51 protein-coding genes, 1 tRNA gene and 1 pseudogene (1 of these 53 running past the window's edge) are annotated in these 57671 nt (G+C 56.1%); 24 read left to right on the top strand and 29 right to left on the bottom strand.

What is annotated here, in order from left to right; all coding sequences use genetic code 11:
* The 5 genes in view from M6F29_RS03020 to flhB are tightly spaced (at most 2 nt apart) and all read right to left on the bottom strand, a layout consistent with a single transcriptional unit that may run on beyond the window.
* Positions 1 to 32: the beginning of an RNA polymerase sigma factor FliA gene (locus M6F29_RS03020; RefSeq protein WP_298157373.1), read on the bottom strand. It extends 685 nt beyond the left edge of the window; 32 of the gene's 717 nt are visible here — the first part of the coding sequence; the start codon lies at positions 30 to 32; its stop codon lies off the left edge, out of view.
* A 2-nt stretch (positions 33 to 34) separates the two neighbouring features.
* Positions 35 to 901 (bottom strand): hypothetical protein, encoded by an 867-nt coding sequence (locus tag M6F29_RS03015; RefSeq protein ID WP_298157371.1) that lies wholly within the window; start codon positions 899 to 901, stop codon positions 35 to 37.
* Positions 894 to 1994, bottom strand: coding sequence for a flagellar biosynthesis GTPase FlhF (gene flhF / locus M6F29_RS03010; RefSeq protein WP_298157368.1), 1101 nt, complete (start codon positions 1992 to 1994; stop codon positions 894 to 896). Before flhF ends, M6F29_RS03015 begins: the two co-directional genes overlap by 8 nt.
* Entirely contained in the window at positions 1991 to 4081 is a 2091-nt protein-coding gene (gene flhA, locus M6F29_RS03005) for a flagellar biosynthesis protein FlhA (protein ID WP_298157365.1), read from the bottom strand. The genes flhF and flhA overlap by 4 nt, the downstream gene beginning before the upstream one ends.
* Positions 4078 to 5226 (bottom strand): flagellar biosynthesis protein FlhB, encoded by a 1149-nt coding sequence (gene flhB / locus M6F29_RS03000; RefSeq protein ID WP_298157363.1) that lies wholly within the window; start codon positions 5224 to 5226, stop codon positions 4078 to 4080. The genes flhA and flhB overlap by 4 nt, the downstream gene beginning before the upstream one ends.
* A 431-nt stretch (positions 5227 to 5657) precedes the next feature.
* Here flhB and flhD point away from each other — a divergent pair, with 431 nt between their 5' ends.
* The 9 genes from flhD (at position 5658) to M6F29_RS02955 (ending at position 13519) form a co-directional block, all read left to right on the top strand.
* A complete protein-coding gene (gene flhD, locus M6F29_RS02995) occupies positions 5658 to 5978 on the top strand; it encodes a flagellar transcriptional regulator FlhD (protein ID WP_297496961.1) in 321 nt (106 codons plus the stop codon).
* A 6-nt stretch (positions 5979 to 5984) separates the two neighbouring features.
* Positions 5985 to 6539 (top strand): flagellar transcriptional regulator FlhC, encoded by a 555-nt coding sequence (gene flhC, locus M6F29_RS02990; RefSeq protein WP_298157360.1) that lies wholly within the window; start codon positions 5985 to 5987, stop codon positions 6537 to 6539.
* 115 nt (positions 6540 to 6654) lie between these two features.
* Positions 6655 to 7509 carry a flagellar motor stator protein MotA gene (gene motA, locus M6F29_RS02985; RefSeq protein ID WP_297477898.1) on the top strand — a complete coding sequence of 285 codons (855 nt, stop codon included), beginning with the start codon at positions 6655 to 6657 and terminating at the stop codon, positions 7507 to 7509.
* Between the two features lie 18 nt (positions 7510 to 7527).
* Positions 7528 to 8508 carry a flagellar motor protein MotB gene (gene motB / locus M6F29_RS02980; protein WP_298157357.1) on the top strand — a complete coding sequence of 327 codons (981 nt, stop codon included), beginning with the start codon at positions 7528 to 7530 and terminating at the stop codon, positions 8506 to 8508.
* Positions 8509 to 8588: 80 nt separating this feature from the next.
* Positions 8589 to 9548 (top strand): chemotaxis protein, encoded by a 960-nt coding sequence (locus tag M6F29_RS02975; protein ID WP_297477903.1) that lies wholly within the window; start codon positions 8589 to 8591, stop codon positions 9546 to 9548.
* The gene (locus tag M6F29_RS02970) at positions 9545 to 10507 is read left to right on the top strand and encodes a chemotaxis protein (RefSeq protein WP_297496949.1); all 963 of its coding nucleotides are present in this window, start codon (positions 9545 to 9547) and stop codon (positions 10505 to 10507) included. The genes M6F29_RS02975 and M6F29_RS02970 overlap by 4 nt, the downstream gene beginning before the upstream one ends.
* 10 nt (positions 10508 to 10517) lie before the next feature.
* Positions 10518 to 10913, top strand: a complete 396-nt coding sequence (gene cheY / locus M6F29_RS02965; RefSeq protein WP_297456308.1) for a chemotaxis response regulator CheY — start codon at positions 10518 to 10520, stop codon at positions 10911 to 10913.
* Between the two features lie 7 nt (positions 10914 to 10920).
* The gene (cheZ, locus tag M6F29_RS02960; RefSeq protein ID WP_297496945.1) at positions 10921 to 11637 is read left to right on the top strand and encodes a protein phosphatase CheZ; all 717 of its coding nucleotides are present in this window, start codon (positions 10921 to 10923) and stop codon (positions 11635 to 11637) included.
* A 4-nt stretch (positions 11638 to 11641) separates the two neighbouring features.
* Positions 11642 to 13519 (top strand): chemotaxis protein CheA, encoded by a 1878-nt coding sequence (locus tag M6F29_RS02955; RefSeq protein ID WP_298157353.1) that lies wholly within the window; start codon positions 11642 to 11644, stop codon positions 13517 to 13519.
* Here the strand turns inward: M6F29_RS02955 and M6F29_RS02950 are convergent.
* Entirely contained in the window at positions 13476 to 15686 is a 2211-nt protein-coding gene (locus M6F29_RS02950; RefSeq protein WP_298157350.1) for a ChaN family lipoprotein, read from the bottom strand. The two genes, M6F29_RS02955 and M6F29_RS02950, sit on opposite strands and share 44 nt — an antisense overlap.
* Positions 15683 to 17224: a threonine ammonia-lyase, biosynthetic gene (gene ilvA / locus M6F29_RS02945; protein ID WP_298157348.1), complete on the bottom strand. Its 1542-nt coding sequence runs from the start codon at positions 17222 to 17224 to the stop codon at positions 15683 to 15685. The genes M6F29_RS02950 and ilvA overlap by 4 nt, the downstream gene beginning before the upstream one ends.
* A gap of 118 nt (positions 17225 to 17342) precedes the next feature.
* Between ilvA and rpiA the strand changes: the two genes are divergently transcribed.
* Positions 17343 to 18002, top strand: coding sequence for a ribose-5-phosphate isomerase RpiA (gene rpiA / locus M6F29_RS02940; RefSeq protein WP_298157346.1), 660 nt, complete (start codon positions 17343 to 17345; stop codon positions 18000 to 18002).
* 17 nt (positions 18003 to 18019) lie between these two features.
* A complete protein-coding gene (phoU, locus tag M6F29_RS02935; protein ID WP_297454301.1) occupies positions 18020 to 18733 on the top strand; it encodes a phosphate signaling complex protein PhoU in 714 nt (237 codons plus the stop codon).
* A gap of 3 nt (positions 18734 to 18736) precedes the next feature.
* Here the strand turns inward: phoU and M6F29_RS02930 are convergent, their stop codons facing one another.
* From M6F29_RS02930 to M6F29_RS02920, 3 genes are all read right to left on the bottom strand, one after another.
* Positions 18737 to 19009, bottom strand: a complete 273-nt coding sequence (locus tag M6F29_RS02930; protein WP_297454299.1) for an oxidative damage protection protein — start codon at positions 19007 to 19009, stop codon at positions 18737 to 18739.
* 49 nt (positions 19010 to 19058) lie between these two features.
* A complete protein-coding gene (gene argA / locus M6F29_RS02925) occupies positions 19059 to 20375 on the bottom strand; it encodes an amino-acid N-acetyltransferase (protein WP_298157342.1) in 1317 nt (438 codons plus the stop codon).
* 102 nt (positions 20376 to 20477) lie between these two features.
* Positions 20478 to 21215 (bottom strand): 16S rRNA (uracil(1498)-N(3))-methyltransferase, encoded by a 738-nt coding sequence (locus M6F29_RS02920; protein WP_298157340.1) that lies wholly within the window; start codon positions 21213 to 21215, stop codon positions 20478 to 20480.
* Between the two features lie 53 nt (positions 21216 to 21268).
* Between M6F29_RS02920 and M6F29_RS02915 the strand changes: the two genes are divergently transcribed.
* Entirely contained in the window at positions 21269 to 22075 is an 807-nt protein-coding gene (locus M6F29_RS02915; RefSeq protein ID WP_298157338.1) for an inositol monophosphatase family protein, read from the top strand.
* 18 nt (positions 22076 to 22093) lie between these two features.
* Here the strand turns inward: M6F29_RS02915 and M6F29_RS02910 are convergent, their stop codons facing one another.
* Positions 22094 to 23002 carry a LysR family transcriptional regulator gene (locus M6F29_RS02910; RefSeq protein WP_298157335.1) on the bottom strand — a complete coding sequence of 303 codons (909 nt, stop codon included), beginning with the start codon at positions 23000 to 23002 and terminating at the stop codon, positions 22094 to 22096.
* A gap of 117 nt (positions 23003 to 23119) precedes the next feature.
* Between M6F29_RS02910 and gap the strand changes: the two genes are divergently transcribed.
* The 4 genes from gap to M6F29_RS02890 all read left to right on the top strand — a co-directional run bounded on the left by gap (position 23120) and on the right by M6F29_RS02890 (position 27876).
* Positions 23120 to 24136 carry a type I glyceraldehyde-3-phosphate dehydrogenase gene (gap, locus tag M6F29_RS02905; RefSeq protein WP_298157332.1) on the top strand — a complete coding sequence of 339 codons (1017 nt, stop codon included), beginning with the start codon at positions 23120 to 23122 and terminating at the stop codon, positions 24134 to 24136.
* A 93-nt stretch (positions 24137 to 24229) separates the two neighbouring features.
* Positions 24230 to 25408 (top strand): phosphoglycerate kinase, encoded by a 1179-nt coding sequence (locus M6F29_RS02900; RefSeq protein WP_298157330.1) that lies wholly within the window; start codon positions 24230 to 24232, stop codon positions 25406 to 25408.
* A 159-nt stretch (positions 25409 to 25567) separates the two neighbouring features.
* The gene (gene pyk / locus M6F29_RS02895; RefSeq protein ID WP_297485550.1) at positions 25568 to 26998 is read left to right on the top strand and encodes a pyruvate kinase; all 1431 of its coding nucleotides are present in this window, start codon (positions 25568 to 25570) and stop codon (positions 26996 to 26998) included.
* Positions 26995 to 27876 (top strand): phosphoribosylaminoimidazolesuccinocarboxamide synthase, encoded by an 882-nt coding sequence (locus M6F29_RS02890; protein WP_298157327.1) that lies wholly within the window; start codon positions 26995 to 26997, stop codon positions 27874 to 27876. The genes pyk and M6F29_RS02890 overlap by 4 nt, the downstream gene beginning before the upstream one ends.
* A 17-nt stretch (positions 27877 to 27893) precedes the next feature.
* Here M6F29_RS02890 and M6F29_RS02885 read toward each other — a convergent pair whose 3' ends face one another.
* On the bottom strand, positions 27894 to 29438 hold the full coding sequence (locus M6F29_RS02885) for a sensor histidine kinase (protein ID WP_298157324.1): 1545 nt from the start codon (positions 29436 to 29438) through the stop codon (positions 27894 to 27896).
* 347 nt (positions 29439 to 29785) lie between these two features.
* Between M6F29_RS02885 and tetH the strand changes: the two genes are divergently transcribed.
* From tetH to M6F29_RS02860, 5 genes are all read left to right on the top strand, one after another.
* On the top strand, positions 29786 to 30577 hold the full coding sequence (tetH, locus tag M6F29_RS02880; protein ID WP_298157321.1) for a thiosulfate dehydrogenase: 792 nt from the start codon (positions 29786 to 29788) through the stop codon (positions 30575 to 30577).
* Between the two features lie 10 nt (positions 30578 to 30587).
* The gene (locus M6F29_RS02875) at positions 30588 to 31574 is read left to right on the top strand and encodes a molybdate ABC transporter substrate-binding protein (RefSeq protein WP_298157318.1); all 987 of its coding nucleotides are present in this window, start codon (positions 30588 to 30590) and stop codon (positions 31572 to 31574) included.
* 12 nt (positions 31575 to 31586) lie between these two features.
* A complete protein-coding gene (locus M6F29_RS02870) occupies positions 31587 to 32261 on the top strand; it encodes a c-type cytochrome (RefSeq protein WP_298157316.1) in 675 nt (224 codons plus the stop codon).
* Between the two features lie 8 nt (positions 32262 to 32269).
* Positions 32270 to 33148, top strand: a complete 879-nt coding sequence (locus M6F29_RS02865) for a c-type cytochrome (protein ID WP_524537700.1) — start codon at positions 32270 to 32272, stop codon at positions 33146 to 33148.
* A gap of 96 nt (positions 33149 to 33244) precedes the next feature.
* On the top strand, positions 33245 to 33829 hold the full coding sequence (locus M6F29_RS02860) for a response regulator transcription factor (RefSeq protein WP_297485928.1): 585 nt from the start codon (positions 33245 to 33247) through the stop codon (positions 33827 to 33829).
* A gap of 8 nt (positions 33830 to 33837) precedes the next feature.
* Here the strand turns inward: M6F29_RS02860 and M6F29_RS02855 are convergent, their stop codons facing one another.
* Both M6F29_RS02855 and M6F29_RS02850 read right to left on the bottom strand, forming a co-directional pair.
* Positions 33838 to 37056, bottom strand: a complete 3219-nt coding sequence (locus tag M6F29_RS02855; protein ID WP_298157310.1) for an efflux RND transporter permease subunit — start codon at positions 37054 to 37056, stop codon at positions 33838 to 33840.
* Positions 37057 to 37068: 12 nt separating this feature from the next.
* Entirely contained in the window at positions 37069 to 38271 is a 1203-nt protein-coding gene (locus M6F29_RS02850; RefSeq protein WP_298157308.1) for an efflux RND transporter periplasmic adaptor subunit, read from the bottom strand.
* Between the two features lie 132 nt (positions 38272 to 38403).
* On the opposite strand from M6F29_RS02850, the gene M6F29_RS02845 reads away from it, so the two are divergent.
* Both M6F29_RS02845 and M6F29_RS02840 read left to right on the top strand, forming a co-directional pair.
* Positions 38404 to 39975, top strand: coding sequence for an efflux transporter outer membrane subunit (locus tag M6F29_RS02845; protein WP_298157306.1), 1572 nt, complete (start codon positions 38404 to 38406; stop codon positions 39973 to 39975).
* A gap of 56 nt (positions 39976 to 40031) precedes the next feature.
* Positions 40032 to 40475 (top strand): EVE domain-containing protein, encoded by a 444-nt coding sequence (locus M6F29_RS02840; RefSeq protein ID WP_298157304.1) that lies wholly within the window; start codon positions 40032 to 40034, stop codon positions 40473 to 40475.
* On the opposite strand, the gene M6F29_RS02835 is transcribed toward M6F29_RS02840, so the two are convergent.
* The 12 genes from M6F29_RS02835 to M6F29_RS02780 all read right to left on the bottom strand — a co-directional run bounded on the left by M6F29_RS02835 (position 40464) and on the right by M6F29_RS02780 (position 55791).
* The gene (locus tag M6F29_RS02835) at positions 40464 to 43463 is read right to left on the bottom strand and encodes a bifunctional diguanylate cyclase/phosphodiesterase (RefSeq protein WP_298157302.1); all 3000 of its coding nucleotides are present in this window, start codon (positions 43461 to 43463) and stop codon (positions 40464 to 40466) included. The genes M6F29_RS02840 and M6F29_RS02835 overlap by 12 nt on opposite strands.
* Before the next feature lie 379 nt (positions 43464 to 43842).
* Positions 43843 to 44925 carry a CDP-glucose 4,6-dehydratase gene (gene rfbG / locus M6F29_RS02830; RefSeq protein ID WP_298157299.1) on the bottom strand — a complete coding sequence of 361 codons (1083 nt, stop codon included), beginning with the start codon at positions 44923 to 44925 and terminating at the stop codon, positions 43843 to 43845.
* Positions 44922 to 45695, bottom strand: coding sequence for a glucose-1-phosphate cytidylyltransferase (rfbF, locus tag M6F29_RS02825; protein ID WP_297496876.1), 774 nt, complete (start codon positions 45693 to 45695; stop codon positions 44922 to 44924). The genes rfbG and rfbF overlap by 4 nt, the downstream gene beginning before the upstream one ends.
* A gap of 58 nt (positions 45696 to 45753) precedes the next feature.
* Entirely contained in the window at positions 45754 to 46506 is a 753-nt protein-coding gene (locus M6F29_RS02820; RefSeq protein WP_298157296.1) for a cephalosporin hydroxylase family protein, read from the bottom strand.
* On the bottom strand, positions 46490 to 47338 hold the full coding sequence (locus M6F29_RS02815; RefSeq protein WP_298157294.1) for an NAD-dependent epimerase/dehydratase family protein: 849 nt from the start codon (positions 47336 to 47338) through the stop codon (positions 46490 to 46492). Before M6F29_RS02815 ends, M6F29_RS02820 begins: the two co-directional genes overlap by 17 nt.
* A gap of 136 nt (positions 47339 to 47474) precedes the next feature.
* Complete coding sequence (locus tag M6F29_RS02810) at positions 47475 to 48257, bottom strand: TylF/MycF/NovP-related O-methyltransferase (RefSeq protein ID WP_298157291.1); 783 nt, start codon at positions 48255 to 48257, stop codon at positions 47475 to 47477.
* Positions 48258 to 48261: 4 nt separating this feature from the next.
* Positions 48262 to 49377 (bottom strand): biotin/lipoyl-containing protein, encoded by a 1116-nt coding sequence (locus M6F29_RS02805; protein ID WP_298157289.1) that lies wholly within the window; start codon positions 49375 to 49377, stop codon positions 48262 to 48264.
* Positions 49374 to 50366 (bottom strand): alpha-ketoacid dehydrogenase subunit beta, encoded by a 993-nt coding sequence (locus tag M6F29_RS02800; RefSeq protein WP_297497076.1) that lies wholly within the window; start codon positions 50364 to 50366, stop codon positions 49374 to 49376. Before M6F29_RS02800 ends, M6F29_RS02805 begins: the two co-directional genes overlap by 4 nt.
* Positions 50367 to 50368: 2 nt before the next feature.
* Positions 50369 to 51265, bottom strand: coding sequence for a thiamine pyrophosphate-dependent dehydrogenase E1 component subunit alpha (locus M6F29_RS02795; protein WP_298157286.1), 897 nt, complete (start codon positions 51263 to 51265; stop codon positions 50369 to 50371).
* A gap of 351 nt (positions 51266 to 51616) precedes the next feature.
* Positions 51617 to 52843: a class I SAM-dependent methyltransferase gene (locus M6F29_RS02790; protein ID WP_298157283.1), complete on the bottom strand. Its 1227-nt coding sequence runs from the start codon at positions 52841 to 52843 to the stop codon at positions 51617 to 51619.
* Entirely contained in the window at positions 52840 to 53400 is a 561-nt protein-coding gene (rfbC, locus tag M6F29_RS02785; protein WP_366525925.1) for a dTDP-4-dehydrorhamnose 3,5-epimerase, read from the bottom strand. Before rfbC ends, M6F29_RS02790 begins: the two co-directional genes overlap by 4 nt.
* Positions 53401 to 53475: 75 nt before the next feature.
* Positions 53476 to 55791 carry a tetratricopeptide repeat protein gene (locus tag M6F29_RS02780; protein WP_298157278.1) on the bottom strand — a complete coding sequence of 772 codons (2316 nt, stop codon included), beginning with the start codon at positions 55789 to 55791 and terminating at the stop codon, positions 53476 to 53478.
* A 235-nt stretch (positions 55792 to 56026) separates the two neighbouring features.
* On the opposite strand from M6F29_RS02780, the pseudogene M6F29_RS02775 reads away from it, so the two are divergent.
* Positions 56027 to 56164: pseudogene (locus M6F29_RS02775) on the top strand (ISL3 family transposase); the annotation flags it as partial.
* Positions 56165 to 56329: 165 nt separating this feature from the next.
* Here the strand turns inward: M6F29_RS02775 and M6F29_RS02770 are convergent.
* The 3 genes from M6F29_RS02770 to M6F29_RS02760 all read right to left on the bottom strand — a co-directional run bounded on the left by M6F29_RS02770 (position 56330) and on the right by M6F29_RS02760 (position 57576).
* Positions 56330 to 56405: transfer RNA gene (locus M6F29_RS02770), tRNA-Thr, on the bottom strand.
* Between the two features lie 21 nt (positions 56406 to 56426).
* The gene (locus M6F29_RS02765) at positions 56427 to 56966 is read right to left on the bottom strand and encodes a ClpXP protease specificity-enhancing factor (protein WP_298157276.1); all 540 of its coding nucleotides are present in this window, start codon (positions 56964 to 56966) and stop codon (positions 56427 to 56429) included.
* Positions 56967 to 56970: 4 nt separating this feature from the next.
* Positions 56971 to 57576: a glutathione S-transferase N-terminal domain-containing protein gene (locus M6F29_RS02760; RefSeq protein ID WP_297479261.1), complete on the bottom strand. Its 606-nt coding sequence runs from the start codon at positions 57574 to 57576 to the stop codon at positions 56971 to 56973.
* Positions 57577 to 57671 lie beyond the last annotated feature (95 nt).

Genomic DNA, 57671 nt, shown 5'->3' with positions numbered 1-57671 from the left:
TCCTTGTCTTCCAGACCTGCGGGTGTATACATCCTTACCTCCCTCCCCAGGCCACCCGCGCTTTCCTCTCCCCCCATGAAAATCCGTCGCTTTCATTCCTCTGGGCGGTCCTCTGGTTTCGCACCACCGGGTCCCAGGACAAGATCTGAGTCCTGAGGCGCATCAAGGATTGGGACAGGGATACCGAGGGCAACCCTCCCATCGTGTTAAAACGCCATTGTGTGTCATGAGCAGGCCTTTGAGCAAGGGGCAGGAAACCAAAATCACGGTACTCCAGCCCGATGGACTGGACCAGGGCACGGCAGCGTCCCTGCCATTCAAGCACCCTGTCCCCATTCGTTGCCCGGTTGATGACCCCCCCCACTGCAGTCGGCGAATGGGACAACAGTTGACTCAGGCGTTTCTGGCAGGCCGGCCATGAATCGGCTTCGTCAATCACCCATAGAACGGAAGCGCGGGTATTTTCGTGATGGCCTCGGATGCGACGGGCCAACTCCAGTGAGGCACTGTCCACCAGCACATGGGTACGTTGGTGCGCCAAGGCAACCAGCCCTGACCAGGGCACGGCTGCGGGCGTTGCCTTGACCCGCTCCAGGTTGAGATAATCCACCTGCGGCCCGATCGATACCAGGGCCTGAGCCCAGTCGAGATGTCCCGCCAGGACCTGTCGCGCGTCGTAGCGCAAGCGAAGGTTGAGGATCCGGCCCAAATGACGGGGTCCCCGGTGTTCATCCAGCACCAACATGGACGAAGCGTGATCGCCGATGCAGGCCAGCCCCGCCACCACCAGGGAGGCGCCTGCCCCCGGACGACTACCCAGAACGGTAAGAATCCGACAGTGCGGAGGGGAAATCAGGCGCCGCAATCCGCTGGCCTGGTCGCACGCTCCGGGGTCAGGCATGGCTCAGGCCCCCATTCTCCAAAGAAAATTCGAGGGGTAAGGCAATATTGTACCCCACCATTTCAAGGCTGTTAAAAGTTGCCTGCAAGAGAGCCATCAGGTTCGCTTCGCGCAAGTCTTCCGGCACCCGTTGTCCGTTGGCGACATAACACAACGGCAGGCGGTGGCGAATCGCCACGTCGAGCACCCCGCCCATGGCCAACGCTTCATCCAGTTTGGTGGGGATGCACCCCAACACATTGGGCGTACGGTAGACCCGAACCACATCTTCCAGGGTGTGCAGGTTACAGGTTGCATTGAGTAACAACAAGCGTCGCACACCCAACGAATCCAGTTGATCATTCTGTTCCTGAACGCGGCCATCGCGCTGACCCATGCCCATGGTATCGACCAATACCAGATGTTTGTCGCGCAATCCATTCAACGTCGTCTTGAGATCCGCCGCATCCTTGACCGTGTGCACCGGGACCCCGAGAATCCGCCCGTAGACGCGCAACTGCTCATGGGCACCCACGCGATAACTGTCCGTGGTCACGAGCCCCACCCGGGTGGCCCCATAACGAACCACGGCCCGAGCCGCCAGTTTGGCGGTGGTCGTGGTCTTCCCCACTCCCGTAGGGCCCACCAGGGCAAAAACCCCACCCCCCCCGACGATCGTTTCATCCCCACGCAAGGCGCATAAATTCCGCTCCAACACTTGCGTCACCCAACTCAGGCCGGCCTGTTCGGGCATCTGGTCGAGAATCTGCTCGGTCAGGGCCGAACTGAACCCCATCCGCACCATGCTGCGCTGAATCTTGCCTTTTTTGGTGGCGTGCGCAGTGGGTGTTGCCAGCGAAACCAGTTGGCCCTGTAAATCCGATTGCAACCTTCGGATCTCCTTCATCAACTGGGAGACATTCTCTTTTTCTTCGTTGTTTTTCCCGCCCTGCTCCAGTTGAGCAAGGGCAGCGGGCGCAGCCGCCACGATTTCTACATGGTCGCCCACCCGCCGGTTGGACAGAATAACGGCATCTTCCCCCATTTCCACCCGTACCTGACGTAACGCATCCCGCGCGGTCAGAGCCCTGATGGTTCTTGTTTGTGCATTCATACTCGCCCTCCAACCAGCGATGTCACTTTCACGGTTCTAAACCCAGGCACCTCATCCTGAGCAATCACTTTCAATTGAGGCAAGGTCCGCTTGAGAAAGCGCGCCAGCAAATCCCGCAATTGTCCCGGCACCAGCAGGACCACCGGAAACCCCATCATTTCCTGACGTTCCGCCGCCATTCGTGTCTCGCGCAACAGGGTATCCGCCAGGCCTGGCTCGATGGCCTGCTGTAGTCCCCCGGCCTGCATGGCCTGAGCCAGAAGATGTTCCAGTTCCTTGTCCATGGCAATCACCTGTAATTCCTGTGAGGCGGGATAGAGTTGTTGAATGATCGCCGGACCCAGTGCCACCCTGACCTGAGCCGTCAGGTAAACAGGGTCTTGCGACACGGGTACATATTTGGACAGTGTTTCCAGAATGCTGCGCATATCCCGAATGGGTACTCCCTCCTCCAGCAGGTTCTGGAGAACCTTTTGCAACAGGGCATGAGAGAGAAGTTTGGGAACCAACTCCTCGATCAGTTTGGGACTGGACTTGGCCACATGCTCCAGCAACTGGTGCAACTCCTGTATCCCTAACAGGGAAGCCGCCTGCAGATGGATGAGGTGGCTGAGATGCGTGGCCACCACCGTACTAACGTCCACGACCGTATAGCCCAGCGCCTGCGCATGATCCTTGAGTACTGCCTCGATCCAGATGGCGGGCAACCCAAAAGCCGGATCCTGAGTGGGCGTTCCCTGCAATGTCCCCGTAACCTGCCCGGGGTTGATGGCCAGAAACTGTCCGGGCAATGCTTCCCCACTCCCGATTTCAGCACCTTTCAGCGTGATCCGATAGGCGTTGGGGCGCAATTCCAGATTATCGCGAATATGAATGGCAGGGGGCAGAAACCCTATTTCCTGGGCAAACTTGCGCCGCAACCCCTTGATCCGCCGTAACAGATCCCCATCCCGCTCCTTATCCACCAGGGAGATCAGACGGTAGCCGACTTCCAGACCCAGGACATCGATGGGGGTCACATCTTCCCAGGTGGCTTCCGGCGCCTCGAGGGAAACCTGGGGCGGGGCCTGGGGCAGGGCGGCCTGCACCGCCTCGAAGCGCTGGCGTTTCCACAATGTGGTCCCCCACCCGCCCAGAATGGCCGCAAAGAGCAGAAAAGCAAAGTGCGGCATGCCCGGCACCAACCCCAAGGCACCCACGATGGTTCCGGTCAACATGAGAACCAGAGGCTGGGTGAAGACCTGACCCATCAGTTGCTGACCGATGTTTTCGTCGGTAGAAACGCGGCTGACCACCACACCGGCTGCGGTGGAAATGACCAGCGAAGGAATCTGTGCCACCAACCCGTCCCCGATGGTCAACAGCGTGTAGTTCTTGGCCGCCGTCGCCACATCCAGATTATGCTGCAGGACTCCGACGATGAACCCACCAATGATATTGATGAGCAGAATCATGATCCCTGCCACAGCATCTCCGCGCACAAACTTGCTGGCCCCATCCATGGACCCATAAAAATCCGCTTCCTGGGCAATGTTGAGGCGACGCTTACGGGCTTCTTCCTCACCGATCAAACCGGCATTGAGATCGGCATCGATGGCCATTTGTTTACCGGGCATGGCATCCAGGGTAAAACGGGCGCCCACCTCAGCAATTCGCCCCGCTCCTTTGGTGATCACGACAAAGTTGATGACCACCAGGATCAGGAAAACCACGATCCCCACTGCAAAATTCCCCCCCACCAAAAAGTGTCCAAAGGACTCGATGACCTTCCCCGCCGCATCCGGCCCGGTATGCCCTTCCAGCAATACGATCCGGGTGGAGGCCACATTCAGGGACAGACGCAGCAGCGTGGTCATCAGCAAGACTGTCGGAAAGGCGGAAAACTCGAGGGGTTTCAGCGTATTCATGCTGACCAGCAACACCATGATCGAAACGGAGATGTTGAAGGTAAAAAAGATATCCAGCAAAAAGGCAGGCAGAGGCAACACCATCATGCTCAACACCAGAATGATGAGAACGGGACCGGCCAATCCCTTGCTTCCGGCTCCTTTGAACAAACCCTGAACCGTCATCAACGCATTGTTCATGATGTGCTCACCCGGTTTTCAGGATCAAGTTCCTCGGGAACAGGAAGGTTTTGAGGCGGAGGAGGAACATCGCCTCCTTCCTTGCGCTGTCGTTGTAACTGGTAGGCATAGGCCAATATCTCGGCGACTGCAAGATAGAGCGCCTCTGGTACGGGATGTTCCAACTCGGTATGGGCATGTAATGCCCGTGCCAATGCAGGGGCCTCCACCACGGGAATGCGATGTGTGGCCGCCAGCGCGCGAATGCGTTCCGCCACCTGGTGAACCCCTTTGGCCACCACGATGGGGGCGCGCATGACGCCCTCCTGGTAGCGCAGGGCCACCGCATAGTGGGTAGGATTGGTCACCACCACGTCCGCACTCGGGACCTGAGCCATCATGCGCCGACGCGCCCGTTCACGCTGCATACTCCGGATCTTGCCCTTGATCTGGGGATCCCCTTCGGTTTCCTTGGCCTCCTGGCGAATTTCATCCTTGGTCATGCGAAGTTGACGATTGTGCTCCCACAACTGAAATGGCACATCCACCGCGGCCACCAGCATCATCCCTGCCAACATGGCCAAAAAGGCCTGTCCCACCAGGGTCCCCATCTGCAAGGTGGCGGCAGGAATGGACAACGCGGGGAGCATCAGGGTCTGATCCAGATAGTGCCACACCGCCCAGACCCCTGCCCCACCCACCACTCCCGCCTTGGCAATGCTTTTCACCAATTCCACCCCCCCCTGGGCAGAAAACATGCGTCCGATACCGGCCAGGGGGTCCAGGCGGGAAAAATTTGGTTGCAACGGTTTGAAACTGAACAACCACCCATTCAGGAGCAGGGGAGAAAAAATGGCCGTCATCAGGAGCAAACCCCAAAAGGGCAAAAACACGCCCACGATCTCCAGCGACAATCGTGAAAACCGTTCCATCATGCGTACGGGGTCAGTCGCCACCCCCGCATCGAAACTCAGTCCCTGGCGAACCAACCCCAACAATGATTGACGCAGATGCGCCCCCATGAACCACAACCCGCCGCCACCCGCCAACAACGCCATGAAGGTGGACAGTTCGCGGGAACGGGCGACCTGACCTTCTTCGTGCGCCTGATCGAGACGTCGCTGCGAAGGTTGTTCGGTTTTTTCGAGATCGCTCTCGCTGTCCATAGGAACTCTCTGAGATTAGGGGACACATCGACACGCCATTATCCTGAGGGGAAGCCCCCCTCAAAGGCAGGAACAACCAGGGGTTTACCCCGTCATTTCTCCAGACGGTGCAAGAGTGAGACACTTTTTGCCTTTATTTGAGGATGGGAAAAAAATTTTATTTTTTTAAAAAAACCCTAAAGTTTTCCAAAAGTCTGCCGATAACCTGTTTATAGACGAAGCAGAATACCGCAATCGACTGAAAATATTGAGTTTTTATTTTACCCGCTTTTTTTGCCCCCGATGGCAAAGCGGGCGTTTGTGTCGCCCATAGGTTTTATTCCTACGACAAATTCATCAAATTACTGATTTATTCTCCTTTTTTCGTTCGGCACAATGGGCCCATCGTGACCCGTGGTCACCGGCGCAGTCCAACACTAAGGAGAATTTCCGTGAACCCCACCCAATTACACGCAGAGATCAAGGACACCAACCTTTCCTATCTGATGCTGGCTCAGAACATGATCAATCAGGACATGGCCGCCGCCCTGTTCCGACTGGGGATCAACGCGGAAATGGCCGATCTGATCGCCAGTCTGACCCCTGCCCAGTTGATTAAAATGGCCGCATCGAATATGCTGGTGTGCCGTTTGCGTTTCGATGAGAACCTGCTGCTCAACATGATCACCGACCACACCAAAGACCGGCTCATGGCCCAACCCCATGCAGCCATCCTCATGGCCGGCCAACCGGCCGAACAACTGGCGATCTGACCTCCCTTGGTTGCTCCGCGCAGCATCGTTGCCGAAGCCCAGGAGGTCCAGTGGGCCGTCGAGTTGATCGAGTTGGGGGCTCGTCTTCAGTTGTTGCAGGAAGAGACCCATCTGAGCCGCGAGCGGCTGTTGCGCCTGTATCGGGAAGTCGCCGGGCATTCTCCTTCCAAGGGCATGTTGCCCTATTCCACTGACTGGTTCATCACTTGGCAACCGAATATCCACGCCTCCCTGTTCCTCGGGATTTACCGTTACCTCGAAAAGAACATCGATCTCCCCCCTCTTGAATTGCTCATCAAGAGTTATCGGCTCTATCTCGAGCAGAATGTCATCAGCAAGGAAGAAAACATTCTCAGCGTTACCCGCGCCTGGTTTTTACTCCGCTTCTGTGCTGCCGGCATGTTGAAAACGACCCCGTGTATCCGTTGCAACGGGGAGTTCGTGGTCCATACCCACGACCTGACCTCTGATTATGTCTGCGGTATCTGCTCCCCCCCATCCCGCGCTGGAAAAACCAAGAAACTCAGCCAAAAATCCGTCTCTTCAGAACCTTACCTGTAAAGTTCAAAAAAAATTAGCCGAAAACCTCGAAAACGGGATGCGCGCACGCTCGATTCATGGTTGAATGGCGCCTTGTAAACCCTCCAAGAATTTATAACGTATCTGGAGCCTTTCCATGTTTGTCATCATCGGCTATGTCGTCGTCCTGGGCGCCGTGTTCGGGGGGTTTGCCATAGGAGGAGGGCATTTGGGCGCCCTCTTCCAACCGGTTGAACTGCTCATGATTGGAGGCGCCGCCTCCGGCGCCTTGTTCGTCGGCAATACGGGAACGGCCGTCAAAGCCACATCCAAAGCCCTCCCCTCGGTATTCAAGGGAGCAAAATACAACAAAGAAACCTACATGGAGTTGATGGCCCTGCTCTACGAGATCCTGGGGAAAATCCGCAAGGAAGGGCTGATGGCCGTGGAAGGGGATGTAGAAAACCCCGAGCAAAGCGCCCTCTTTTCCAAATATCCAAAAATTCTGGGTGACCACCATGTGATCGAATTCATCACGGATTATCTGCGCATCATGGTCAGTGGAAACCTGAACGCCATGGAGATCGAAAATCTGATGGATGTGGAAATTGAAACTCATCACCATGAGGCACTGGTACCCGCCCACGTCATCTCCAAACTCGGTGACGGACTCCCCGCTTTCGGGATCGTGGCCGCCGTGATGGGTGTGGTGCACACCATGGAATCGGTGGGCGCCCCCCCTGCCGAACTGGGCATGCTCATCGCGCACGCCCTGGTGGGAACCTTCCTGGGGATCCTGCTGGCTTATGGGTTTGTGGGACCGCTGGGTGGACTGCTGGAACAAAAGGCCGACGAATCCACCAAGATGTTTCAAACCATCAAGGTAACCTTGCTGGCCAGTCTCAACGGTTATGCGCCTGCCATGGCGGTGGAATTCGGACGCAAGGTACTCAATACACCCGAGCGCCCCGGCTTTGCCGAATTGGAAACCCACGTCAAACAGAAACGCTGATCCTGAGGAACCGGGTCGATGACCGCCGAAGACAAACGCCCCATCGTCGTCAAACGCATCAAAAAGGTTGCGGGTGGCGGGCACCACGGAGGAGCCTGGAAAATCGCCTATGCCGATTTTGTAACGGCCATGATGGCGTTCTTTCTCCTGATGTGGCTACTGGGCTCCACCACTCGGGGAGATCTGCAGGGGATCGAGGATTATTTCAAAACCCCCCTGAAGATTGCCCTTGAAGGGGGATCCGGCAGCGGAAACAGTTCCAGCGTTATCAAGGGGGGCGGGAAAGACCTGTCACGTAGCGAGGGACAAGTCAAGAGGGGAGACCTTCCTTCCAGGAAAAAAATCATCAGTCTAAAGACATCCGATACCGACTTCAAACGTAAGGAGCAGGCCGATGAATTGGCCAAACTCAAAGAATTGAAGACAAGGATCGAAGGGGTCATCGCCCATAACCCCAACCTGGAGAAATTCAAGGACCAGATCCTTCTGGACCTCACCAGCGAGGGATTGCGCATTCAGATCGTGGATCGCCAGAATCGTCCCATGTTCCGGGTGGGAAGCGCCCAACTGGAACCCTACACCCGCGATATCCTCCGTGAAATCGGTAAAAGCCTCAATGATGTCCCCAATTTCATCAGTTTGTCCGGACACACGGATGCGCGCCCCTACTCCGTGGACATGAAAGGAGCCAAAGGTGGATACAACAATTGGGACCTCTCTGCCGATCGAGCCAACGCCTCCCGGCGTGAACTGATCACGGGGGGCATGGACCCCGACAAGGTCCTGCGCGTCGTCGGACTGGCGTCGGCCGTCCTGCTGAATAAAAACGATCCCAACGATCCGACCAATCGGCGCATCAGCATCATTGTCATGAACAAACGAGCCGAGGATACGGCACGCCATGACGGCGGTGTCATTCAGGTGGAAAACGGTGTTCCACCGACACCTCCCTCTCCCGCCGCGCCTGCTCCCCCGCTGCCCGTCAGCCCGACCCGCTGATTAAAGTTTCCGGCAAAAAAGTCGCTATCCCTTATCATGAAGAACGGCCATGCTCAAAGACAGTGAACCAAGGATGATCCATGTCTGAACTACTTTCCAAAATCGATGCCCGAACCAAGTTGGCGGGAACCAACAAGTTGGAAATTCTGATGTTCACGTTGGGGATCAATCCCCGAACCGAACGCCGCGAAACTTATGGCATCAATGTCTTCAAGGTACGCGAAGTGCTGCGCACCCCACCCATCACGCGCGCTCCGGAAATGCCCGAAGCCGTGGAGGGAATGGTCAGCCTGCGCGGCATCCTGATTCCCATCATCGGACTGGCCAAGTACATCGGCATTCCGCTCGAAACCGTTCCGGACATCACGATCATCACGGAATACAACGGTCACACCCAGGGGTTTCTGGTGGAATCGGTGGATACCATCCTGCGTCTCGACTGGTCGGCCATGCGGGTCCCTCCCGAAATGGTGAATACCCCTCTGGGAGGACTGGTCACCGCCGTGACAGAACTGCCGGATGGACGACTGGTCATGATGCTGGATGTGGAACGCGTACTGGCCGAAACCGCTCAGATCGGCGAGGACGAATCCATCTACCGCAACGTGAGGCCTCTCGGCCTGAACAATCGGCGGGTGTTCTATGCCGATGATTCCTCCGTCGCCCGCAAACAGATTGCCCGTACCCTGGAAGCCATGGGCGTACAAGGCATTTCGGCGGTGAATGGTCGCCAGGCATGGGATGAGTTGCGTCATCTGGCAGAGGTTGCCGAAAGCGCCCACACCCCGCTGAAGGATACGCTTCAACTCATCCTGACCGATGTGGAAATGCCCGAGATGGATGGCTACATGCTGACCCGAAAGATCAAGGAAGACAAACGGTTCGCAGGCATCCCGGTGCTCATGCATTCCTCATTGTCCGGCAGTTCCAACCAGCAATTGGGCAAGACCGTGGGGGTGGACGAATATATCTCGAAATTTGAACCCAATCGTTTGGCGAGCACCCTGACTCGCCTGCTGAAAGGTGCGGAGGCCCCATGACTTTTCAGAATCAGCCCCAAACATTTTCCCCGGTGGGAGATGAACTGCTGGATGCCGTGAATGCGCGGACCAATCTGGCAGGATCCAACAAGATGGAGATCTTGCTGTTTTCTCTGGGGACGGAAGAAAAATTTGGCATCAATGTGTTCAAGGTGCGCGAAGTCACCCACGCCATGAAGGTCACCCGGACGCCCAACATGCCCGCTGGCGTTTCCGGCATCGTCAGCCTGCGCGGACACATCATCCCCGTTCTGGATCTGGTCAGTTTCATGAAGTTGGAAAACGCCCGTGCGCACGAGCGCACCACCATGCTGGTCACCGAATACAGCCGCCACACGCTGGGGTTTCTGGTCGCCGGCGTGGACCGAATCATCCGCGTCGACTGGAGTACCGTCCGCGCACCAGAGAACGACTTCTCCGGAAGTGGTGACAACCTCATCAATGCCATTACCGAACTTCCCACGGGAGAACTGATCTCCATCGTCGACGTGGAGCAGGTATTGGCCTCGGCTTTTGGGGAAAATGTGGTAGGGAATGTTCCGAAAATAGAAAGTGGCCATGAAAAGTGCGTCTTTTTTGCAGATGATTCTTCCGTTGCACGCAAGACAATAGCGGAATTGCTGGATAAAATGGGAGTCAAGCATTTGCGTGCCAATAACGGACGAGAGGCGTGGGAGCGGTTGTGCGGTTTGGCGGACAGCGCTTCGCATGGAAATTATCCCCTGCGCAACCAGATTCAGGTGATTCTGGTGGATGCGGAGATGCCTGAAATGGATGGGTATGTGTTGACGCAACAATTGAAAGCGGACAAACGTTTTGACGAAATTCCTGTTGTCATGCATTCATCGCTCTCGTCGCAGGCCAATCGAGCCATGGGTAACCGGGTCGGCGTAGACTATTACGTTGCGAAGTTTGACGCGGCCATGCTGTCGGAAACCTTGCGCCCCTTGCTGAGTTGAATGATGGAGAATGAGCGTGGTTGATGCCAACATGAAGTTTCTGGTGGTGGATGATTTTTCCACGATGCGGCGGATCGTCCGCAACCTTTTGAAAGAGTTGGGCTTTACCAATGTGATCGAAGCAGAAGACGGGGTGGATGCCCTCAGCAAGTTGCGCGCCGGAGACATCGAGTTTGTCGTGTCGGACTGGAACATGCCCAACATGACGGGAATCGACTTGTTGCGAGCCATCCGCAAGGACCCTTCCCTCAGACATCTGCCCGTACTCATGGTCACGGCAGAAGCCAAGAAGGAAAACATCATAGAAGCCGCTCAGGCAGGGGCCAGTGGTTATATCGTCAAACCTTTCACCGCGGCCACCATGGATGAAAAGTTAAAGAAAATCTTTCAGAACATGAAGAAGTGAGAATGCCATGAGCGTCCAAGACAACGATGATCTGGAATCCCTTTTCGACAGCATCGTCGCCGCCCAGAACGGCATGAATGGGGAAAACAAGGAAGACGAGAGCAGTTGCCCCACTTGCGACACGACCGAAAAAGTATTCAATGAAATTGGTCAGTTGACTCGAACGCTCCATGACAGTTTGCGCGAATTGGGATTGGATAAAAGCCTGGAAACCGTGGCCTCTTCCATTCCCGATGCACGCGATCGTCTCGGCTATGTGGCGGCCATGACCCAACAGGCGGCAGAACGGGTACTCAATGCCACGGATGCGGCCCAGCCCATCGTGGAGAAGATACAGTCGGATTGCCTCCGGTTGTCCAACGAATGGCAGTCCCTTTTCGAGGGCAAGGTATCGGTGGAACAGTTCAAGGCCCTGGTCACCCGCACCCATGCCCAACTGTTCGAAATCCCGAAACAAACCAAGGCGATCCAGACCTTTCTCATGGAAATCGTCATGGCTCAGGACTTTCAGGACTTGACGGGCCAGGTCATCAAAAAAACCCTGGAAGTCACTCAAAACATGGAAAAACAACTCATCGCCCTACTGGTGGAAAATGCCCCCGCCCTGTCCCGTGTGGACGAGGGACTGCTCAACGGCCCCCTGGTGGGAGCGACATCAGGACGCAGTGACGTGGTCACGAGCCAGGATCAGGTAGACGAATTGCTGGAAAGCCTGGGATTCTGACATCATGAGCGACTTTTCCGGAATGGAAGAACTGCTGCAGGATTTTCTGCAGGAATCTTCGGAACTGCTGGACGATGTGGACAGCAAACTCCTGATGCTCGAACAGGCCCCCCACGACCACGGTCTGCTCAACGATATCTTCCGGGGATTTCACACCATCAAGGGGGGCGCAGGCTTCCTCAATGCCACAGAATTGGTCACCCTGTGTCACCTGACAGAAAATCTCTTTGATCGCCTTCGTAACGATCAACTGACCCTCGATGCCAACATCATGGATGCCATTCTGTCCGCCACCAGCGAAGTTCGTCACATGTTTGGCGCACTCTCTCAAAATACCCAGCCGTCCTCGGCGCCGCCCGCCATCACCCAGGCACTGGAAGCCATTCTGGAAGGAAAACCGCTGGCAAAGGCAACGCCTGCCCCTGCATCCTCTGCTCCGGCTTCTCCACCCCCCGGCCCAGACTGGAATGCCCTGTTTGCGGCCCTGACTGGCGCTGGTACTCCCCCGGAGCCGCTCCCACCCGCCGTTCCCCCGGCTCAGGACAAACCCGCCGCGAACGCGCCTTCTCCGTCTCAAAACCTCCACCCGGCCCCGGAATCCTCCGCCGAAGCGCCTCAGGAAATCAGAAGTTACGGTCGCCGCGCCACCGATTCCCCGGCCAATGCCAGCCTAGGTGGACGTCGGGAGTCGGAAAACGTCAAGGAAAACACAATTCGGGTCGATACGGAGCGCCTGGACCAGGTGCTCAATCTGTCCGGGGAAATCGGCCTGACCAAGAACCGCCTGAATCAGTTACGCTCCGACATTCTGTTGGGAAAACAGGATGCCAACACCCTGCGCGCGCTCGATGAAGCCGTCAACCAGTTAGACATGCTGGTGGTCAGCCTGCAAAACTCGGTCATGAAAACCCGCATGCAGCCCATCGGCCGCCTGTTCAAAAAATTTCCCCGCCTGGCGCGGGACCTGGCACGACAGTTGAACAAGGAAGTGGAATTGGTTCTGGTCGGAGAAGAAACGGAAATCGACAAAACCATGATCGAAGACCTGAATGATCCTCTGGTCCACCTGATTCGTAATGCCGTGGACCATGGCGTGGAATTACCGGCAGAGCGTACCGCAGCTGGCAAACCCGTCAAAAGTCTCATCCAGTTGCAAGCGCGCCAGATTGGCGACCACATCAACATCGTCATCGCCGATGACGGCAAGGGCATGGACCCCGAAGCCATCCGGGCCAAAGCCATCGCCAAGGGGTTGATCAGCCCTGAAGTCGCCAGCAGCCTGGACGAAACGCAGTGCCTGGAACTCATATTCCTGCCCGGTTTTTCCACCAAGGAGCAGATCTCCAGCGTCTCCGGGCGGGGGGTGGGAATGGATGTGGTCAAAACCAACATAAAGAAATTGAATGGCAATGTTACCATTCGTTCGGAGGTCGGAAAAGGATCGGAACTGACCATTTCGCTGCCGCTGACCCTGGCCATTCTGCCGGTCCTCATGGTACGCATCGGCGCACAGTCCTTTGCCGTGCCGTTGTCTCTGGTCCGTGAAATCATCGCGCTTGAACATAACCAGATTCAGCATGTGGGCGGCAAGACCACCCTGGTCGTGCGGGGAGAAATTCTACCCATGGTGTCCCTGGCTCAACTTCTCCATTGGGAAGAGTCAAACCAGGCCCATACGGGGGTTCTGATGCAGGTGGAAAATCAGAGTTTCATTCTGTCGGTGGATGGGTTTGACGGCCACGATGACGTCGTCATCAAATCTCTCGATACCTTCCGCCCCAGTGGCGTGGCGGGCGTGACCATGTCCAGCGATGGAGAAATCGTGTTGATCCTCGACATCAAGGAGCTTTTTGGTCTGTCGGGAGGGGTCGTTTCCCACTGAGGCGTTCCCGTAGCGCCACGCAGGGATCTGCCCGGGCCTGCAGGGGAACCTCGAAAGTTTCATCGTAGACGCCCGCCAGTTTGGGGTCGTGCATCTGTTCGGGCTCCAGTATCGCCACACTCACGACCCGAGCGCCCGGATCCAGTTGCTGCAACCACAGAGGAACCGCCGTGTCCTTGCGCAGATGTCCGTTCCCTGCCAGCAAAATCACAGGCTTGCCCGTCTGGTGGTGCCAGGCCACCAGGCTTTCGGCCATGCTGCGGTCGCGTGCCTGCTGCGCGGCCACCATGCCGGGCAACTGGGTTTCCGGCAACAGACGACAGTGTCCTTCACGCACTTCGTCCGTCAAAATTTCCTGCTGCCGCGCACTCCAGTGCAACGGTTCGGGCGGCATGGGTTCCTTACCGGTCATGAGTTTCATCAGGGTCTGACGATCCAGATTGGTCGCCCCCAGAGGCCAGCGTTGATTCACCGCCAGCGCCAGGACAGGGGCATAAAAATCCCAGTGCCAGCCCTTGAAGTCAAACCCTCCGGCTTCTGCCACGGCATGCAGTGCCGGATCACTCTGGGCCACGGGCCCCCGGACTTTATCCTCGGCTTCGGTGAGGGGGGTTTGGCGCGCACGATTCAACTGTTCCATGGCCAGGACGTAATCCCTGCGCTTGACCAGGGATTCCAGCCAATGCTGGCGCAGTGCATGCCCGGCCTGGTTGTCATGCACCTCGCCCAGCAACAGGTAATCCGCCGCCCCGGCGGAATCCGGCAGATCGAGGGACTGTGCCGCAGGCAACGTCCCCTCACAATGAAAACCAGTGGGAGTCCGGTCCAGTGCCAACAGACAAGTGCGGCGGATCTGACCCTGTGCATCCTTTTCCGTCAGGCGCCATTGCCCCCCTTCCATCCGTTCCATGAGCAGATAGCCATAATGCTGGTCGTTGTAAGACTGGGCCACCCGTACGCCGGGGGCCACTTCGTTGTGACCGGGGACCCAAACCGGGAAGCCTGGTTCCAGCATGGACCCACCAAAACCGGCGATCAAACCAAGCGCCGAAGTTCCCTCGAATCGGGACAACTCAAAGGTATGGATATGCCCCTGAACCACCAACTGAACGCCGGGAGGAGTCCAGTCGGGATAATGATGTTCGGCCAGGGCCGCGCTGAGTTGATAATTGGCGGGTTCATACCCCACCAGAGGCAGGTAACCGTACCCCAGGATCGGATGATGAAGCGTGAGCCAGTTCTGGGTTGAGCGAGCCGTCAATCGGGCAACCTGCGCAAATTGACGGAAATAGGTCTCCACCGTGGCACTGCCCGGACGCGGTTTCTTTTCCGAAACGGCCGTGGAATCCATCACGACCCACTGCAATCCGTCCCCCAGCAACACGCCATAGGGAGGGTCCGGCGCTTCCCGGGTTCCGCCCGACACGGAACAGGAATGAGCGGGATCATAGGGAAAAGGATCGAGATAACGAAACCATCCCTGTCCTGCCCGGGCACAGGACTCATGATTGCCCCGCACCATCACCCAGGGGGCTGCTTCCAGCAAAGGAGCCATGGGTTCGAAAAAATCGGCCTGCCACACGTCTCCCCCGTAACCATGAGGCGTCCCGACACAGCCGCTGGCCAGGCAGGGGCTTTCGCGATACGCATAGTCGCCCACGTGCAATACCAGATCAGGATGTTCTGCCGCCGCACTGTGTGCCACCTGAGCCAGCGGCCACTGAAGCGGATCGTTGCAGGACTGGTAGAAACCGGGCCATTTGATCCGACATCCCGTATCCCCCAGTACCACGATCCTGCGCGGCGGATGAGTCAACGCAGGCAAAACCCGCCCCTGCCACTGCACCGAGGCCGCTGCCGGTATGTGGGCAGCCTCGCAAACACGCTCCGGAAATACCGATCCCGGATGATCGTCACGGGGTTCCAGGCGGGGCCCGACCCTCAAATCCATGGGGCGGGGCTGCCCATCCACCACGAGTGTCGGGCAGGTGGCAGCGGTGGTCAGGAGCCGGATGGTACTCTGCCCCTCCGGCCCCAACGCACGGAAAATCCGGTCGGCCGGTCCCTGCCCTTCTTCCGCTGCCTGCCCCGGCAACCAGCACGCCAGAAGAAATGTCCCCGCCCAGAAATGCACCCACCACCGCTTTCCAGCCCCATCCCAACTCATGCACCGCCTCCCAGAAACAGTTGGTACGCAGAATTCCGGGTTTCATCCACCCATGGGTAACCCAGGATGTTCAGGAAATTCCGGAAATCCTCCTGATCCGACGGAGGAACCTGCAATCCCACCAACACCCTCCCGTAGTCGGCTCCGTGGTTGCGGTAGTGAAAGAGACTGATGTTCCAGTGCGCGCTCAGGCGTTCAAGAAAACAGGCCAGGGCGCCAGGACGCTCGGGAAACTCGAAGCGGTACAGGATTTCATGCTCGGCCTGCGGGGCATGCCCGCCTACCAAATGACGAACATGAAGTTTGGCCATTTCGTTGTGAGTCAGGTCAAGCGTACGAATGCCCTGCCCTTGCAGACGATTCAATAATTCCGGCAACTCATCGGGCTGGGTCAAAGAGACCCCCACAAAAACGTGGGCCTGCTGGTGATCTGCATAGCGATAATTGAATTCCGTCACCGCTCTCGATCCCAACAGCGCACAGAACTGGCGAAAACTACCGGGACGTTCGGGGATGGTCGCGGCAAACAGGCCTTCGCGCTGTTCCCCCAGTTCGGCCCGTTCCGCCACGAAACGCAGCCGGTCAAAATTGAGGTTGGCGCCGCTGGCAATGGCGATAACGGATTTGCCCCGCCATCCCGCGCGCTGCGCGACCTGCTTGAGTCCGGCCACCGCCAGAGCCCCCGCCGGCTCGAGCACGGCGCGGGTATCGTCGAAGACATCCTTGACCGCGGCACAGAGCGCATCCGTGTCCACCGTCACCACTTCATCCACGTACTTCTGGCATAAACGAAAAGTTTCCTGTCCTACCTGACGAACCGCCACCCCGTCGGCAAACAGTCCCACCTGATCCAGCACGACCCGTCGCCCTGCCGCCAGGGACTGACGCATGGCATCGGAATCCTGAGGTTGTACTCCGATGATGCGAATCTCGGGGCGCAGTTGCTTGACCAGGGCGGCCACGCCCGCAATCAACCCTCCGCCGCCGATGGGCACAAAAATCGCCTCCAGTGGCGCAGCGTGCTGACGCAGGATTTCCTGTCCGATGGTCCCTTGTCCGGCGATGACCTCGGGGTCATCATAGGGATGCACAAACGTCAGCCCTTCCTTTTCCACCAGGGTCAGGGCATGTTCGTAGGCCTCCGAGTAAGACACCCCTTCCAGCACCACTTCACCGCCCAGGGCCAGCACTGCTTCGACCTTGATCCGCGGTGCGGTGACGGGCATGACGATGAGCGCGCGCACGCCCATGCGCTGCGCAGCCAGAGCCACACCCTGGGCATGATTTCCTGCACTGGCCGCAATCACCCCGCGCGCCAGTGTCTCTGGCGAAAGACTGGCCATCTTGTTGTAGGCCCCGCGCAATTTGAAGGAGAACACGGGCTGCAGGTCTTCGCGCTTGAGCCAGAGTTCGTTGTCCAGTCGGGCAGAGAGACGCGGCAAACGCTGCAAAGGGCTCTCCATGGCCACGTCATACACGCGACCGGCGCGCAGGATGCGTTCCAGATAACGATCCGTCATGAAATTTTCCTCACTCAATACCCGAAGATTAACAAACTTTATGCCCCTCCCCCACTCCAATCGCCAATAAAATGGAGAAACACGGGTTGAGTCTGTCACAAGTTGCAGTTATGCTGGAAGTTTTCAGGGAGAATTCATGAATCAGGACGAACTCAAGAAAGCGGCTGCCCAAGCCGCCTTAGACTACCTTCCCGACGATGCCGTCATCGGCGTTGGCACCGGTTCCACCGTCAATTTCTTCATCGAGGCCCTGGCCGCACGCAGGCATCGCATCGCGGGAGCCGTCTCCAGCTCCGAGGCATCCACAGCGCGCCTCCGGGCTGCCGGCATCCAGGTTTTCGACCTGAACGGCGTCGACGATCTTCCCGTCTATGTGGACGGAGCGGACGAAATCACGGCAAGTCTGGCCATGATCAAGGGTGGGGGAGGAGCCCTCACACGCGAAAAAATCGTGGCCGCCGTCGCCAGAAAATTCGTCTGCATTGCGGATGAGAAAAAGCAGGTGTCACTCCTCGGCAAATTTCCTCTGCCCCTCGAGGTGATTCCCATGGCACGCAGTTACGTGGCGCGCGAAGTGGTTCGTCTGGGCGGACAGCCGATCCTGCGCGAGGGATTTACCACCGACAATGGCAATATCATCCTGGACATCCACAATCTGCAGATCCTCGATCCCGTGGAGATGGAAACACGCCTGTCTGCCCTCACCGGCGTCGTGATGTGCGGCCTCTTTGCACGCCGCCCCGCGGACGTACTGATTCTGGCCACATCCTCGGGAATCCGGGTCTCGACACGTTAATTTCAGGGAGGTTTACCTTGCCTCAAGAACATATTGCCAAGCAGTTTGATGTAGAACTCGAGAATGTCCGCGCCAAAGTCCTGCGCATGGGCGGCCTGATTGAAGAACAGATTGAATCGGCAGTCAGTGCGCTACAGGATGGCAATGTCTCCCAGGCCCGCCAGGTCATTGAAACTGACCGTCGGATCAACGGACTGGAGGTGAGCATCGATGAGGACTGTACCCACATCATCGCCCGGCGGCAGCCTGCAGCGGGCGATCTGCGCCTGATTCTGGCCATCATCAAGACCATCACCGATCTGGAGCGAATCGGTGACGAGGCAAAGAAAATGGCCCGCATGGCCATCCTGCTCCATGACAGCGACCGTCTGCTCCAACCCCATCTTCCCGTGGATCTTCGTCATGCAGCCCATTTGGCCGTGCAGATGCTGGGACATTCCCTCGATGCCTTTGCCCGTCTGGATGCCACCACCGCTGCCCAGGTATTACGCGATGACCGCGACGTGGATGAGTCCTTTCGGGGCATCCTGCGTCAACTCATCACTTTCATGATGGAGGATCCGCGGACCATTTCCAATGCCATCGACATCCTGTTTGCAGCCAAAGCCGTGGAGCGCATTGGGGACCATGCCAAAAACATGGCGGAATACGTGATCTATCTGGTCAAAGGAAAGGACGTGCGTCACACCTCCATGGAGGAGGTGGAACGTACCGTCATCAGCGATTCCTGACCCTCATGAACGAGGGGGCACATAGCCGGAGGCCTGCTCTGCCCCTTCCCCGAAGAAATGAGCTTCCATTTGTTGGGCCAGGTACTTGCGGGCTTCCGGATCGGCCAGGTTGAGACGGTTTTCATTGATCAGCATGGTCTGATGACCCAACCACTGTTGCCACGCTTCTTCCGAGACCTCATTGTAGATCCGAGCCCCCAAGGGTCCTGGATAGGGGGGAAGATCCAGTCCCTTGGCTTCTTTTTTCAATTTGATGCACTGCACGGTTCGGCTCATGGTTCACCTTCGAAATCGACTGAAAAGGTGCATGATACCGGAAACCCGTTCATCCCAGAGGCTTGACGAATACTTTGGAACGGCGCCGGTAGTTGTACATCTGCTGCCGCTGAGGCGGCAGGGCATGCACGCCGGTTTCCACGAAGCCCCGTTCCGCAAACCATTGTCCGGCCCGTGCACTCAGCAGAAAGAGGTGCTTTACGCCCAGAGCGCGAGCCCGTTCTGCCACATAACCCAGCAAAACGTCGCCCCGTCCCTGGCTACGAAACTCGGGCATCACGGCCAGACAGGCCAGTTCTGCACATTCTTCCTCGGGATAAGGGTACAGCGCCACACAACCGATCACCCGCCCATCGTGCAACAATACCGTGAAACGGTCGATTTCGGTTTCCAGCAAGACGCGATCGCGCTTGACCAAAGCGCCTTCGGCCTCCAGCGGTTCAATCACACTCAACAACCCCGGCACGTCTTCCAGCGTCGCAGGGCGCAACACATCCTCGATGTCCGGAGTGACCAGGGTCCCGATCCCTTGCAGGGTGAAGAGTTCCAGCAACAGTGCGCCGTCACGGTGACGATCGAGCAGGTGGACGCGCGCCACGCCCTGACGACAGGCCCGCACCGCGCAGGGCAGGTAATACCCCACGTCCTCACCCTGCATGCCGGGATGCTGAAGAATTTCTTCGGCTTGTTGGGCTGACAGCGTCCCGATCAATTCGCCAGCGCCGTTGACCACGCCGGCGGCATCCGTCAAAAAAATCAGTTTGGCGGCTTTCAGGGCCACAGCGGCGGCAGTGGCCACTTCTTCCACGGTCAGGTTATATATCTCGCCCGTTGGGGAGTAGCCCAGAGGAGGCAGCAACACAAACTCCTCGTCCTCCAGACGACGCCGAATCCCCAGCGCGTCGATCTTGCGTACGCGACCGGTATACTGAAAATCCACACCCTCCACCACACCCACCGGACGGGCCGTGACAAAATTGCCGGTGGCCACGCGCAGGGCAGCACCTGCCATGGGCGATTCGGCTACCCCCACTGAAAGCAGGGCACTGATTTCGACCCCCAGCGTCCCGGAAGCCTCGATCAGACATTCCAGCGCCACGGCATCGGTGACCCGGATCCCGTCCACGTAATGGGGTACATGACCGCGCTGCGAAAGTCGTCCTTCCGTCTGCGGACGGGCGCCATACACCAACACCAGGCGCACGCCCAAACTGTGAAGGAGATTGAGGTCATGAGTGAGCGCCACGAATTTACCATCGCTGACCACCTCTCCCCCAAAGGCCACCACGAAAGTGTGGCCCCGAAACCCGTGGATGTAGGGAGCAGCAGCCCGAAACCAGGCCACGAAGTCCTGACTGTTCTTCATCGATAACCCCCAAGTTGCCCAAGCGTGATTCTATCAACGCACTTCCCGGCCGGGAAGGCACCCCCAACGCATCGATGGGTCCGTACCTGCTTTTTTGTCAGATCACAAGGTCCAGTCCTCGTGACGGGACTGAAGGGTCGCCAGTACGGCCAATGCAGCAGTTTCCGTACGAAGGATGCGGGGACCGATGCGCCCATCCACAAATCCGGCCCGATGGGCCTGGTCTATCTCGGCCGTACTCAATCCACCCTCGGGCCCCACCAGCAGAACCACGGTTCCGTCCGGCAAGACGAGATCCGCCCGCCCGTGGCGCCCCTCCGGGTTCAGCAGGAGACGAAGCCCCGGTTCGGGAAGTTGGTCCCAACAGTCCTGCAGCGCCCCCAGAACACGTAGCTCCGGTACCCGATTGCGCCCACACTGGGCACATGCCGAAAGGACGACCTTGCGCCAATGTTCGAGGCGCCGTGCCTCGCGCTCTCCCTTCAGGCGAATCACGCTGCGCTCCATCGGGACCGCCCACAGGGCAGTGACCCCCAATTCCACGGCTTTCTGGAAGATCCAGTCCATCTTTTCGGTGGCACAGAGTCCCTGAATCAATACCGTCCGGAGGGGCGACTCACGTTCCACGGGATCAAAAGAGCCCGCCGCCACCGCCACGCGGAGACCATCGACAGTCAGGATCCGGGTCCGGAATTCCCCCCCCTGGCCGTCGAACAGCACCAGTTCCTCTCCCGACCCCATTCGGAGCACCCGCACCGCATGGTGTGCCGCCTCGAGCGGCAACTCGCCTCCCTGCACCAGAAGGTTGCGGTCAGGACAATAGAAACGCGGGAGGCTCATCCTACAGGTCCTCTTGGACTGAGATAAAAACACGGTCATGCTATCATGCGCCCATGCGCTCTGCCCTCATCCAGGTCATTCAACAAGTCGCCCAGGAACAGATTCTGCCTCGCTACCAAAAGGTCCGTCATGACCGGAAAGCGGATGGAAGCCTCTTCACCGAGGCCGATCTGGCCACCCAGGAGGCTTTGGCCGGAATATTGCCCACCCTGGTGGATTGTCCCTTGCTGGGCGAGGAAATGAGCAGTGCAGCGCAGCAGAAGTTATGGCAGGAACACGATACCCTGTGGTGCGTGGACCCCATCGATGGCACCTCCAACTTCGTCCAGGGCATTCCCTATTTCGCCGTATCCGTCGCCTTGCTTCGCCGGGGGAAACCCGTACTCGGCGCGGTATACGATCCCCTGGCGCGGGAAATGTTCGTGGCGGAAGCAGGGCAGGGGGCGTGGATGAACGATCTTCCCCTGAGCGCCCCACGCACCCCCGCCACACTCGCTCAATCCATGGCGGCAGTGGACCTGAAACGACTGCCGCCACGCCTGTCCAGGGCACTGGCCTGTCACCCGCCCTATGCCTCTCAGCGCAACTTTGGCGCATGCACCCTGGAATGGTGCCATGTGGCTGCAGGGCGCTTTGGAGTCTCCCTGCACGGAGGACAAAAGTTATGGGACTATGCGGCGGGGGCCCTGATTCTGGAAGAAGCAGGCGGCGTCTATGCCTCCCTGGAAGGCACGCCGTTCTGGTCCGGCGACCCTTGGACACGCTCGGTCGTGGCCGCCTGCCACCCCGTTCTCTTCACCCAGTGGCAAGACTGGTTGCACCGTTTCTTCACAGCGCCGGAAACCCCTCGGACGACGTAGCCGGAACCCGCGAAGTCTTCAACCCACCACTGGCAGCATGTGCGGGGCCTGTTCCAGCAAAAATGCCTTGAAAGCCCGCGCCACCGGAGACAGACGCTTATCCCGATGATGAACCAGATTCCAGTCGCGGATGATGGGCAGTCCAACCACCGGCAATACCTTGAGTCGTTTGGTTTCCAGTTCCAGCGTCACCGAATGTTCGGACAGGAAGGCAATCCCCATGCCGGCAATCGTGGCCTGCTTGATAGTTTCGTTACTACTCATCTCCATGCGCGGCTGTATCTCCACGCCATGGGCCAGCAGGAACCGTTCCAGCAACTGGCGCGTTCCCGACCCTTTCTCGCGCAACAAGAAATCTTCCCCGGCCAGGTCCACCACTTCCACACTTTTTTCCGCGGCCAGGGGATGCGTGGGAGGAGACACGATGATATGGGCATTGCGGGCAAAAGGCTCCATGACCACGCCCATTTCCTCCGGAGGCTGTCCCATAATGACCAGATCCACTTCATTATGGTGCAACTGCTGGACGATTCCCGCCCGATTCGAGACAGACAGTTTCAATTGGACCGATGGATGCAGCATACAGAAACGGGATAGAAGCGCAGGCGCAAAATATTTGGCCGTGCTGATGATGGCAATGTCGAGACGACCGCTGATTCCCTCGCGCAAACTCTCCAGAGCCTCCCGGGCATCCTTCAGCTGACGCGCGATCACCCGCGCATGCTGGTAGAGTTCCTCTCCTGCATGGGTCAGAAAAATGCGCTTGCCCATCTGTTCAAACAGGGGCATCCCCACAAAATCTTCCAACTGCTTGATTTGCATGGATACCGCCGGCTGGGTCAGATGCAACTCCTCGCTCGCCCGCGAAAAACTGAGCAACCTGGCCACTGCCTCGAAGATTTGTAACTGCCGAAAGGTAAAATGCATGCCCCCCCCTGATGACAAACCCATCATAAAGCCTTCATAATATCCGTGCAATTTTCTATAATAGGGGGAAAGAATCACCATATTCCCCCACCATTGTCAACCTTGAGGAGAAATCACATGGCTGTTCGCGTCGGTATCAACGGTTATGGTCGCATCGGTCGCAATGTATTGCGTGCCCTGTACGAGACCGGTAACAAGCAAGGCATTCAGATCGTAGCGATCAACGATTTGGGCAATTCGGAAACCAATGCTCATCTGACCCGTTTTGATACCGCCCACGGCCGGTTCAATGGAGAAATCTCGGTGGAAGGCAACGCCATGATCATCAATGGCGACCGCATCCCGGTTTTTTCCCAACGCAACCCCGCTGAAATCCCCTGGGGCAGCGTGGGGGTGGACGTGGTTCTGGAATGCACCGGTTTGTTTACCTCCAAGGAAAAGGCTTCAGCCCACCTGAAGGGTGGCGCCAAAAAAGTCGTCATTTCCGCACCGGGCGGAAACGATGTCGATGCCACCGTGGTATATGGTGTCAACCACCACGTCCTGCGTTCGGACATGACCGTCATTTCCAATGCCTCCTGTACCACCAATTGTCTGGCCCCCCTGGTGAAGCCGCTGCATGAAAAAATCGGCGTGGTCAAAGGCCTGATGACGACCGTCCATTCCTACACCAACGATCAGGTTCTGACCGACGTGTACCACTCCGACCTGCGCCGTGCCCGTTCCGCCACCATGTCCATGATTCCCACCAAAACCGGTGCGGCAGCGGCCGTGGGCCTGGTTCTGCCGGAATTGAACGGAAAACTGGATGGTTTTGCCGTTCGGGTCCCCACCATCAATGTCTCTTTGGTCGACCTGACGTTTGAAGCCGCACGGGCCACCACCGTGGAGGAAATCAACAACATCATGAAAGAGGCTGCAGGCTCCGCTGCCCTGAAAGGGATCCTGAACTACAACGAAGGCCCTCTGGTCTCCGTGGATTTCAACCACGATTCGGCTTCCAGCACCTTCGACGCCACCCTCACCAAAGTTTCCGGCGGAACCCTGGTCAAGGTTCTGTCCTGGTATGACAATGAATGGGGCTTCAGCAACCGTATGCTGGATGTCACCGCCGCCTGGATGGCAGCATCCTGACCAAGTTCTGCCCATGTGTCACGCATCAGCCCCGATTCTGCAGAGATTTCGGGCTGATTTTTTTGAATTTTTGAGTCACCACAGGAAATTGTCATGAGTATCCTTCGCATGCAGGACATGGATCTTGCCAAAAAACGTGTATTGGTGCGCGTTGATCTCAACGTCCCTCTCAAGGAGGGGCGCATCTCCGACGACACGCGCATCCGCGCCAGTCTGCCCGGAATCCAACATGCCTTGAAGGCAGGCGCCCGCCTCATGCTGATGTCCCACCTGGGCCGTCCCGCCGAAGGCACTTTTGACGAAGCCCATTCCCTGGCGCCTGTCGCCCAGCGCCTGTCCGAACTTCTGGGACAGCCGGTTCCTCTGGTCCGGCATTGGCTCGATCATCCCCTGAATGTCGAACCGGGTCAGGTGGTCATGCTCGAAAACGTGCGCTTCAACGTGGGCGAAAAAAAGGACGATGACACGCTGTCCAGAAAAATGGCCGCCCTGTGCGATGTGTTCGTGATGGATGCCTTCGGAACGGCTCACCGCGCCGAAGCCTCCACACATGGCGTGGCCAAATTCGCCCCGATCGCCTGTGCCGGCCCTCTGCTGGCGGCAGAACTGGACGCTCTGGGACGCGCGCTCAAGGAACCTGCCCGCCCCCTGGTGGCCATCGTGGCAGGATCCAAGGTTTCCACCAAGTTGACGGTGCTCTCCACGCTGTCCCACAAAGTCGATCAACTGATCGTCGGCGGTGGAATCGCCAACACCTTCCTGCTGGCTGAAGGGCACAAGATCGGCAAATCCCTGGCCGAACCCGACCTGGTACCCGAAGCCCGTAAAATCATCGATGCGGCACGGGCGCGCGGCGGTGACGTACCCATTCCGGTAGATGTGGTCACTGCCAAGAAATTTGCAGAAGATGCCGAGGCCACCCTGAAGGACGTGGATGCCGTGGCTGACGATGACATGATTTTTGATATCGGTCCCAGAACAGCGGCACGTCTGGCAGAGATCATCAAGAATGCGGGCACCATCGTGTGGAACGGTCCCGTGGGCGTATTCGAGTTCGACCAGTTTGGAGCAGGCACCGAAGCCTTGGCCCTGGCCATCGCCGAATCTCCGGCTTTCTCCATCGCCGGGGGAGGGGATACCCTGGCCGCTGTATCCAAGTACGAGATCGGTGACCGCGTGTCCTACATTTCCACAGGGGGAGGGGCATTTCTCGAGTTCCTCGAAGGACGGGATCTGCCCGCCGTCAAGATTCTCGAAACACGGGGCCAATAACCTGTCTCGGTGGAGCCCCCTCTGCGGGGTCTCCACGCCCCCAAACCACACGGACCCGGGCTACCCATGAGATAATCACGGCTTTATCGCTGGTGGAGTTCGAACCGTGGTATGGAACCATTCCCTGCCCCTCCATCGCCCACAGGAGTTGTCATTCAAATGCAGCGTCGCACCAAAATTGTCGCCACCATCGGCCCCGCTTCCAGTTCTCCCGAAATCCTCGAGCGCATGATCCTGGCCGGGATGGACATGGCCCGCCTCAACTTTTCCCATGGCACAGAAGCAGACCACCGCGCACGGGTTGAAACCATCCGCACTCTGGCCAAAAAACTGGGACGAACAGTGGGTATTCTGGGCGACCTGCAGGGTCCCAAAATCCGCGTGGGCAAGTTTCAGGACAACAAAATCCTTCTTCAGGCCGGCACCCCCTTCATCCTCGATGCAGATTGCCCTCTGGGGAATCAGGAGCGGGTCGGACTGGATTACAAGGAATTGCCCCAGGATGTTCAAGCCGGCGATTCCCTTCTTCTGGACGATGGAAAAATCGAACTCTGCGTCACCGCCGTCCACGGCAATGAAGTTCACACCATCGTCATTCAGGGGGGCACCCTGTCCAACAACAAGGGCATCAACCGTCGGGGCGGCGGGTTAACTGCGCCCGCGCTCACCGACAAGGATCGTGAAGACATCAAGTTGGCCGCGCGCCTGAAGGTGGACTACCTGGCCGTATCCTTCCCCCGCTCCGGGGCCGACATGGATCAGGCCCGTGCGCTGCTCACTGCGGCCGGGGGACAGGCCCAGTTGCAGGCAAAAATCGAACGGGCAGAAGCCATCGATGCACTGGAAGACATCATTGCCGCCAGCGACTCCATCATGGTGGCGCGCGGAGATCTGGCCGTGGAGGTAGGCGATGCCGCCGTGCCCGCCCTGCAAAAGCGCATGATCCGTCTGGCGCGGCAGATGAACAAAACCATCATTACAGCCACCCAGATGATGGAATCCATGATCTCCAGTCCGGTCCCCACCCGCGCAGAGGTCTCCGATGTGGCCAATGCCGTGCTGGATGGGACGGATGCCGTCATGCTCTCTGCCGAATCGGCTGCAGGGCAATATCCGGTGGAATCCATTGCGGCCATGGCGAGAGTCTGCACCGAGGCCGAGAAACAGGATATGCTCCCGATGGTGGAGCGGGGAGCCTTCGACCCCGTGGATCGCATCGAGAAAGCCGTCGCACGCGCCGTGATCCACACCACCCGCCACCTGAACGTCAAGGCCGTGGCCGCCTTGACCCAGAGCGGAACCACGGCGTTGCTGATTTCCCGTTCGGATACGCCCGTGCCGATCTATGCCATGACCCCTTCCGAAGAGACTCAGCAACGGACTACCCTGTACCGTGGAGTCTACCCGGTGACCTTCCATCACAGCCACCTGGAACCTGCGGCGGTGATCGCTGAAGCCGAGGCCGAACTGCTCAGGATGGGCGCCGTCGTGGAAGGGGACCTGATGTTGTTGACCATGGGCGAGCCCATTGGCAAAGCCGGGGGAACCAACACGATGAAAATCATACGGGTGGGAGAGCATACGGCATGAGTGACGCCGTTCTTGAAACGAGCATCACTTCCTTGCCCTTGATTTCCCGAGGGAAAGTACGGGACATCTATGCCGTCGGAACCCAATTCCTGCTCATGGTGACCACCGATCGCCTGTCCGCCTTCGATGTCGTCTTTCCTTCCCCCATTCCGGGCAAGGGCAAACTGCTCCAGACCCTCTCCAACTTCTGGTTCGATTATTTCAGGGATATTCCCAACCACCTCACCGGAATCGCCCCAGAAGACGTCGTCACCACAGCCGAAAGAGATCAGGTCAGAGACCGTGCGATGGTCGTCAAACGTCTCAAACCACTGCCTTTGGAGGCGGTGGTACGGGGTTATCTGGAGGGATCGGGCTGGAAGGACTATCAAGTGACCGGGAAGGTTTGTGGCATCGACCTTCCATCTGGCCTGCAACGTGCCGAAAAACTCCCTCACCCGATTTTTACCCCGGCGACCAAGGCGGCGGTGGGCGATCATGACGAAAACATTTCTTTTGAACAAATGATCGATCTGGTCGGAGAACAACGCGCAGAAGAAGTAAAATGCACGGCCTTCAAACTTTACTCTGGAGCCGCACACTACGCCGAAGGGCGCGGCATCCTGATTGCGGACACCAAATTCGAATTCGGACTCGACGACCAAAACCGCCTGACCCTCATGGATGAAGTACTCACGCCGGACTCCTCCAGATTCTGGCCCAGGAACAGTTACCAGCCCGGCACCAGCCCGCAAAGTTTCGACAAACAGTTCGTCCGCAACTGGCTGGAAACCCAACACTGGAACAAGCGCCCTCCGGCCCCCGCCCTTCCCGAAGAAATCATCCGGGGCACCCTGGCGCGGTATCAGGAAGCCGTCACCGCCCTCACGCACGCCTGAGACTCGACGCTCCTCAGTCACATCAATGGGGAAGACGTTTCCCACACGGGAAGGCGGACAGTAAACCGACTCCCCACTCCCTCCGTACTGACAACTTCCAATGTCCCGTGGTGCAGGGCGATGATCCGGTTCACGAGGGTGAGGCCCACGCCCGTCCCACTGTGCGACCCGACGTTGGAGCCACGGTAATATCGCTCGAAAATATGGGGCCGATCCCGCTCGGGAATGCCGATGCCCTGATCCGATATCTCAATCACCAGGGTACCATCGCAGTCTTGTGCCCCGAGCGTGATGGAACTGCCCGGCGCCGAATATTTGACGGCATTGGACAAAAGATTGCCAAATGCCTGGTGAAGCAACTCCGTATCCCCTGTGATGAACAAACTGAAATTCTCCAGATCTTCCTGAAAATGTCGATTGGGGGCCATCTCGCGGTATTCCTGACACAAACGACGAAGCAATTCGCCGATCTCCAGTGTTTGCGGATGGAAGGGTTGTGTTTCGGTGGAATGTTTGGGGATGTCCAGCAAATTGTCGAGCAGCGTGGTCAGGCGTTGGGTGGCACGCCGGATCTTGAGTGCACGCTCCCCCACCTCGTCTGGCCCAAAACGCCCGCGGGCGTTATACAGACGCTGGGCATACCCGTCGATCAGGGCCAGGGGCGTACGAAATTCATGGGAGGTCATCAGAACGAAATTATGTTGTTGCTGAGTCATTTCCTGCGCTTTGGCCAGGGCATCTTCAAGGCTCTTCGCCTGTTCCGCCAGGCGGGCCTGACTGGTCAACAGCGCTCGGGCATTGTCCTGGAAGACCCGTACCGAACGGGCCATGACGCCAATTTCATCACTCCGCTCAACCCCCTGGATGGGAACCTCGGCTTCCTTGTCCACGATCCGTTGCATGCTCCTCGCCAAATCGAGCAACGGGTTGGAAACAGAGCGTGTAATGAAACCAATGGCCGTAAAAAGCAGCAATCCCGCCGTCAAAATGGCTGCCACGATCCAGCCATTGGCATCCCGGTAAGTGGCACTCTCCCGCTCTACGGCATTTTTGGCCCCCACCAGATTCCACTGGGTCAACTGTCCCAGTGTTTCACTGGCCCTGTCGTAAGCGGTGCGCGCATCGGTGCGATATAGACGGATCGCTGTGCCATTTTCAGGCGGCAACGCCTGTTCCTGCCTCACCAGCCGACGATAACTGCGCCAATGGACGAGAAAATCCTGATACAGCCGATCTTCCTGGTCGTCGTGGCGGATGCGCTGGTATCGCACCAGACTATGGGCAATGGAAGCATCCAGAGCGTCCATTTCGCGTGCACTGTCCTGACGTTCCAACGGCGTATCCGCCAGCAGGAAACTGCCCTCGGCCGAACGAAAATCCGAGGTATCGTTATTGAGATCGCCCAGAATGCGCGTAGATTGCAACCAGCGGTCACGGATCTCTGCCGTCACCCGGTTATAGTCATCCAACTGACGGATGCTGAACGCCCCTAACCCCACGACCAGCAAAAGGAAAAGGGCATAGGCCAGGGACAGGCGTGTGCGCAGGGAGTGGAAACGCATGGTCTATCGGGACACAGAACCTGGACCGAGCCCTGCATTCATGACTTCTTTCACCGCTTGAACACCCCGCTCTCCCTCCACCGGTTTCAATCCGCAGCCTCCACTGTATCCGAAAAATACTTAAAACCAATTGAATTTCAACAAATTTTACACAAACAAAGAAAACATCCAGTCCTCTCCGGCCAACAGATGAATAATATTCATTGTTTAATGATTAAAATGAATTTTACTTATCTTTGAACCGGTACTTATAATACAATCACAAATTCTAAGGATAGAACGATATGATATTAAGCCCTTTCAGGGGGCTGCATCTTCCACAATAAATTTTATTCGGAGCACATACCATGAACAATGCACGCAGAGGAATGTTGGGCTTCATGACCAGCGGTCTGGCAACCCTGACGCTGGGCGGTGGATCGACTGCGCACGCCGAATCGGCCCAATCCTCCTTGAGGACCTTGATTCCCGAAGGGACCTCAACGTTATCCCTTTTGAATCGATCACTGGAAAAAACGCCCCGACGTCGGAACTTCAAGAGTGTTCCCATGATTTTGACCCACCCCGACGAATGGGATGACGAGGCCTTGCGCCTGGTTTTCCAGTATCAGGGACAGCATAAGCAGGTTTTCGACAACGTAGTCCTGGACGGCCCATGGCTCAATCTGATGAGAAATACCCTGAATACCCAGATATGGGCTTTCGGACACAAGGATTTTCTGGTGGTCTCGGGCACCCATGGACCCGCCCATTTGGCGCTTTACGATGATTACCTGTGGGAAAAGTATCAATTATCCCAACTGACCCAGGGGAAATTCAAGGACAACAGTTTCCTGAAGGTCTCTGCTGCAGCCCAGACGGACCCCGCCCAATATGAGGACATCACCGGCGCATTCTCCCCCCTGGATAACAGTATTCCGGTACTGCAGTCCCGTGGCGTCGTTTTTCTGGCCTGCCACAACGCCATCTTCGAGTTGGCCACCCGCCTGCACAAGTCGGATGTGAATCCAGACCATCGATCCATCCCCCAATTGGCTGCCGAACTCACCAATCACCTCATCGATGGGGCGGTATTGACCCCCGGCGTGATGGGAACGATGCCCGAATTGGGTGCACGGGGATTTTATTACGCCAAATAGGAGAACACTCATGAAAATAGACAGAACTTCTTTCTTTATCAAGACGATTTTACTGACCCTGCTGGGCGGTATCTCCCTGAACACCCAGGCCGGCGTGAACCCACCCTGGAGCGAAGGAAGAAACGACCCCGTCGTCCAACGCGGACTGGAATTCACTGTCCCCGAAGTGGACAATCTGCCGGATTTTCATGGGGACCCCATGGGCGCTCAGTTGTCGATTTTTGTGGGCGGCAACTACTTCTTTGCCATGGCCCCCCTGGTAGCCGCCTTTGAGGAGGAACACCCTGCGCTGAAAGGAAAAATTTATTACGAAACCATCCCGCCGGGACTGCTGTTCGATCAAATTCACCAGGGCGGTACCATCACGGTGGGCAACATGACCTGGACCGTCAAGGCGGACGTCTACGCCGCAGGATTGAAACGGGTCAGCGCCATGGACAGTGAGGGGTCATTACAAGGCCCCGTCGTGTCCTACGCCACCAATCAACTGACCATCATGGTCCCGAAAAACAATCCCGCACACATCCGGACGCTGGTCGATCTGGGCAAGCCCGGCGTAAAACTGGTCATGCCCAATCCGGAATTCGAAGGGATTGGACGGCAGATCAAGGCCGCCTTGATGAAGGCAGGAGGCCCTGAACTGGTTCAGGCGGTTTATGTCCGTAAGGTCCGTACGGGAGAAACCCAACTGACCCACATCCATCATCGACAAAGCCCGATGACCTTGATGAAGGGCCTTGCAGATGCCGGAGTTACCTGGCAATCCGAAGCAATTTTTCAGGAGGAAACCGGGAACCCGATCACCCATGTGGAGATTCCCGACCCCCAGAATGCCACTGCCGTTTACGCGGCAGGAGTGGTCAAAGGGGCGCCCCATCCCCAGGCGGCTCAAGCCTGGGTCGACTTCCTGAAGTCGGCCAGGGCCCAGGCCATTTTTGCACATTATGGTTTCAAACCTTATCCGCAATCTACGGATGAACCGTCAGTCCGTCGATGAAGAGGTCGTGACATGAACAGGACAAAGTACCGTGCGCGTGGAAAAGTGTTCCTCAAGGCCCTTCTGTTTCTGCCCCTGGCCTTTGGCGCACACGGCGAAACCTCTCCTCCCCATGCCCTGATCCTCGGCGGCGGGGAGGGCAGCGGATTCAGCCGTGCCGCCTGTGCCGGTTGTCACGGAAGCGAAGGCGAGGGGAATGCCGCAGGGGGAATACCCGGTTTGAGAGGGCTTCCTTCCACCTATCTGGAGGAACAACTGCATGCCTTTGCCTCCGGCGAACGGAAAAACCCCATCATGAACTCGATCGCCCAAGCGCTCACGGCGGATGGCATCACCCATGCGGCCAACTATTACGCACAGTTACCCCCCCGGTCTCGCCCCCTGGGGGCCGGGGACGAATCCGGTCATGAACTGGCCGTTCACGGCCGGTGGAGCGAGAACGTTCCCTCCTGTGATGATTGCCATGGCCCCGATGGAAAAGGCGTGGGCGAAAACTTTCCGGCCTTGAACGGGCAACCGGCCCTCTATCTGGAAAACCAGTTGCGGGCATTTCAAAATGGCAGCCGCCCTCCGGGCCCCCTCCGCTTGATGGAAAACATTTCCAGAAAACTGTCTGCCCAGGATATTCGCTCTGTTTCGCTCTACTATTCCGGCTCATCCGCCGTGACCCCAGGAGGTCAACCGTGAAGTACCTGATGACCCTTGCCCTGTTGATGACCAGCCTCACGACCCTGGGAGACGGCCTGCCCGACTCTCCTCCCGAGGGAGGAGCCTCCCTCTTGCCCGCAGACCGTGATATTCCCAAGGATGAATTTGGAAAAATGGTGCGCCAGGGTCAACTGATTTTTTCCAATACCGGTCAATACGCACGCGCCTATGTAGGCAATGATTTGAGTTGCCGCAATTGTCATCTGGACCAGGGCCGCAAGGCGGGATCGGCACCCTTATGGGCAGCATTTCTGTCCTACCCCGCTTATCGATCCAAAAACCACCGGGTCAATACTTTCGCAGAACGTCTGCAGGATTGCTTTCTCTACAGCATGAATGGTAAAGCCCCTCCTTTGGGCGACCCCATATTGGTGGCTTTGGAGTCGTATGCCTACTGGATGGAGAAAAACGCAAAAATCAACCCCCGCTTGCCGGAACGGGGGATCCCGCAAATTCAGGCCCCCGGCACTCCGCCCAGTTACGAACGAGGAAAAACCGTTTACGCGAATCATTGTGCACTCTGTCACGGGGTCGATGGCCAGGGGAGACGGGCCGGTGACGGGCACGTGGTCTTCCCGCCCCTGTGGGGGAGCCGTTCTTTCAACTGGGGAGCCGGGATGGCCCACCTGAACAAGGCCGCAGCCTATATCAAGACCAATATGCCCCTGAGTCTGGGAGGATCGCTCTCCGATCAGGAAGCCTGGGATGTGGCCTATTTCATGGATGGACACGATCGCCCCCAGGATCCGCGGTTCACCGGTTCTGTGGATGAAACACGCGCCCTGTTTCATCGCTCCCGGAATTCTCTCTACGGACATCTAGTCGACGGTCACGTGTTGGGAAATGACCCGGCATCCCAAAATTGAACACTTGCATCGATAACCCGGTGAGAATCCTGATAAAGTACGCCTTCCACCCAGGAAAGTGGTTTCTCCCCTTTTCTTGCCAACTTCGGGACGTCGATGAAAGTTCTTTGTATCGAAGATGACCATGAAATGGCCGATTTGATCGCGGAAGAGTTACAGGACCGGGGCGTATCCATCCAGTTAACCCACGACGGTCAGGCCGGCCTCGAGGCCATCGAGCGTGAGCGCCCGGACCTGGTGCTGTGCGATATCGGCTTACCCACGCTTTCCGGATTCGAGGTGCTGGAGAAAGTCCTGGCCGCCCTGCCCAATCCCCCCCCGTTCATTTTTCTGACTGCCCTCACCGACCGTGAAAGCGAATTGCACGGACGACGACTGGGTGCGGACGACTATGTCACCAAACCCATCGACTTTGACGTACTGTACGAAATTCTACGCGCACGTTTGGGCCGGATGCGGGAACCCCTGCCCGCCGGAAATGGCGTGGAATTGGCAGAAAGGGAACGGGAAGTCCTGACCTGGTCGGCGCGCGGCAAGACCTCGAGTGAAATTGCCTTGATTCTGGGACTGTCCAAAAGAACGGTGGATTTTCACATCGATAACGCCCGCACCAAACTGGGGGTCGCCACCCGCATCGAAGCCGCGATCCGGGCAGCCAGCCTGGGCCTGATCACACCCTGACGCCAGTTTCATTCATCCATTGGCCTGGCCCGGGGTTTACCCCGGCTCTTGTCAAGGAATACCATCTGCAAGGCAGGCGCCACCACCAGCAACATGATCGGCCCCAGCAACATCCCCCCCACCACCACCATGGCCAGGGGCCGTTGTACCTGGCTTCCGATGCCGTGTGACAACGCGGCAGGAAGCAGTCCGATACACGCCGACAACGCCGTCATGAGAAGTGGGCGCATGCGCTTCTCAGCCGCCGTAAACATGGCTTCCTCTGCAAGCATGCCCGAATTCACCAGACCATTGAAGTAGGTCATGATGAGAATGCCGTTCATGACCGAAACGCCAAACAGGGAAACAAAACCGATGGCCGCCGAGATGCTCAGATCCAATCCCGTCAGGTACAGGGCAATGACCCCCCCTGCTGCGGAGAAGGGAATGGCCACCAGTACCAGAAGGCTGTCTCGCACGGAATTGAACAAACCATAGAGCAAGACCAGGATCAGGCCCAAGGCGATGGGAACCACCACAAAAAGCCGCTGTTTGGCCTGCTGCAATTCATCAAACTCTCCGGCCCACTCGATCCGGTACCCCTGCGGCAAGGGAACCTGACGCGCAACGACCTGCTGAGCTTCCAGTACCGTACTCCCGATATCCCGTCCGCGCACACTGAATTTGACCGGGATGAAACGCTGGTTTTTTTCATGATAGATGTAAGAAGCGCCTGTATCGAGAGAAATATTCGCCACCTCGCTGAGGGGAATGTAGGCATTGGTACCCGTCGGGGTTTGATAGGCCACTTTCAGTTGACGGATCGAATCGATATTCTGTCTGAACTCGGGTGCCAGACGTACCACCAGGGAAAATTGCCGGTCGCTTTCCATCAACGTCGTGGTCTGGGCGCCACCCAGAGCCGCCTGGACCACCGTATTGACATCGCCGGTATTGAGCCCGTAACGGGCAGCCCGCACCCGGTCCACCACGATATTGAGATTGGGTTGCCCCATGATTCGAAAAACACCCAGGTCCGCAATCCCCTTGACCTTGGACAGTTCATCGTGCACCCGATCGGCCAGTTTTTCCAGCACCACCAGATCCGGGCCCAGGATCTTGACCGAATTGGCCCCCTTGACCCCCGACAGACCCTCTTCTACATTATCTTGAATATACTGTGAAAAGTTGAATTCTATCCCCACAAATTCCTGCGCGAACCGCTTCTGCAATTCCGCCACCAATTTTTCCTTGGTCACGCCGGCCGGCCAGTCCTCCATGGGTTTCAGTGGCACGAAAAATTCCGCATTCCCAAAACTGGAAGCATCACTCCCGTTGTCTGGCCGACCATGCTGAGAAACCACCGTAATGACTTCGGGGTAGGAGTCCAGGATCTGTCGGATCCGGGTCACGGTCGGCATTCCCGCTTCCAGTGAAATGGTGGGCGGCATGGTCGCCCGGATCCACAAATTTCCTTCCTCGAGGGCAGGAAGAAATTCCGATCCGATCAAACGCAACAGGATCGCCGCGACCCCCAAAAAGGCCATCCCCCCCAGTATGGTTGCCTGACGATGTGCCAGGGCCCAGCGCAGAATGGGCACATAACGCCCGCGCAGCCAACGCACCACCAGGGTTTCCGTATCGCGCACCTCCTTGGGCAACAAAAAGGAAGAGAGAACGGGCGTAATGGTAAAGGTCGCAATCAGGGCCCCAGCCAGGGCGTATCCGTAGGTACGCGCCATCGGACCGAAAATCTGACCCTCCACACCCTCCATGGTAAAGAGGGGCAGGAAAGCGGCCACGGTGATCATGGTCGAAAAGATAATAGCTCGATCCACCTGCAGGACACTGATGAAAATCATGCGCAGTCGGTTGGTCCACCCATAGCCGTGTTCCAGAATCCGGCTGTCCCCCCGTTCATTCCCCTCCAGTAAGGCCTCGAGCAAGGCACTGCGATCCGCCTTGTTTTTCTGGAAATTATGGAAGATGTTTTCCACCAGAATGACGGCCGAATCCACAATGATGCCGAAATCCACCGCACCCAGAGAAAGCAGGTTGGCGGATTCCCCCGTCATGACCAACAGGATGATGCTGAAAAACAGGGCAAACGGGATATTGACTCCGACGATGAGCGCACTTCGCAGGTCTCCCAGAAAAACCCACTGAATGAAGAAAACGAGCAGACATCCGAAGATCAGGTTATGCAGTACGGTGTGGGTGGTGACATTGACCAGGGAAGTCCGGTCATAGAAAGGAACGATCTTGACACCCGGGGGAAGACTGCCGTCACGGTTGATTTTTTCCACTTCGGCCTTGACCCGGGCCACCACGTCGTTGGTTTGCATGGTACGGTTCATCACCACGATGGCAGCCACCACATCATCCTGGCTATCGCGTCCGGCCTTGCTCAAGCGGGGCACCACCCCCACCTTGACCCGAGCCACATCCTTGACCAGTACCGGTGTCCCGTTGGACTGTGTAAGCACGATGTTTTCCACATCGGTCACCCGTCGTCCCTGGGTCAGATCCAGCGCTCCCCCGGTATCGATCAAGCCAACCCCCCGTATATTGAGGGACTGCTGGCCGATATTGATGGTCCGCCCTCCCACGTTGATGTTGGCGTTGCCGATGGCCGCCACCATTTGGGGAATGGTAATGTTGTAGGCTTCCAGTTTATGCAGGTCCGCTTCTACGTCGAATTCCTTGGTGGCCCCACCCCAACTGTTGACCTGAACCACCCCCGGAACCGTCAGCAAGCGCCGTTGCAACACCCAATCCTGAACCGTGCGAAGGTTGGTCAAGCCAAAATGGGGGGGGCCCACGACCTGATACCGAAAAATTTCCCCCACCAGACTGGATGCCTGGATTTGGGGGGAAACATTGTTGGGCAGGCTGACATTCTGTTGCAGGCTCAGGGCGGCCTGAGTATAGGCAAAATAATAATCGATGCCGTATTTGAAGGTGACGCGAATAAACGACAGTCCATAGAAGGACGTGGACCGGATGTTATCGACCCCCGGCGTTGCCGCCAACCCCACTTCCATGGGCACCGTGTAGTACCGTTCCATTTCCTCGGCCGAGAGACCGGGTGCCTGGGCCGTAATCTCGAGAATCACCGGGGCCGGATTGGGATAGGCTTCCACATTGAGTTTCAGGTAGGCCATGACCCCACCGGCAACGAATACCAGGAGCCCCAATAACACAATCGGACGACGGGACAGCGAAAACAACAGAATGCTTTTCAACACGGCTCTCTACCCTCACTCGCCCGTCGAGGCGCTGACCGCAAAAGCATTGCTCAGAAAGATCGCCCCGTCGGTAGCCACCTGCTCTCCCGGCTGAACGCCTTCCAGAATCTGCATCAGATTTTCCTGTCGAATGCCGATGGTCACCGAGCGCCGCCTGAAACGGTGTTGCCCCTCGGCCACCCAGGCACTGTAAGATCCATCCCCTTCTCGCACCACCCCGCCCTCAGGGAGCCCCACCGACTGCATATCGGCCCCCGTGCGAATGGTAAAGGTCGCCATCATCCCGGGATGCAATTCATGACGGGGATCCCGGACCACACAGCGTACCTGGAGACGGTGGGTATTGGAGTCCACCACCGTCCCGATTTTGTCGATCTTTGCCTGGAATGTTCGTTGGGAAAAGGCCATGACCCGCACGATCACGGATTCCCCGACTTCCAGAAGCGGGATGTCGGTTTCAGCCACATTGGCCAGCATCCATACCGTGGAAAGGTCGGAAACGGCGTAGGGCGCAGGAGCCGTACCCGGTTGCACGTAGGTTCCCGCTGCAGCAGACATGGCAACTACCGTCACGCGTCCATCGAGGTGGCTGGGAATGGCCAGGATCGAATCCACCTTGCGGGTTGCCTCGATACGGTCGATCTCCTGGGCGGACTTACCGAACAAATGCAGGGCATTCCGTGCAGCATTGTAATTCCCCTCCGCCGTTTGCTGGTCTGCAACGGCCTGCTGGTAATCCTTTTCCGCCAGTCCCTTGAGTGCGATAAGTTGTTTGGCACGCTCCAGCACGCGGGTCGTCAATTCGCGCACCCCCGCCGCCGCAATCAGGGTGGATTCCGCCTGGATCAGGTCGGGGCTATCGAGGGTATAGAGTGTCTCCCCTTTTCGGACAAAATCACCAACTTCTTTGAATCTTCGAAGAATTTTACCTGGATACGGAGGATAGACCTGTACGGTCTGGTCATCATCGAAGGCGATGACCCCCATGGCCTCCCGTTGCGCCAGAAAAGGGTGCAGGGTGGCGGGCGCCACCTTGACCAGCGCCATCTGGGCATCCGTCAATTGCAACGTTTGCCCGGACACCTTCGGTTCGATGGAAGAATTGTCCTTGCCGGAGGAAAGTTGAGTACTGCCACTGAAGAAATAGATCAGTGTGCTCACGACGACGGCGACGATGCCTCCCGGAATCACCCATTTTTGATGCTTGAACGTCATACCCTCGAACTCCTGCCAATTTTGGCGCAATGATGCGACTTTCATCTCCCCTCGTCTACTGTGACAAATCACAGTTTTCATGGGGCTGGAACCCTCGTACACTGCCCCCATCAGACTTGGAGCCCTTGCGTCATGCTGCGTCGTCCCTCATTCTTTCCGAACTCACTCCTGTTGGCGATCATCCTGGGTGGGTGCACCATGGGGCCAGACTTCCAACGTCCGCAGGCACCCACGGCGAACGGCTATACCCCGCAGGAAAAACTGGAGGCCTCTGCCGCCACCCCAGGCCTCGCCGGAGAGTCCCAGCATTTTGACGTACAGAAAGACCTCCCCTTTGACTGGTGGACGATGTTTCATTCGAAGGACATCAATGACCTGATCGAACTGGCCTTCAAAAACAACCCCACCATTCCGGCAGCGCAGGCGGCCCTGGCTCAGGCCCAGTCAATGACCGTCGCCCAGGAAGGGTTCTTCTTCCCCACCGTGGGAGTCAGTTATATGCCTTCACGCAACAAACTGGCTGGAAACATGGGAGGGAACTCGCCCGGCATCCAGGGCAATGGCCAGGTCATTCAGACTTACAGCAACCCGGCGGGCCCTATCTACAACGGTCCTGCCTACTACAATTTTCATACGGCCCAGTTGATGGTAGGGTATACCCCCGATGTGTTTGGGACCAACCGGCGCCAGGTTGAGTCCATGAAGGCTCAGGAAGAACAGCAACGCTACCAGTTGGAAGCCACCTATATCACCCTGGCCTCCAACGTGGTGGCCGCCGCCTTGCAGGAAGCCTCCCTGCGCGCCCAGCTGGAGGCCACGCACCGGATCATCGAGGCCAATCGCGAAATGTTGACCATTCTCAGGGATCAAGCGCGCCTGGGCTATGCCATGGACATCGATGTCGCCAATCAGGAAACCGCCCTGGCACAGGCCGAGCAGAGTTTGCCGCCGCTCGAAAAGGCCTTCGAACAAACCCGTGATCTGCTGCGTGCCCTGGCTGGTCAGTTACCCAATCAGGATATCCCGCAAAAATTCGAGTTGGCCTCCCTGCACCTCCCTTCCTCCCTTCCACTCAGTTTGCCGTCCCAATTGGTGGACCAGCGTCCCGATGTGCGCATGGCCGAGGAACAACTTCACTATGCCAGCGCGCAGGTGGGGGTGGCCGTCTCCAATCGCCTCCCTCAATTCACGATCTTCGGATTCATTGGGGGAGAAGCCAGCACATTCAACCAGATGTTTCACAATGGTGCCGGTTTCTTCAGTCTGATCGGAGATGTCAGCCAGACCCTCTTTGACGGCGGCACCCTGAGTGCTCATCAAACCGCCGCCGAAGCCGCTCTCAGGGAAGCCGCTGCCCAATACCGCACCACCGTGATTGGCGCCTTCCAGAATGTAGCCGATACCCTGCATGCCATCGAAGCAGATGCCCGCACCCTGAAAGCGGCCAGCGAAACGGAACGAGCCGCCCGACGCGCCTATGACCTGACCCGCCAACAACGGGAGGTCGGTTATGTCAATGCTCAGGCCGAACTTACCGCCCTGATCAATTTTCAGCAGGCCGAATTGGCCCTGGTGCAGGCGCGCGTCAATCGCTTTGGCGACACGGCAGCTCTCTATCAGGCCCTGGGAGGAGGATGGTGGAAACGCAAGGAAGCGCTTTCCGAAAACACACCCTCCTCTCCCCCTCAACCCTCCACCCCTTGACACCGATTTGCTGAACGACTGCCACCCATCCCATGGCCGAGATACATTACTGGTTAATGAAATCCGAACCTTCCGAAGTGAGTTTCGATGATTTGCTGACCCTGCCCAATCAGGAAGTGGCGTGGTTTGGCGTACGCAATTATCAGGCACGAAATTTCATGATGCGCGACATGGCAGTGGGAGATGGGGTCCTGTTTTATCATTCCAATTGTGCCGCACCCGGCATTGCAGGATTGGCGCGCGTCTCCCGACTGGCCGAACCCGACGCCAGCCAGTTCGATCCCCTTTCTCCCTATTTCGACCCCAGGTCCACCCCGGAGCATCCGCGCTGGCACTGCGTGCATGTTCAAGCCGTCAATAAAACACGCCTGCTGACCCTTGCCGAACTGCGCCGGTCACCTGAACTGCACACCCTGCGCGTGCTGGCCAAGGGAAATCGTTTGTCCATCACCCCGGTCACGCCTCAGGAATGGGAAACACTGCAGAACCTACTGCTGTGACGGCTCTTCCGGGAATCCCCTGAAGGTTCGAATCCAGTCAGGAATTTCCGCGGACGGCATGGGACGAGCAATCCCGAACCCTTGCGCCAGAGGGCACCCCATCTCGAGAAGTTTTCGACCATGCGCGACGGTTTCCACCCCTTCGGCCAGCACAGACTTGTGGAATGCCTGGGCCAGCCCGATGACCCCCTGGACGATGGAAAGGTCTTCAGGATCGTGCAACATGTCACGAATGAACACCTGATCGATCTTGATGATCGACGCCGGTAACCGACGCAGGTAGGAAAGGGAAGCGTACCCTGTACCAAAGTCATCGATCGAAAAACTCACACCAAACCCCATACAATCCACCATCTTCTGAATGACTGCATCGAGATCGCCCAGAGCGGCGGTCTCCAGAATTTCCAATTCCAGTGCGCGGAGTGGAAGTTGCGGGTAGTCGGCCATTTCGTCGCGAATAAAATCCACAAACCCCGGGGAACGCAGATGCGGCGCAGGAATATTGACACTCAGGGACAAATCCAGCCCCATGCCATGCCACTCGGACAACTGACACAGGGCTTGACGCACCACCCATTCCGACAACACCACCTCGAAGTGGCTGCCCTCGATCAAGGGAATGAATTCTCCGGGCAATACCAGACCCCGCATTGGATCGTGCCAACGGACGAGCGCTTCCAGCCCAATCACTCGCCCCTGATGCATATCCACCTTGGGTTGGTAATACAACTGCAACTCTCCCTGAGCGAGAGCCCGTTCCAATCGTTCCAGCGTATGGATGCGGTGCCGCATCAGATGTTCGCTTTGCGAGTCAAAAAAGTAGATCCTGTCCCGCCCAGCCTGCTTGGCCAGATACATGGCCTGATCTGCGTGGCGTAGCAATACTTCACCGTCCGACACATCATCCGGACACAACGTGACCCCGATGCTTGCCGAAATATGGAGCCAGTGACCTTCGATCTGAAACGGCTGACTGATGGTTTCCTGAATCCGTTGCAAAAGAGACAGGCACTCTGACTGATCGCTGTTCCCTTCGATGATCACCACGAATTCATCCCCACCGAAACGGGCAACCGTGTCCGTAGTACGACAGACGTCATGGATTCTTTTCCCCACGGCCACCAGAAGATGATCCCCCAGTCCATGGCCATAGGCGTCATTCACCTGCTTGAATCCATCCAGATCGATGAAACACACGGCCACCAGCCCACTCGAACGTTTGAGCTGGGCCAGGGCATGCTCAAGCCGATCAGTCAGCAAGGCACGATTCGGCAAATTGGTCAGGGTATCGTAATACACCCGTCGCTCGAGTTCCCGCTGTTGCTCCCGCAACAGGGTGGTGTTGTCCACCAACACGACCAGATAGTCCAACTCGCCGGCAGGTTTGCGCACCGCACGAACGGCCACATGCGCATGAACGATACCCCCCTTCTTATTGAAAAACCTGTTGTCAAATTCATATTCGTCCAACTTGCCAGCAACCACCCGCTCAAACAACTGCTGATTGAGGAGCAGGTCTTCGGTATGGGTAATGTCCTCCCAGGACATCGCTGTCAACTCGGCAGCGCTGTAACCCAGCATTTCACAGAGTGCGGGGTTGACCTCCAGCCAGCGCCGATCGGCCCCTGAGGTGGCCATTCCCACCATGGAACGTTCAAAATAGGCCCGAAAATGCTGCTCTCGCTCATATAGGGATTGCTCTGCTTTTTTTCTGGCCAATTCACGGTCAAAGGTATCCAGGGCAAAAGCAATGTCCCGTACCATTTCGTCGAGAACGGTTACGGCTTCCTCATGAAAAGCATCGTTAGTCGCCGCATACACGCCCATCACTGCCACTACCTTATCTCCCTGAATGATCGGAAAAGTAGCGCTGCTTCGCCATCCGTACCTCAGCGCCCTTGCTTTCCAGGGGGCGGTTAGAGGATCGTTCATGAAGTCGTTGACGAAGACACTTCGTGCTTCTCGAAAGCTCATGGCGGCGGGGCCGAGTTGCTCCGTGTCGGAAGGCGTCAGGGGGAAGGAGAGGCCTGCCAGATAATCTGTCCCCGTGCCGTAGAATACTTCAGGCATGATCGCATCCTGCCGTTCCGAAGGCACTCCGATCCAGGCCATTTCGAACCCGGCAAACTCCACCGCCACCCTGCACACCAGGGGAAACAATTTATCCTTCGTTTCCATGCGTACGATGGCCTGATTGATTTCGCTGAGAGCACGATAAAGGTCGGTCAGTCGCTGAATACGCTGTTCATAGGCCTTCCGTCGTGAAATATCGCGTACCAGCATGCAATTATATTCCACACCTTCGTACTCAAAATAATTGGCCAGTACTTCGGTAGGGAAGATTGAGCCATCTCGATGTCGTTGGGAGGATTCAAGGGACATCGTGCCGTGCACCTTCAACTTTTCCCAGAGTCTGCCCCACTGATCTGGGGTAAAAAACGGATCCAGATCCCCCACCGACATCTGGACCAGTTCAGAATAGGCGTAGCCCAGTTGGCGACAAGCGGATTCGTTGGCATCCAAAATCCGGCCCTGTCGATCGATCCACAACATCTGCTCGGCGGCATGATCAATGCCAAACTGCTTGAACCGCAACGTAGCTTCAAATTGTCGCCGTTCCGATATGTCCCGTGAAGAGCAATACAGGAGAGGCTCGCCCAGGACGGCGTGATAACTTCTGGCCGTAATCTCTACGGGGACGATTCGTCCGTCCTTGCAGCGGTGCAAAGACTCAAAAGTTCGGTGGGCCCCTTCGCCCAACTGAAAATTCAAGTCGATGACGTTCATGACTTCCTTTCGGGTCCACTGGGCGTCCCATTGAGACACATGCATTCCAATGGCCTCAGCACGAGAATATCCCAGCAGAGTAAAAAAGTAGTCACTGCCCTCGATCAGAAAACCCTGGCGATCAAGTATATGAATTCCATCGCTTGCAACCTGAAGGAGTTGTTTGATTCGTTGCACGAGGTCTTCTACGCCATGATTCATGACAGCATCCTTGTTGTTGCACTGCCAGCCGTCTCTTTCATTGAATTTGACCCAACTACGAGGGCACCCGGAATCGGATTTATATTCAACTCGTCCATAAGGATACTATGGCGAACCCCGTTGTCAAGACAGGTATTAAAAGTAAGGCGAATCCGCATTACCATGGGGTTCATCAAGAAACCACGAAGGCGTCACCGTGACTACATTGACCGTTACCGCACGAAGGAAACCGGATGACATTGTGGGAACGACGAAAAAATATGGAACTCTTCCCTGCACTCGGATTTCACTGGAACAGGTTCTCAATCTGGCAGAAAGTTCCAAGCATCTTCTGGCACTAGTGAAGGCCAGAAGGTACAGGAATTCAATGAAAACATGGTCAGGTTTTACTTGGTGCCATTGCCTGATAGACGTTGATTTGGCCCAGCGTCAACTTCCGGATATCGACACCCGCTTGCCGCTGCCTTGACCAGTCAATGATAAGGCCCAAGGCTTCCTCTAGAGGAAGAACCGGATACCAGCCAAGGCGGCTTTTGGCTTTCGAGATGTCTAGTTTGAGGATGGCGGACTCATGGGGATAATCCCGATCATCCGTTTGCCACCTTGCACCCCCACCCCAGAGGTCTGCCATTTTCTGAGCGATCCAGCCAACTGGCTGAACATCATCGTCCCAGCAGCCAAAATTCCAGCCTTCCGCATCCATGGGACCGCTTTCATAGAGACGCTCAGCCAGCGTCAAATAACCACGCAACGGTTCCAGAACATGGAGCCAAGGGCGGATGGCTTGGGGGTTGCGGATCATGGCAATTTTTTCGCTTTCAAACGCTGCGAGAATATCCGGAATCAACCGATCCGGTGACCAGTCACCACCCCCAATGACATTTCCTGAACGGGCCGTGGCCACGGCTACCCCATGCTGCGCGTAGGTGTTGGCGTTGAAGAACGACAACCGATAGGCAGAACTGACCAGCTCGACACACCCTTTGCTGTTGCTATAGGGATCATAACCCCCCATGGGCTCGTTTTCCCGGTAACCCCAGAGCCATTCACGGTTTTCGTAGCATTTGTCGGTCGTGATGATGACCACCGCCTTGACACTGGGAGAATGCCGCACCGCTTCCAGCAAATGCACCGTCCCCATGACATTGGTGGAATAGGTTTCAACCGGGTCGATATAAGAATGGCGCACCCGTGATTGCGCTGCCATGTGGATGACAATCTCGGGGGCCGTATCTTGCATGGCGGTTTGCAAAGCCGGCAGGTCGCGGATGTCCGCCATGATCGAGCGCATCCCCTCTCCGACCTGGGCCGCCTCGTACAAACTGGGGGCAGTGGGTGGAGGCAGGGCACAGCCTGTAAGCTCAGCCCCGAGACTTTGCAGCCAGAGTGAGAGCCAGCTTCCCTTGAATCCGGTATGGCCCGTAAGGAATACCCGCTTGCCCGCCCAAAAGTCTGCATTCATTTCCATACCTTCCAGGGAGCATGACCAGAAGCCCACAACTCTTCCAGATAAGTCTTGTCGCGAAGAGTGTCCATGGGATGCCAAAAACCCGTGTGGTGAAATGCGGCCAGTTGGCCGTCTCTGGCCAATTTTTCCAGAGGGCCCTGTTCCCACGGGGTGCTGTCGTCCTGAATGAGATCAATGACCTCATGTGAGAGCACAAAGAAACCACCACTGATCATGGCATCATCGGCGGTAGGCTTCTCCTTGAAACTGAGCACCCTGGCACCATCAGTTTCCAACGCGCCAAAGCGGCCGGGTGGCGAGGTGGCGGTCAGCGTGGCTTTTACTCTCTGCGCCTCGTGGAAAGCAATGAGCCGGGTGATGTTGATGTCCCCAACCCCGTCGCCATAAGTAAAACAGAAAGTGTCCTCCCCATGCAGATAAGGAGATACCCGTTTCAGTCGCCCACCGGTCATGGTTTCCTCACCTGTGTCCACCACCGTCACGCGCCATGGCTCTGCGTAGTGTTGGCGGATTTCCATGCTGTTATGGATCATGTCGAAGGTGACATCCGACATGTGCAGGAAGTAGTTTGCAAAATACTCCTTGATGACGTAACCCTTGTAGCCACAGCAGATGATGAAGTCATTGACCCCGTGGTGTGAATAAACCTTCATGATGTGCCATAGGATCGGCCTTCCGCCGATTTCAACCATGGGTTTTGGTTTGAGGTGAGTCTCTTCTGAGATACGAGTGCCCAGGCCACCGGCAAGTATGACGGCTTTCATGCTTTATCCCTGATTTTAAGGAAGACGGTATACAAAGGTGGTTTTATGCGCGCTTCTATCATGAAATCCTTTTCAGGTATCCGTCAGGCGCAACGGTAATGAGCAACTTCTGGTGAATGCTTTTATCAATCTCAAACTCAGGGTGAGTTTTCAAGTATTCCCATACTGCGGTTTTTGGGCTATTACCTGGATGCCAAGGGCGATTTTTAAAAACAAAGGCTGGCACGTCCTCCACAAACGTGTCGAAGACTACGCAATAACTTCCAACGCTGACAAGTGGGGCATACGCCTCCAATTCAGCGAGTACATGTTCATGGGTATGGTTGGAGTCTAGGCAAATAAGTATTCGATTCTTTCCCTTCGCTTTTTCCTTCGCTTGTGCGATCACTTCAGGTGCAGTGCTGGAACCTTCAAACATGGCAATGCGCTTGGACATAGGATGTCCTTCGATCGCCTTGCGGTTATGTGGGCGAATATCGATATCAATACCCAATACCTCTGCATCGGAGGGGCCGCCACAGGCGGCATTCAATTCCAGCATGGAAGCCGAAAAAACGAGCGAGCCCCCATGAGCAATTCCTGTTTCAATAATTAAGTCCGGTTTTACCTTCCAGATGATCTCCTGCATTGCCATGATATCGATTGGATTTTGGATGATAGGACGACCTAGCCAGGAAAAATTGTATACATATGACTTGCGCATGCTTTCTTCCAACCAATCGCGCGATCGATTCTGAAATGCGATGTCTTTTCCAAATGCTTCTATGCGGGCAGCTTTTTCCGCCTCAAACTGGTTAAGTGATTCGTTCATCTTCGATACCATTATCGTGATTGATAAAACAATCAAACAAATATTCAAATTCGTTGGCCAGACTACTCTGCGCACCGCCAAATTCCTCAACCAAGCGGTTGTTGTCAATAACCGGAAATGACCAATCCGGAGCACCTTCAGAAAAACCAACCACAATCCTTTTTTGTTCCAGCAATGACGCGATTTCGGCATTGCTCAAGTTTGTTCCACTGGCAACATTGTAGGTGGAATGAATACCATGCTGCGCAATCTGCGGCAACCAGCGCACCACGTCATTGACAGAAACGTAATCCTTAGCTGAGCGGGAAGAAGTCAGAAATTGAACTTGCCCTGTACTCGCAGCCTCATGAAACACTCGGCTAATGAAATTCTGCGCCGGCATGGCGCGGCCAAAAACATTCGACAAGCGAACCACCCTGGCATTATGCCCGCTTGCATGACACAAGGACTCGCCCATCAACTTGCTTAAATTGTAGAGGTGCCCTGGGTTTGTCGGATCCACCTGCAACATTGTCGATTCATCAGTCGTTGCAGCACCTTCATAAACCCGCGTGCTGGACAAATAAGTTAGCGACTCAAACCGGCCTCGATCAAGCAGTCTCCTCAATAAACATACATGCGCCTTTACCGTATCTAAAGGGCGGCTTCGAAAATCTGCGGTGAGCCCAATACAATAAAAAACATGACCTAGATCGCGGTCAAATATTTCGTCGGAAATATCCGCCCCATCTTTGGGTAGCGGCGCATAGACAGCTGCCCTGTCTATTGCTTCAAGAGCATCCACCAATTGGCCGCCGATAAAACCACCAGAGCCAAGTACCGTAAACATCATTCACGCCATCTCGGTAAATGAAACAGTCGTCTATTTGACGAATCACCAACCCGGGTCGGGGAATGACTTCTCGCCATAAGGTTATCCTCCAAGCTCAATCCAACAAGTCGGATTGATCCGACCAGTGTGAAATGCATTACCCCAATACCGCATAGGAAAGATATGGTTCAAAGGGAAAACGCTGTACCCTGAGGTTTCTCAAGCCGCAAGCTTCGATAACCGCTGTGGTTTCCCCTGGCCAAGTTCGGTTGTTCAGTTCATCAAACACCAGCACCGCTCCCTTGGGCATGCGAGGCAGAAAATGCTCCAGGGCTACTCGCGTGGGCTCATACAGGTCAAAATCCAGATGAAGGAGCGAGACAACGGTATGGGTATTGGCCACCAAAAACTCTGGAATAGTTTGACAAGCATCACCTTTGACAAGCACCATTTTATTCACATGCCCAACAAAGCGATTTTGATCGAATAGTTCAACTGCGCGACACAAATCTGAATAAGCGTCGGCAACAAAACCACCAACACGCATTTCTGCACTCTTCAGTTGGGAGACTTGATGATCTTTATCATGAATCGAAGGAAATCCCTCAAAGGTGTCGAACCCGATCACTCGCCGCTGCAAATTGACCGGCTCAAGAACGGCGGAAAGCAATCCGAAGTACATCAAAGAACCGCCCCAACTGAGACCACACTGAACAACGTCCCCCTGTACAGTCAGTGCCTTGCAAAAAATGTCATAAAGCGCCAGATAGCGCGCCAAGGATTGACGCGACAGGTATTTTGGAAAATTTTCGATCTTTTCGTAACTAGTTCCGGCACTTTCATCGAAATAGCGCTGCATGTCCTGACGATAACTGCGCTCAGCCTCCGTATTTTGCCCGGCTTGACGAAAACGTGATGGATCTTTCGCTTCATCTGTCATGATATTAATCTCTTGCTTTAATGGTCTGGCTAAATTGCATCTTGACCACAGAGTTGGGCGGAATATTGTTAGTGAGTACACATCCTGAAGGGATCAGGCAATTATCTCCGATGGTCAAGTAGGGCTCCACCAGAACACCCATACCGAACTTTACCCGATCACCAATCGTCACGGCTCCCGCCGTGGTTGATCGCGGACCAAAGGTGCAATGGCTGCCAACCTTGGTATGATGCTCTATGCAGACATGGCTGGCGAGGAAGTTGTTATCACCCAAGACGCAAGAAGGCGCCAAGTAACCGTTTCCCATAATCAGATTACCCTCACCCATGGACACATAGTTCTTGACTATCGTGGAGGGGTCTATCACATTAGCAAAGCGAATACCCTTGGCCCGCATATCCTCGAAAATGGCAGCGCGATCTGCGATATTGGCCGTAATGCAGATTATTGCTGCATCAAAAACCCTCTTTTCCCAGAACTCTGCAGCCATGCTATTGGGACCGAGAATTGGCACGCCCATCATGGTCTTGCCATGCAACGCGGCATTGTTGTCGAGAATACCGACTGCACGCTGATGCTGCACTCGTGAAATCACATCCAAGGTCACGAAGCCACCACCCGCGCCCGCACCGATCAGTAAAATGCGCTGGGGTCGCAAGCCGGGGTAAGCATCTTCCACCAAATCCCTGCCCTCAAAAACCGGTTTATTGGACGCCAACACGTCCGCTTCGGTGATAACACGGTCAGGGAACTTGGCGACCAGAATGCTCATATCCACGCCAAGTTTCTTTGCCACCAGTTCCGCCTTCTTGGTCCAGCGCCGATCAGTCGTTACCGATTCCGTTTTTTCCAATGAGGCCAGTAAAACCGCATAGTCCTCATCCGGTGTTGCCGTAATCATCGCAATGGTCTGGTTGTTTTTGACGACTTGACCTATTTCTACCAGATGCCGAAGAAACCCATCGGCTTCGGCTACCACTTCATAGGTAACCTTGGTGGTTTCGACGATACAAACTTCCTCGCCTCGGTTGACCGGAGCCCCATCGTCAATGCGCCAGTCGACAATAACCGCCTGATCCTCATTGGCAGTTAGCGACGGCATACGCACAACTGTGGTCATGACATCAACTCCCATATTGCATTTTCAATTTTTCCAGCGGTAACCAAGACTTCCATTTCCAGTTGGCGGGCCGCAGGAATCACCTGCGATGCAGCCGCCAACCGGGTAATGGGCGCCAGCAAATTGCCACGCAGAGCATCGTAAAGCAGAACCGCCACCTCACTACCCCAATTGAATCCCGTAGTTCCTTCCTCGCAAATAACCAAGCGCCCACACTGAGCACCATAGCGCACCAAAGTTTTGATCGGCACCGGCCACAAACTTGACGGGAAAACTGCAGTTACGTTGAGTTCATCGCTCCGCAATTTCTCCAACAGGGGTACAAGTTCACGACTCAGCCCCCCATAGGATATGACTATAACGTCCGGCTGACCGGAACCGAAATTCCGTAATGCTACTGTAGGATAACCCGGTATCTCGGCGCTTTGTTCCATGAGAACATGAGCGTATCGATCCAAGGGATAAAGTAGTTTATTTTCGATGAATAGCACTGGGTCATCGTCCGCGAGGATTGCATACTGCAAGATGTCGCCCGCAGCATGCACATGGCTGGGTGCCACCACCTTTATGCCTGGTAACCCTAGAAACATCTTTTCCAGACTCTGGCTATGAGTTGCACCATAGCCACGCCCACCGCCCATTGGAGTCCGAATCACCAGCGGCACCTTCACCTGTCCGTTAAACATGCCAGGAAACTTGGTCATGTGATTGACGATCTGATCGGCGCAAAGGGTTAGAAAATCCCCAAACATGATTTCCACGACTGGGCGGAAACCGCGCAGAGCCATCCCTACGGCCACGCCAGTGAAACCGCCCTCGCAAATCGGTGTACTGATGACCCGCCCAGGAAAGCGGGTAGACAATCCCTTGGTGACCTTGAATGCTCCGCCATAAGGGTCTACCAAATCCTCGCCGAGAACGACCACCTTCTCATTAGCCGTCAACGCCTCGGCCAACCCTAACTGCAACTCCATCAAATAACTTGCCACGATCAACTTCTTCTCAAATCGTCCACCAACATCGCCACCTCTTGGCGCACTTGCCTCTCAACATCTGTAACCCAAGACGGGTCAAGATTCTTTCGCAAGCGGTACAAAGGTTCTTGCTGAAGGTGATAGTCAAGTTCCTGCGGATCCCTCAAGTCATCTCCCTTGCTATGAGGCCCGAGCCGATAAGTGCGCATGAAGAGTAAACGTGGGGCGCATTGTGACCTAATTTCCCGGATCAGCCGCCGTGCCGTGTCATACACACCTTCCACATCGTTGCCATCGATATCGCTAACAGGCACGCCGAATGCCTCGCTACGCTGCTCCAGCGCGCCCGAATGTTGCGCGCTCCAATGAGTGCTTTGGGCATACTGATTATTTTCAACTGCGAACATGATGGGCAGACCCCATAAAGAAGCCATGTTCAATGCTTCATAAACCGCACCCTCCGCCATCGCCCCATCACCCATGAATTGCACCACCACCGCCCCACTGCCCTTCAACTTCTCTGCATAGGCCATCCCCACGGCAACAGGCGCCATCCCTCCCAAAATCCCATTGGAATAAAAGTTCTTCTTTTGCAGATGTTGACTTCCGCCAATACCCCCACAAACGCCCGAGGGCTGGCCGAGTATCTCCGCTATCAAGCCCCGGCCATCTCTGCAATAGGCCAGGAAATGGCCGTGCCCTCTGTGATTTGAACAAATGATATCCATTTCCCGGTTAAGGGCAGAAGTCACCCCGACTGCTACCGCTTCCTGGCCCAGACAGGTATGCACCGTGCCGCCAATGGCGCCATGAGCGAACAAGTTGAGAAGTGTTTCCTCGACAACCCGAATACGGAACATTTCGTGGAAAAAATTCCGCAATAACTCCTGCCTGTTACTTACTGACGTCAGCATACGTCCTTCCACGGTTGATGTTGTAAATTCACAATCACACCCGAATCATCCTTACGTGAGTCAGCAAGTGCCTTCCATAACCAATTCCCCTGCAAAGCAAAAATATTTATTTAATGACCAACCTTGCCCTGTAGGAAGCTCCAGAACCCGGTAACCTCATTTCTCAAACCAAGGATCTAACGCCAGTTTTTGTGCTCAATATGCCAGCCAGCCATAGTCGTCGAGTACCCACTGCTCCAGCCACCATTCGCTCAAAAAGCACCTTCATCGCTCCAACCTCGGCATTATTGTAAGCGCTAAATTGCCGGCGTTGTATTTTCCCGGATAATTTTATTGGCATGGATTCCATGCCTACACAAATTCAATATTTGGCACTGCCGTTACGAACTGCCCTCCCCACTCGCGTATATATCCCAGTTGCACCATCACTTCTTCGCGCAAGTTCCAGGGCAGGATCACCACATAGTCGGGTCGAATTTGTTTTAGATGCGCTTCGGCAACAATCGGGATGCGGCAACCCGGTAGAAATTTATCCTGCTTGGCAGGATTGCGATCCACCACATAAGGCAACAGATCTGGACGCACGCCGGCATAGTTCAGCAAAGTATTGCCCTTGGCCGCCGCGCCATATCCGGCTACTGTCTTGCCTGCTCTCTTGGCTCCCAGCAAGAAACTGAGGAAGTCGTTTTTAACCATGTCCGCGTGCGCCTGAAAGCCTTCGTAATAAGTTGTACGGTTCATTCCCGCAGCGGCTTCTATGTTGAGTAGCCCTGTTACTCTACTATTGACGGGATGCTTACCCATATCTTTTCTTTGTGCAAAAACACGAAGGCTGCCGCCGTGAGTATCCAGTTCTTCGACATCAAAAACCGAGAGCCCGTTTGTATTAAGAATACTTACTACAGCGGAAAAGGAGAGGTATGAAAAGTGCTCATGATAAATCGTATCAAACTGCCTGCCTTCAATTAGATGCATGAGGTGAGGAAACTCAAAGGTGGCTACACCCTGCGGCTTGAGCAATGTGGCAAACCCTGCTGCGAAACCGTTGATATCAGGCACATGCGCCAACACATTGTTGGCGGCTATCAAATCGGCTTGCTTACCCTGGTTTACCAGGCTACCAGCAAGACTGACATCAAAAAACTCTTCAATTGTATCGATCCCCTTAAGGCGTGCCGCTTCAGAGGTACTTGCGGTTGGCTCGATACCCAGACAGGGAATGCCTCGTTGCTTTACATATTGCAGCAAGTATCCGTCATTCGAGGCCACCTCAATCACATGGCTATCAGCCGTCAGTGCAAAACGATCCATCATCGTATTTACATAGTTTTCGGCATGCTTCAACCATTGGTCGGAAAAAGAGCTGAAGTAGGCATATTCGTCATTAAACAGTTCTGCCGCTTTTGAATACGATTCGGCCTGCACCAACCAACAGGATTCGCAAACCAGCACCTTCAACGGAAACCATTTTTCCGCTCTGCGCATTGTCGATTGGGTGAGGTACGCATTGGAAGGGGGTGCAGAACCAAGGTCAATGAGTTGCAATGTTAATTCGGTCTGACAATGGCGACATTTCATAAAATGACCCCCTGGAAATTTTGCGCAATAAAAGGATGCTCGCGGTCTCGCTCGGAGAGATCATTTATCGGCAAAGGCCAGGCAATGTTCAGTCTTGGATCGGCCGCATTCAGCATGCCTTCCGCCTCAGGGTGATAGGCAGCGGTGTGCAAGTAAAATAACTCACAATCCTCGGTCAGCGTCTGGAATCCATGTGCGTAGCCTTCCGGAATGAGCAGGCTTCTGCGATTTGTAGCCGAGAGAACCTCGCTGTGCCAATGTAGGAATGTGGGTGAGTCGCGCCGCAGATCGACCGCAACATCCCATATTTCCCCCTTCAAGCAGCTCACCAACTTGGCCTCCGCATGTGGGGGAAACTGAAAATGCAATCCACGCACCACGCCTTTTTTACGCGTGAGAGTGTGATTGATCTGGGCAATATTTTTTGTGATCCCTACTGCGCCAAACTCTTCCGCGCAATAGAAGCGCGACAAAAACCCCCGATGGTCTTCTATCGCCTTGCGTTGCGCCAGGACCAGCCCAGTTAATGGGGTCTGAATAAAATCGAAACGCGCCATATTATCTGGTAAGCCAAACTTTCCTTGATCCTTCAATGTCACTTCCGAGTCACTGTCTGAGCAATACACACTGCGTTACGCATCGCGTGTACACCAGCGTTGCCACATCTGCCGGTACGCATCTTCCACCTTGCGTGCAAAACCCGCTTCGTCCAGTAGCGGACTGCGTTCCATCTCAGTGCGTAGCGCTGCCCGCTGTACTGCCAGTCGCCCCAAGTCGGTCGCCAATTCCGCGGCCTTGTCCACATACTCGCCTTCGCTCCCGGCTATCCATTCGGGATGCCCTATCCCCCGCAGGATACTGCTACCCAGGCGGCCTACTGAAGGCCGTCCCGCCAAGGTGATGAATGGCACGCCCAGGTACAGCGATTCGAACAAAGTGGTACCGGAATTGTGAGGGAAGCAATCTAGCCCGATGTCGATGCCGGCAAGCACATCCCATGGCGGACTGTGGTAGCCAAGTTCCAGCCGCTCACGAACTATACCTTGCGCTGCGAATCTTGCTGCCAATCGCGCTTGCATCGCGGGATCTTTAAAATTGAGGCTGTCGATCACCAACCGCGAGCCATCCACACGTTTCAATAACTCCGACCACACCCGTATCGTATGGTGGTTGATGCGTACCGAACGGGTCAGTGTGCCAAAGGTGATATAGCCACGACGGTGGGCGGGAAGGTCGCTGACCTCGCCCATGCCAGCCGTCGGGCGGTAGCTGTGGGCAGGTGTGACGATGCGCCAGGGTTGCTCGGCAAACAATCCCTCGCTGCCCGCAGGAACGCTGGCTGCATCGGTAAGATAGTAGTCGATGGCACTTAATCCGGTGGTGTAGCCGTAGCCTAGCCAACTCAGTGAAACGGGGGCAGGTTTGCAGGCGAATACGGATAACCGGTTGCCCGCCGTATGACCCGCCAGATCAACCAGAATATCAATGCCATCGTTGCGAATGCGTTCCGCCAGCGCCTCGTCACTCACGCCCTTTGTGGGGATCCAGTGCTCAGCGTAGCCTTGGTAGCGCGCGGTCACGTCGTCTGCTTTCTTCATTTCGGCGTAGGCATACACTTCCACCCGGGTCTTGTCGTGGTGGGCCAGCAGCGGCTCCAAAAAGGAGCGGCAGGAGTGATACCGGAAGTCGGGAGAGACGTAACCCACCCGCAGGCGGCGATTCGGAGTCTTGTCGTTGGTATGCGTGCGCCAAGTCGAACGCAACGGAATGCCGAAGGACACATCGTACTCCTGGTACGCCCGATAGATCTCTTCCGCGCTCAAATCGGGGTGGTAGTTCAGGCAGAACAGCAGGTTGCTCTGCGCCTCGGCGTAATCAGGCTTAATTTCCAGCGCCCGGCGGAGGCTGGCCTCGGCCTCGGCGAAGCGCCCCTGGTCACTGAGGACGTTGCCCAGGTTGTTGTAGGCCTCGGCAAAATCCGGCTTGTACTCCAGCGCCCGCCGGTGGCTTGCCTCAGCTTTGTCCGTCCGCCCCAGATCCTTGAGAGTGGCGCCCAGGTTGTTGTGCGCCTCGGCGTAGTCGGGCCTGATTTCCAGCGCCCGGCGATAGCTGGCTACCGCATCGTCGAATCGCCCTAGGCCATTCAGGGCATTGCCCAGGTTGTTGTGCGCCTCGGCCAAATCGGGTCTGATCTCCAGCGCCCGGCGATAGCTCGCCATAGCATCCTCAAGTTGCCCTAGTTCTTCAAGGGCACTGCCCAGGTTGTTGTGCGCCTCGGCGTAGTCCGGTTTGAGTTTTAATGCCTGACGACAGAAAGCTTCAGCTTCTGAAAACCTTTCCTGCTTATAAATAATTCCAGCCAGGTTATTGCAGGTCTCTGCATTATTCGGATCAAGATCCAAGGCTTGACGACAGAAAGCTTCAGCTTCCTGTCGTCTGCCTTGCGCATCGAAAATCATCGCCAACTTGCCATACGCCTCGGCAGAATCCTGCTTGAGAGCCAACACCTGACGCCAACTGGATTCGGACTCCGGTAGTTTGCCTAACCTCTGGAAAATATCTCCCAGTTTGAGGTATGCCTCGGCAAAGTTTGGCTTGAGTGCCAGTGCTCGCATACAATGCGCCATAGCTTGTTCCAACTTATCTTGTTCTAGCAGCATACCGGCAAGGATAAAGTGTATCGTCGGATCGGAATCCTTCAGGCCAATCGCCTTCCTTAAAAAACTTTCAGCAATATCGTTTCGCCCAGTCTGGACGGCAACCATGCCCATCAACTGCAAAGTGGCCACATGGCTAGGGTCGCGCTCAAGGATCTTCATGTACAGCAACTCTGCATCTGCTAAAAGCGCTTGCTGATGAAGGGACAGTGCCTGAGCAAACAGGCGTTCAATGGCTGTCGGGCTGCTTACCACCTGGTTTGCCGCTGCCTGTTGTCGTTTTCGGCTCATATTGCGATATTGTCTTTGTCTTTTTTGGGCAAGTTGACTACCATTTTTTGGCCTTCACTAATCACCGATAGTAGTTTACCTCAGCTTCGGCGGGCGGTATGTAGCCGATGGGTTCCTGTTAGCGCAAAGTAGTAATGTCCGCGACCCCCTGCTGGTGCAATACTGGTTCGGAACTCACCTCGCTTTCAGGCGCACAAGGTGAGCAAGGGGAATGCGCAGACAAGCGTTCAATCCGCGCCCGACCAACTACGAAATCATCCGGGCAAAAACACTGTATGCAAAACATGCCCATAAGATGGGTGGCGGTGTACGTTTGGCAACACCATTTCTGGGTGCGGCTTCAACCAATGGTGTTACCGAAACAGTTGCGTAAGGGCCACATATTCCAACCTTGATAGAGATCGCCAACGCAGGTGGACTGGAAAGGAAGGGGTGGCGGTCCGGTCGGGGTGTTGGGTATTGTTTTTGGTGAGTGCCCCACCAGTGCTAAAAAATGAAAAATGGCTTGGAGTTTGTTTCTTTAAGCCATTTATTTTATTGGTGCCGGCACTAGGAATCGAACCCAGGACCTTCTGATTACAAATCAACTGCTCTACCAACTGAGCTATGCCGGCACGGCGATGGCGCGTATTATCTCATTTAACCAGCGTAAGTGTGGGTTTTTTTGTTGACGAAGTTTCTTTTTTCGATTCAATTGCAGAAACCAATCCCTCTCCGGTAGTTTTCTTGGCTTCCTCGATAGAGAAGGAATCCTGTAAGGGATTTTCTTCTGTCTCTTCAGAGGAAAGACGGGAAATCGCCAAACTCAAGGCAGGCCCCTCGGTAACCGGGGAAACGTTGGAAGATGCTTCATCCCATTCATGCTCATCTGGAGGAAAGGCCATGCCTTCCCCTGTTTCCCGGGAAAAAAGTCCCAGCACGGCCTTCCAGGGCACCCAGACCTGCTCCGCCCTTCCGTTGAAGCGGGCATTGAACTCGATGCCCCCATTGTTCATGGAAAGTTGGCGCGTAGCGGAACCACTGATGTTGAGAATGATCTGGCCTTCCTTGACGAAGGCCGGGGGCACCCGTGCGCCCGTTCCCTCCACCAGAACATGCAGGAGGGGAGTCATGGTGTTGTCCTCGCACCACTCCCAAAGCGCACGAGCCAGATAGGGTTTGGTTGAACGGGACACGGTCTTACTTCCGCATGGCCTTTTCAGCCGGTGTCATGGAATCGATGAAAGCAGGGCGGGAAAAAATCCGCTCGGCGTACTTGAGCAGGGGGGCGGCTTGCTTGGGCAACTGGATCTGGTAGTGATCCAGGCGCCACAAAAGAGGCGCAATGGCCACATCCAGCATGGTGAAATCTTCACCCAGCATAAACTTCTGCTTGACAAAGATTGGCACGATTTGCGTCAGATTGTCGCGCAAGGACGCCCGGGCCTTGTCTGCTAGGCCTTTGGCCGCGGCCCCGGATTCCAGGGTGACCACATGGCTGAACAGTTCCACTTCGAAGCGATGCAGAAACAGCCGCGCCCGGGAGCGCATGACGGGTTCCGGTGGCATCAACTGCGGGTGAGGGAAACGCTCGTCGATATACTCATTGATGATATTCGATTCGTGCAGCGTGAGGTCGCGCTCCACCAGAACGGGTAAGCGGTTATAGGGATTCATCACCGCAATCTCTTCAGGCAGATTGAACACGTCCACATCCACGATCTGAAAATCCATACCTTTCTCGTACAGCACGATGCGACTGCGTTGGCTGAAGGGACAGGTCGTCCCAGAATATAAGGTCATCATAGGATACGTCTCAACTTGGACAATCTCCCATTCTAATGGATATCTTTCCAGAATTCTCGTTTTAGGGCACGCGCAACCAAAAATAGTATCAGCAG

Origin of the sequence: Ferrovum sp. (assembly GCF_027317285.1) — a bacterium.
In the GTDB taxonomy this organism is placed as follows: domain Bacteria; phylum Pseudomonadota; class Gammaproteobacteria; order Burkholderiales; family Ferrovaceae; genus Ferrovum.
The sequence above is the reverse complement of the archived record's forward strand: the minus strand, read 5'-3'. Positions and strand labels throughout refer to the sequence as shown.

Bases quoted from the DNA above. Each gene is read 5' to 3' on its own strand.
- M6F29_RS03015 (WP_298157371.1), bottom strand. From the start codon at position 901: ATGCCTGACCCCGGAGCGTGCGACCAGGCCAGCGGATTGCGGCGCCTG.
- flhF (WP_298157368.1), bottom strand. From the start codon at position 1,994: ATGAATGCACAAACAAGAACCATCAGGGCTCTGACCGCGCGGGATGCG.
- flhA (WP_298157365.1), bottom strand. From the start codon at position 4,081: ATGAACAATGCGTTGATGACGGTTCAGGGTTTGTTCAAAGGAGCCGGA.
- flhB (WP_298157363.1), bottom strand. From the start codon at position 5,226: ATGGACAGCGAGAGCGATCTCGAAAAAACCGAACAACCTTCGCAGCGA.
- motA (WP_297477898.1), top strand. From the start codon at position 6,655: ATGTTTGTCATCATCGGCTATGTCGTCGTCCTGGGCGCCGTGTTCGGG.
- motB (WP_298157357.1), top strand. From the start codon at position 7,528: ATGACCGCCGAAGACAAACGCCCCATCGTCGTCAAACGCATCAAAAAG.
- M6F29_RS02975 (WP_297477903.1), top strand. From the start codon at position 8,589: ATGTCTGAACTACTTTCCAAAATCGATGCCCGAACCAAGTTGGCGGGA.
- M6F29_RS02970 (WP_297496949.1), top strand. From the start codon at position 9,545: ATGACTTTTCAGAATCAGCCCCAAACATTTTCCCCGGTGGGAGATGAA.
- cheY (WP_297456308.1), top strand. From the start codon at position 10,518: ATGAGCGTGGTTGATGCCAACATGAAGTTTCTGGTGGTGGATGATTTT.
- cheZ (WP_297496945.1), top strand. From the start codon at position 10,921: ATGAGCGTCCAAGACAACGATGATCTGGAATCCCTTTTCGACAGCATC.
- M6F29_RS02955 (WP_298157353.1), top strand. From the start codon at position 11,642: ATGAGCGACTTTTCCGGAATGGAAGAACTGCTGCAGGATTTTCTGCAG.
- M6F29_RS02950 (WP_298157350.1), bottom strand. From the start codon at position 15,686: ATGAGTTGGGATGGGGCTGGAAAGCGGTGGTGGGTGCATTTCTGGGCG.
- rpiA (WP_298157346.1), top strand. From the start codon at position 17,343: ATGAATCAGGACGAACTCAAGAAAGCGGCTGCCCAAGCCGCCTTAGAC.
- M6F29_RS02930 (WP_297454299.1), bottom strand. From the start codon at position 19,009: ATGAGCCGAACCGTGCAGTGCATCAAATTGAAAAAAGAAGCCAAGGGA.
- argA (WP_298157342.1), bottom strand. From the start codon at position 20,375: ATGAAGAACAGTCAGGACTTCGTGGCCTGGTTTCGGGCTGCTGCTCCC.
- M6F29_RS02920 (WP_298157340.1), bottom strand. From the start codon at position 21,215: ATGAGCCTCCCGCGTTTCTATTGTCCTGACCGCAACCTTCTGGTGCAG.
- M6F29_RS02915 (WP_298157338.1), top strand. From the start codon at position 21,269: ATGCGCTCTGCCCTCATCCAGGTCATTCAACAAGTCGCCCAGGAACAG.
- M6F29_RS02910 (WP_298157335.1), bottom strand. From the start codon at position 23,002: ATGCATTTTACCTTTCGGCAGTTACAAATCTTCGAGGCAGTGGCCAGG.
- gap (WP_298157332.1), top strand. From the start codon at position 23,120: ATGGCTGTTCGCGTCGGTATCAACGGTTATGGTCGCATCGGTCGCAAT.
- M6F29_RS02900 (WP_298157330.1), top strand. From the start codon at position 24,230: ATGAGTATCCTTCGCATGCAGGACATGGATCTTGCCAAAAAACGTGTA.
- pyk (WP_297485550.1), top strand. From the start codon at position 25,568: ATGCAGCGTCGCACCAAAATTGTCGCCACCATCGGCCCCGCTTCCAGT.
- M6F29_RS02890 (WP_298157327.1), top strand. From the start codon at position 26,995: ATGAGTGACGCCGTTCTTGAAACGAGCATCACTTCCTTGCCCTTGATT.
- M6F29_RS02885 (WP_298157324.1), bottom strand. From the start codon at position 29,438: ATGCGTTTCCACTCCCTGCGCACACGCCTGTCCCTGGCCTATGCCCTT.
- tetH (WP_298157321.1), top strand. From the start codon at position 29,786: ATGAACAATGCACGCAGAGGAATGTTGGGCTTCATGACCAGCGGTCTG.
- M6F29_RS02875 (WP_298157318.1), top strand. From the start codon at position 30,588: ATGAAAATAGACAGAACTTCTTTCTTTATCAAGACGATTTTACTGACC.
- M6F29_RS02870 (WP_298157316.1), top strand. From the start codon at position 31,587: ATGAACAGGACAAAGTACCGTGCGCGTGGAAAAGTGTTCCTCAAGGCC.
- M6F29_RS02865 (WP_524537700.1), top strand. From the start codon at position 32,270: ATGACCCTTGCCCTGTTGATGACCAGCCTCACGACCCTGGGAGACGGC.
- M6F29_RS02860 (WP_297485928.1), top strand. From the start codon at position 33,245: ATGAAAGTTCTTTGTATCGAAGATGACCATGAAATGGCCGATTTGATC.
- M6F29_RS02850 (WP_298157308.1), bottom strand. From the start codon at position 38,271: ATGACGTTCAAGCATCAAAAATGGGTGATTCCGGGAGGCATCGTCGCC.
- M6F29_RS02845 (WP_298157306.1), top strand. From the start codon at position 38,404: ATGCTGCGTCGTCCCTCATTCTTTCCGAACTCACTCCTGTTGGCGATC.
- M6F29_RS02840 (WP_298157304.1), top strand. From the start codon at position 40,032: ATGAAATCCGAACCTTCCGAAGTGAGTTTCGATGATTTGCTGACCCTG.
- M6F29_RS02835 (WP_298157302.1), bottom strand. From the start codon at position 43,463: ATGAATCATGGCGTAGAAGACCTCGTGCAACGAATCAAACAACTCCTT.
- rfbG (WP_298157299.1), bottom strand. From the start codon at position 44,925: ATGAATGCAGACTTTTGGGCGGGCAAGCGGGTATTCCTTACGGGCCAT.
- rfbF (WP_297496876.1), bottom strand. From the start codon at position 45,695: ATGAAAGCCGTCATACTTGCCGGTGGCCTGGGCACTCGTATCTCAGAA.
- M6F29_RS02820 (WP_298157296.1), bottom strand. From the start codon at position 46,506: ATGAACGAATCACTTAACCAGTTTGAGGCGGAAAAAGCTGCCCGCATA.
- M6F29_RS02815 (WP_298157294.1), bottom strand. From the start codon at position 47,338: ATGATGTTTACGGTACTTGGCTCTGGTGGTTTTATCGGCGGCCAATTG.
- M6F29_RS02810 (WP_298157291.1), bottom strand. From the start codon at position 48,257: ATGACAGATGAAGCGAAAGATCCATCACGTTTTCGTCAAGCCGGGCAA.
- M6F29_RS02805 (WP_298157289.1), bottom strand. From the start codon at position 49,377: ATGACCACAGTTGTGCGTATGCCGTCGCTAACTGCCAATGAGGATCAG.
- M6F29_RS02795 (WP_298157286.1), bottom strand. From the start codon at position 51,265: ATGCTGACGTCAGTAAGTAACAGGCAGGAGTTATTGCGGAATTTTTTC.
- M6F29_RS02790 (WP_298157283.1), bottom strand. From the start codon at position 52,843: ATGAAATGTCGCCATTGTCAGACCGAATTAACATTGCAACTCATTGAC.
- rfbC (WP_366525925.1), bottom strand. From the start codon at position 53,400: ATGGCGCGTTTCGATTTTATTCAGACCCCATTAACTGGGCTGGTCCTG.
- M6F29_RS02780 (WP_298157278.1), bottom strand. From the start codon at position 55,791: ATGAGCCGAAAACGACAACAGGCAGCGGCAAACCAGGTGGTAAGCAGC.
- M6F29_RS02760 (WP_297479261.1), bottom strand. From the start codon at position 57,576: ATGATGACCTTATATTCTGGGACGACCTGTCCCTTCAGCCAACGCAGT.